At 33.9% G+C, this 57,671-nt stretch carries 43 protein-coding genes (2 of these 43 cut by a window edge); 25 read left to right on the top strand and 18 right to left on the bottom strand.

All coding sequences use genetic code 11. The features are described from left to right. The 4 genes in view from K7G76_RS13000 to K7G76_RS12985 are tightly spaced (at most 28 nt apart) and all read left to right on the top strand, a layout consistent with a single transcriptional unit that may run on beyond the window. Positions 1–174, top strand: the 3' portion of a protein-coding gene (locus K7G76_RS13000) for a TetR/AcrR family transcriptional regulator (protein ID WP_223034654.1). The gene continues 435 nt to the left of window position 1, outside the view; only the last 174 of its 609 coding nucleotides appear in the window; the start codon falls outside the window, past its left edge; the stop codon is at positions 172–174. Positions 175–196: 22 nt separating this feature from the next. Next, entirely contained in the window at positions 197–1,537 is a 1,341-nt protein-coding gene (locus K7G76_RS12995; protein ID WP_223034653.1) for a TolC family protein, read from the top strand. A gap of 13 nt (positions 1,538–1,550) precedes the next feature. Then, positions 1,551–2,735 carry an efflux RND transporter periplasmic adaptor subunit gene (locus K7G76_RS12990; RefSeq protein WP_223034652.1) on the top strand — a complete coding sequence of 395 codons (1,185 nt, stop codon included), beginning with the start codon at positions 1,551–1,553 and terminating at the stop codon, positions 2,733–2,735. A 28-nt stretch (positions 2,736–2,763) separates the two neighbouring features. After that, the gene (locus K7G76_RS12985) at positions 2,764–6,270 is read left to right on the top strand and encodes an efflux RND transporter permease subunit (RefSeq protein ID WP_223034651.1); all 3,507 of its coding nucleotides are present in this window, start codon (positions 2,764–2,766) and stop codon (positions 6,268–6,270) included. Between the two features lie 71 nt (positions 6,271–6,341). On the opposite strand, the gene K7G76_RS12980 is transcribed toward K7G76_RS12985, so the two are convergent. From K7G76_RS12980 to K7G76_RS12965, 4 genes are read right to left on the bottom strand one after another with little or no spacing between them, the layout of a single operon-like run. Continuing rightward, positions 6,342–8,732 carry a DUF2309 domain-containing protein gene (locus K7G76_RS12980; RefSeq protein ID WP_223034650.1) on the bottom strand — a complete coding sequence of 797 codons (2,391 nt, stop codon included), beginning with the start codon at positions 8,730–8,732 and terminating at the stop codon, positions 6,342–6,344. Positions 8,733–8,737: 5 nt separating this feature from the next. Beyond that, on the bottom strand, positions 8,738–10,168 hold the full coding sequence (locus K7G76_RS12975; RefSeq protein WP_255573024.1) for a proton-conducting transporter transmembrane domain-containing protein: 1,431 nt from the start codon (positions 10,166–10,168) through the stop codon (positions 8,738–8,740). A gap of 38 nt (positions 10,169–10,206) precedes the next feature. Next, positions 10,207–10,371 (bottom strand): hypothetical protein, encoded by a 165-nt coding sequence (locus K7G76_RS12970; RefSeq protein WP_223034648.1) that lies wholly within the window; start codon positions 10,369–10,371, stop codon positions 10,207–10,209. Position 10,372: 1 nt separating this feature from the next. Next, positions 10,373–10,699 carry a hypothetical protein gene (locus K7G76_RS12965; RefSeq protein ID WP_223034647.1) on the bottom strand — a complete coding sequence of 109 codons (327 nt, stop codon included), beginning with the start codon at positions 10,697–10,699 and terminating at the stop codon, positions 10,373–10,375. A 104-nt stretch (positions 10,700–10,803) separates the two neighbouring features. Between K7G76_RS12965 and K7G76_RS12960 the strand changes: the two genes are divergently transcribed. From K7G76_RS12960 to K7G76_RS12945, 4 genes are all read left to right on the top strand, one after another. Next, on the top strand, positions 10,804–11,724 hold the full coding sequence (locus K7G76_RS12960) for a LysR family transcriptional regulator (RefSeq protein WP_103053115.1): 921 nt from the start codon (positions 10,804–10,806) through the stop codon (positions 11,722–11,724). An 82-nt stretch (positions 11,725–11,806) separates the two neighbouring features. Next, positions 11,807–13,561: an aspartate--tRNA ligase gene (gene aspS, locus K7G76_RS12955; protein ID WP_223034646.1), complete on the top strand. Its 1,755-nt coding sequence runs from the start codon at positions 11,807–11,809 to the stop codon at positions 13,559–13,561. Between the two features lie 45 nt (positions 13,562–13,606). Beyond that, positions 13,607–15,409 (top strand): chloride channel protein, encoded by a 1,803-nt coding sequence (locus K7G76_RS12950; protein WP_223034645.1) that lies wholly within the window; start codon positions 13,607–13,609, stop codon positions 15,407–15,409. A gap of 12 nt (positions 15,410–15,421) precedes the next feature. After that, positions 15,422–15,652 (top strand): hypothetical protein, encoded by a 231-nt coding sequence (locus tag K7G76_RS12945; RefSeq protein ID WP_223034886.1) that lies wholly within the window; start codon positions 15,422–15,424, stop codon positions 15,650–15,652. Here the strand turns inward: K7G76_RS12945 and K7G76_RS12940 are convergent. Together K7G76_RS12940 and K7G76_RS12935 are read right to left on the bottom strand one after the other, a co-directional pair. Beyond that, entirely contained in the window at positions 15,649–16,098 is a 450-nt protein-coding gene (locus K7G76_RS12940; RefSeq protein ID WP_223034644.1) for a nucleoside deaminase, read from the bottom strand. The genes K7G76_RS12945 and K7G76_RS12940 overlap by 4 nt on opposite strands. A gap of 63 nt (positions 16,099–16,161) precedes the next feature. Further along, entirely contained in the window at positions 16,162–18,822 is a 2,661-nt protein-coding gene (locus tag K7G76_RS12935; protein ID WP_223034643.1) for a T9SS-dependent M36 family metallopeptidase, read from the bottom strand. 145 nt (positions 18,823–18,967) lie between these two features. Between K7G76_RS12935 and dxs the strand changes: the two genes are divergently transcribed. Beyond that, positions 18,968–20,731, top strand: coding sequence for a 1-deoxy-D-xylulose-5-phosphate synthase (gene dxs / locus K7G76_RS12930; RefSeq protein WP_223034642.1), 1,764 nt, complete (start codon positions 18,968–18,970; stop codon positions 20,729–20,731). A gap of 4 nt (positions 20,732–20,735) precedes the next feature. Here the strand turns inward: dxs and K7G76_RS15450 are convergent, their stop codons facing one another. Both K7G76_RS15450 and K7G76_RS12925 read right to left on the bottom strand, forming a co-directional pair. Beyond that, a complete protein-coding gene (locus K7G76_RS15450) occupies positions 20,736–20,867 on the bottom strand; it encodes a hypothetical protein (RefSeq protein ID WP_255573022.1) in 132 nt (43 codons plus the stop codon). Between the two features lie 90 nt (positions 20,868–20,957). Next, complete coding sequence (locus tag K7G76_RS12925) at positions 20,958–22,304, bottom strand: deoxyguanosinetriphosphate triphosphohydrolase (RefSeq protein WP_223034641.1); 1,347 nt, start codon at positions 22,302–22,304, stop codon at positions 20,958–20,960. Positions 22,305–22,487: 183 nt separating this feature from the next. Here K7G76_RS12925 and K7G76_RS12920 point away from each other — a divergent pair, with 183 nt between their 5' ends. Both K7G76_RS12920 and K7G76_RS12915 read left to right on the top strand, forming a co-directional pair. Further along, on the top strand, positions 22,488–25,298 hold the full coding sequence (locus K7G76_RS12920) for a TonB-dependent receptor (RefSeq protein WP_223034640.1): 2,811 nt from the start codon (positions 22,488–22,490) through the stop codon (positions 25,296–25,298). Between the two features lie 43 nt (positions 25,299–25,341). Beyond that, complete coding sequence (locus K7G76_RS12915) at positions 25,342–26,526, top strand: multidrug transporter (RefSeq protein ID WP_223034639.1); 1,185 nt, start codon at positions 25,342–25,344, stop codon at positions 26,524–26,526. A gap of 70 nt (positions 26,527–26,596) precedes the next feature. Here K7G76_RS12915 and K7G76_RS12910 read toward each other — a convergent pair whose 3' ends face one another. Then, on the bottom strand, positions 26,597–26,953 hold the full coding sequence (locus K7G76_RS12910) for a toxin-antitoxin system YwqK family antitoxin (protein WP_223034638.1): 357 nt from the start codon (positions 26,951–26,953) through the stop codon (positions 26,597–26,599). Positions 26,954–27,338: 385 nt separating this feature from the next. Between K7G76_RS12910 and K7G76_RS12905 the strand changes: the two genes are divergently transcribed. Together K7G76_RS12905 and K7G76_RS12900 are read left to right on the top strand one after the other, a co-directional pair. Further along, positions 27,339–28,526 (top strand): porin, encoded by a 1,188-nt coding sequence (locus tag K7G76_RS12905; protein WP_223034637.1) that lies wholly within the window; start codon positions 27,339–27,341, stop codon positions 28,524–28,526. Between the two features lie 74 nt (positions 28,527–28,600). After that, the gene (locus K7G76_RS12900) at positions 28,601–30,892 is read left to right on the top strand and encodes an inorganic phosphate transporter (RefSeq protein ID WP_223034636.1); all 2,292 of its coding nucleotides are present in this window, start codon (positions 28,601–28,603) and stop codon (positions 30,890–30,892) included. A 35-nt stretch (positions 30,893–30,927) separates the two neighbouring features. On the opposite strand, the gene K7G76_RS12895 is transcribed toward K7G76_RS12900, so the two are convergent. From K7G76_RS12895 to K7G76_RS12885, 3 genes are all read right to left on the bottom strand, one after another. Next, complete coding sequence (locus K7G76_RS12895) at positions 30,928–32,688, bottom strand: Na/Pi cotransporter family protein (protein ID WP_223034635.1); 1,761 nt, start codon at positions 32,686–32,688, stop codon at positions 30,928–30,930. A gap of 118 nt (positions 32,689–32,806) precedes the next feature. Continuing rightward, a complete protein-coding gene (locus K7G76_RS12890; RefSeq protein WP_223034634.1) occupies positions 32,807–35,281 on the bottom strand; it encodes a ribonucleoside-diphosphate reductase subunit alpha in 2,475 nt (824 codons plus the stop codon). 177 nt (positions 35,282–35,458) lie between these two features. Continuing rightward, positions 35,459–36,439 (bottom strand): ribonucleotide-diphosphate reductase subunit beta, encoded by a 981-nt coding sequence (locus K7G76_RS12885; RefSeq protein WP_223034633.1) that lies wholly within the window; start codon positions 36,437–36,439, stop codon positions 35,459–35,461. Between the two features lie 587 nt (positions 36,440–37,026). On the opposite strand from K7G76_RS12885, the gene K7G76_RS12880 reads away from it, so the two are divergent. Then, complete coding sequence (locus K7G76_RS12880; protein ID WP_223034632.1) at positions 37,027–37,761, top strand: LytR/AlgR family response regulator transcription factor; 735 nt, start codon at positions 37,027–37,029, stop codon at positions 37,759–37,761. 8 nt (positions 37,762–37,769) lie between these two features. Then, positions 37,770–39,740, top strand: a complete 1,971-nt coding sequence (locus K7G76_RS12875; RefSeq protein WP_223034631.1) for a tetratricopeptide repeat-containing sensor histidine kinase — start codon at positions 37,770–37,772, stop codon at positions 39,738–39,740. Here K7G76_RS12875 and K7G76_RS12870 read toward each other — a convergent pair whose 3' ends face one another. After that, a complete protein-coding gene (locus K7G76_RS12870) occupies positions 39,741–40,307 on the bottom strand; it encodes a DUF3109 family protein (RefSeq protein ID WP_223034630.1) in 567 nt (188 codons plus the stop codon). It abuts the gene before it with no gap. Between the two features lie 88 nt (positions 40,308–40,395). Here K7G76_RS12870 and K7G76_RS12865 point away from each other — a divergent pair, with 88 nt between their 5' ends. Genes K7G76_RS12865 through K7G76_RS12855 form a run of 3 tightly spaced genes read left to right on the top strand, consistent with a single transcriptional unit; the run spans position 40,396 to position 41,787 of the window. Beyond that, positions 40,396–40,977, top strand: coding sequence for a MarC family protein (locus K7G76_RS12865; protein ID WP_223034629.1), 582 nt, complete (start codon positions 40,396–40,398; stop codon positions 40,975–40,977). Between the two features lies 1 nt (position 40,978). Next, positions 40,979–41,182, top strand: coding sequence for a hypothetical protein (locus tag K7G76_RS12860; RefSeq protein ID WP_223034628.1), 204 nt, complete (start codon positions 40,979–40,981; stop codon positions 41,180–41,182). Next, the gene (locus K7G76_RS12855) at positions 41,182–41,787 is read left to right on the top strand and encodes an FAD-dependent oxidoreductase (RefSeq protein ID WP_223034627.1); all 606 of its coding nucleotides are present in this window, start codon (positions 41,182–41,184) and stop codon (positions 41,785–41,787) included. The genes K7G76_RS12860 and K7G76_RS12855 overlap by 1 nt, the downstream gene beginning before the upstream one ends. On the opposite strand, the gene K7G76_RS12850 is transcribed toward K7G76_RS12855, so the two are convergent. The 3 genes from K7G76_RS12850 to K7G76_RS12840 form a co-directional block, all read right to left on the bottom strand. Then, positions 41,784–43,385 carry a S41 family peptidase gene (locus tag K7G76_RS12850; RefSeq protein WP_223034626.1) on the bottom strand — a complete coding sequence of 534 codons (1,602 nt, stop codon included), beginning with the start codon at positions 43,383–43,385 and terminating at the stop codon, positions 41,784–41,786. The two genes, K7G76_RS12855 and K7G76_RS12850, sit on opposite strands and share 4 nt — an antisense overlap. Then, positions 43,385–43,819, bottom strand: a complete 435-nt coding sequence (locus tag K7G76_RS12845) for a deoxycytidylate deaminase (RefSeq protein ID WP_223034625.1) — start codon at positions 43,817–43,819, stop codon at positions 43,385–43,387. Before K7G76_RS12845 ends, K7G76_RS12850 begins: the two co-directional genes overlap by 1 nt. A gap of 98 nt (positions 43,820–43,917) precedes the next feature. Beyond that, positions 43,918–44,508 carry a HupE/UreJ family protein gene (locus tag K7G76_RS12840; protein ID WP_223034624.1) on the bottom strand — a complete coding sequence of 197 codons (591 nt, stop codon included), beginning with the start codon at positions 44,506–44,508 and terminating at the stop codon, positions 43,918–43,920. 113 nt (positions 44,509–44,621) lie between these two features. Between K7G76_RS12840 and K7G76_RS12835 the strand changes: the two genes are divergently transcribed. Further along, positions 44,622–45,158 carry a hypothetical protein gene (locus K7G76_RS12835; RefSeq protein ID WP_223034623.1) on the top strand — a complete coding sequence of 179 codons (537 nt, stop codon included), beginning with the start codon at positions 44,622–44,624 and terminating at the stop codon, positions 45,156–45,158. Between the two features lie 16 nt (positions 45,159–45,174). Here the strand turns inward: K7G76_RS12835 and K7G76_RS12830 are convergent, their stop codons facing one another. After that, positions 45,175–46,518, bottom strand: coding sequence for a sensor histidine kinase (locus K7G76_RS12830; protein ID WP_223034622.1), 1,344 nt, complete (start codon positions 46,516–46,518; stop codon positions 45,175–45,177). Then, positions 46,508–47,851: a sigma-54-dependent transcriptional regulator gene (locus K7G76_RS12825; protein ID WP_223034621.1), complete on the bottom strand. Its 1,344-nt coding sequence runs from the start codon at positions 47,849–47,851 to the stop codon at positions 46,508–46,510. Before K7G76_RS12825 ends, K7G76_RS12830 begins: the two co-directional genes overlap by 11 nt. Before the next feature lie 207 nt (positions 47,852–48,058). Between K7G76_RS12825 and K7G76_RS12820 the strand changes: the two genes are divergently transcribed. The 6 genes in view from K7G76_RS12820 to K7G76_RS12795 are tightly spaced (at most 42 nt apart) and all read left to right on the top strand, a layout consistent with a single transcriptional unit that may run on beyond the window. After that, on the top strand, positions 48,059–49,309 hold the full coding sequence (locus K7G76_RS12820) for an efflux RND transporter periplasmic adaptor subunit (protein WP_223034620.1): 1,251 nt from the start codon (positions 48,059–48,061) through the stop codon (positions 49,307–49,309). A 23-nt stretch (positions 49,310–49,332) separates the two neighbouring features. Beyond that, entirely contained in the window at positions 49,333–50,010 is a 678-nt protein-coding gene (locus K7G76_RS12815) for an ABC transporter ATP-binding protein (protein WP_223034885.1), read from the top strand. A 42-nt stretch (positions 50,011–50,052) separates the two neighbouring features. Continuing rightward, a complete protein-coding gene (locus K7G76_RS12810) occupies positions 50,053–52,458 on the top strand; it encodes an ABC transporter permease (RefSeq protein WP_223034619.1) in 2,406 nt (801 codons plus the stop codon). Positions 52,459–52,482: 24 nt separating this feature from the next. After that, positions 52,483–54,915, top strand: coding sequence for an FtsX-like permease family protein (locus K7G76_RS12805; protein ID WP_223034618.1), 2,433 nt, complete (start codon positions 52,483–52,485; stop codon positions 54,913–54,915). A 2-nt stretch (positions 54,916–54,917) separates the two neighbouring features. Continuing rightward, entirely contained in the window at positions 54,918–57,356 is a 2,439-nt protein-coding gene (locus tag K7G76_RS12800) for an ABC transporter permease (RefSeq protein WP_223034617.1), read from the top strand. Between the two features lie 18 nt (positions 57,357–57,374). Further along, on the top strand, positions 57,375–57,671 hold the beginning of the coding sequence (locus K7G76_RS12795) for an ABC transporter ATP-binding protein (RefSeq protein ID WP_223034616.1). It continues 375 nt past the right edge of the window; 297 of the gene's 672 nt are visible here — the first part of the coding sequence; the start codon lies at positions 57,375–57,377; its stop codon lies beyond the right edge, outside the window.

Here is a 57,671-nt window from a genome sequence, read left to right as displayed (position 1 = left end):
AAAATCTATTTTAATTGTATGATGTCATTAAAGGACAAGGGTCTTTTTCCTCTTGAGAATTTTTCAATGAAAACCCTTATGGACAACTATCTCGAATATCACTTACGCGGTATTTGTACGCCTAAAGGTCTTGAGCTGCTAAATGAATATTTAAAAGTCAATCAATCAAATTAAAAACCTACAGAAAAAACTATTCATGAAACATATTATTTATTTAATAGGTTTTCTTTTCACCACAATAACATTTGGTCAGGAAAACTCATATAGCTTTACATTACAAGAAGCAATTGATTTCGCTCTTGAAAATAATAGAAATGCAAAAAATGCCATTCGCGATGTTAAAATTGCTGAAAAAGAAAAATGGGAAACCACTGCAACAGGTTTACCACAAATAAATGGTAATATAGACTATCAAAATTGGATCAAACAACAAATTTCGTTATTGCCAGGCGAAATTGCTGGTGGAGAACCAGGCACATTTGTACCAGTAACATTTGGAACACAACAAAGTATGGTTGCTGGTGCTACTTTAAATCAATTACTTTTTGATGGCTCTTACCTAGTTGGGCTTCAAGCTGCTAAAGTGTATTTATTGATCTCTGAAAACTCTAAAGTAAAAACAGATTTAGAAGTTCGCAAGGCGGTTATCAATGCCTATGGCAATGTATTACTTGCCGATGAAAGTTTAACGATTGTAGAGAACAATATAGCTGTTCTAGAAAAGAACCTTAATGAAACTACAAAAATATATGAAAACGGATTGGGTGAAGAAGAAAGTGTTGAGCAGCTTCAAATAACTTTAACGAGTTTAAAAAGCTACTTAAACAATAATATTCGCTTAAAAGATTTAGCCTATAAAATGTTCAACATTACATTAGGTCTAGATGTAAACTCCATTACTACATTATCAGACGATTTGGAAACTTTAACCCTTCAAAACATTTCGCTTGATTTATTAAATACAGATGACAGTGTAGAAAATGCTATCGATTATCGCATTGCATCCAATTATATGGAAACGCAAGAGCTTTTACTAAAACTGGAAAAAAGCGCGTACTTACCACGTTTAAATGGTTTTGTAACTGCTGGTTACAATGGTTTTAGTGAAGAATTTACTTTTGCAAACAATAATCAAAATTGGTTTGGTCAAGCACAGTTTGGTGTGTCCATGAATATTCCAATTTTTAGCTCTGGATTAAGACGTGCTTCAGTACAGCGTGCTAAAATTGAAGTTGCCAAAGCAGAAGAAGAGTTAACAGAAGTAGAGCAACAGTTGCAATTTCAAATTGCTAATGCAAAAAGCGCATATCAATTTGCAATTGATGATTATTCCAATAAAAAAGAAAATTTAAATCTTGCCGAACGAATAGAAGCCAAAAATGAAACCAAATTCTTCGAAGGCATAGCAACAAGTTTTGAATTAAGACAGGCACAAACCCAATTATACACGGCTCAACAAGAATATTTACAAGCTATGTTTAACGTTATTGCCAAAAAAGCCGAATTAGAAACCATACTTAACACCGTTAATTATTAAGTCATTAAATAACATGAAAAACATACTAACATTAATTATAATAACACTTCTTTTAGCCTCTTGCGGAGAAGGTAAAAAAAACTCACTCGAAAACGTATTAAGCTCTGACGATTTAGAACTCATGCGCCAAAAACGAGCTGAAATTGTAGAACAACAACAGACCATCAACAGTCAATTGGCGTCTTTAGATGAAGCCATATCTAAAATTGATACTGTAAAAAAAGTACCTTTAATCACAACCTTTAAAGCTAAAACAGAACCTTTTAACCATTATTTTGAAATTCAGGGAAATGTAACTACCAAAAACCTTTTGGTTATTACTCCTGAATACAATGGCATATTAACCCAAGTTTATGTAAAAGAAGGTCAAAAAGTAAGCAAAGGACAAACACTCGCTAAAATTGATGATGGTGGTTTAGGTCAACAATTGGCTCAATTACAAATCCAAACCGATTTAGCCAAAACTACCTATGAACGCCAAAAACGATTATGGGATCAAAATATAGGTAGTGAAATTCAGTATTTACAAGCCAAGTCTAATTATGAAGCTCAAGAAAAAGCTGTAAACCAACTTAATCAACAAATTGCAAAAACTGTTGTAAAAGCACCCTTTTCCGGAACTATTGACGATGTCATTACCGAACAAGGAAGCGTAGTTGCTGCTGGTCAGTCCCAACTTTTTAGATTGGTAAACCTTAACAACATGTATATTGAAACCGAAGTTCCAGAGCGCTATATTGAAGATGTTACCAGAGGAAAACACGTGGTAGTGGAGTTTCCGGTTTTAGGAAAGACAATTGAAACCGAAGTACGCCAAGCTGGTGACTTTATTAATCCTTCAAATAGAACATTTAAGGTTGAAGTTGGTATTCCAAACTCTGAAAAAAATATCAAACCGAACTTAACGGCTAAACTAAAAATTAACGACTACACAAATAAAGAGGCTATATTAATTCCTCAAAGCGTTATTTCGGAAAATGCCGAAGGTGAACAATATATATATACCGTTTCAGAAAAGAATGCTAAAAATGTAGGTGTTGCTAAAAAGACCATAATCACTACTGGAAAAACACAAGGCGATGTTATTGAAGTCCTGTCTGGAATTGAAAACAACGCTGAAATTATCAAAGAAGGTGCTCGAAGTGTAAAAGATGGCCAATCAGTTGAAGTGATTGACTACAATGAAACTGCACAATAAACTAACCATAAGTCAAAAGATTTAAAACATGACCGAAAGACAAAAAAAAGTCGATAAAGAATTTGGGCTGTCATCTTGGGCCATAAATAACAAGACCACGATATATGTCCTTATTTTAGTGTTTTTTTATTTAGGTATTTCAGCATTCTTTGAAATGCCCAGAGAAAATTTCCCTGAAGTAAACGAAACCAAAATTTATGTAAGTACCGTTTATCCTGGGAACACAGCAGAGGATATTGAAAAACTTATAACAGACCCATTAGAAGATGAACTTAAAACTGTTAGTAATGTTGTAGAAATTACCTCAACATCTCAAGAAGACTACTCCATGGTCATCGTAGAGTTTGATGAGGGTGTGACCGTTGAAGAAGCAAAACTAAAAGTCAAAGACGAAGTCGAATCAAAAACAACAGGCGAAGATTGGCCTACATTTAATGATGCCAAAGTAGAACCCGATGTTTTCGATTTAAGTATGTCTGAAGAAATGCCCATACTTAATATCAATATTTCAGGTGACTATCCTGTTGATAAGTTAAAAGAATTTGGTGAATACCTACAGGATGAAATTGAAGATTTACTAGAAATCAAAGAAGTTGCCATTCGTGGCGCACAAGAAAAAGAAGTTGAAGTTGCTGTAGATATTTATAAAATGATGGCTGCTCAGGTATCATTTAGTGATGTCATTGGAGCTATTAACGGTGGTAATGTAACCATGTCTGCAGGAAACATAAAAGCAAGTGGACAGAGAAGAACCATAAGAATACTAGGGGAAATTGAAAACCCCTCTGATTTAGAAAATTTTGTAGTTAAATCAGAACATGACAATCCTATTTACTTAAAAGATATTGCTACTGTCAGTTTTAAAGAAGAAGATAAAACAACTTTTGCAAGGGAATATGGTGAACCTGTTGTAATGCTTGATGTTAAAAAACGTGCTGGCAAAAATATGGTTGCAGCGGCTCAACAGATTCATGAAATTGTAAAGAACGCCAAAGAGAATGTATTTCCACAAGATTTAGAGGTTACCATTGCAAACGACCAATCTTCAGTAACTATCGGACAAGTAGATGACTTGGTAAACAATATCATCTTTGGTGTTATTTTGGTTGTAACCGTTTTAATGTTCTTCCTCGGTTTTAAAAATGCCATTTTTGTTGGTTTTGCTATTCCAATGTCCATGTTTATGTCCCTCATGATTCTAAATATGTTCGGCATTACCCTTAATACAATGGTACTTTTTGGACTTATTATGGGATTAGGTATGCTGGTTGATAATGGTATTGTGGTTGTTGAAAATGTTTACCGACTTATGGACGAAGAAAGCATGAGCCGTATTCAAGCAGCTAAAAAAGGTATAGGTGAAATTGCTTTCCCTATTATCATTTCGACGGCAACTACAGTTGCTGCTTTTATTCCTCTTGGGTTATGGCCGGGTATTATGGGTGAGTTTATGATTATACTTCCCCAAACACTTTCTATAGTACTAGGTTCTTCACTATTTGTAGCCATATTTTTCAACTCTGTATTGGTATCGCAGTTTATGAGTATTGAAGATAAGGATATGCCACTTAAACAAATTGTAACAACTACATCAATTATGGTTGTCTTTGGATTACTGGTGTATTTTGTTGCCGGAGAATACAGAGCTTTAGGTTCCTTAATGGTGTTTACGGCTATTATGCTGTGGGTTTATCGAATATTTTTACGTAAATGGGCTAACAATTTCCAAACCAAGACTCTGGTAAAATTGGAACGTTTCTATGAAAGAACACTACGTTGGTCATTATCTAGGTGGAGACCCATAGCATTGAGTATGGGGACATTTTTATTATTGATTGTAGCATTCATGACTTTTGGAATGTCGCTATCAACACAACGTACCAAAGTGGAATTTTTCCCAGATAATATTCCTAATCAGATTATTGTTTACATTGAGTATCCTGAAGGAACAGCCATTGAAAAAACCAATGCCATAACAAAAGAAATTGAAAAGCGTGTTTACAAGGTGTTGGACGATTCGCATTACAAAGACGGCACTCATAACTTTATGGTAGAAAGTGCCGTATCACAAGTAGGTGAGGGTGCTGGTAATCCGCAAACTGATGGTGGATCTGCAGCCGAAATGCCTCATAAAGCCAAGATAACCGCTTCTATGCGTGAGTTTAAATATCGTCGAGGTGAAGACAGTGAAATTTTACGCCAAAAAGTTCAAAAATCATTGGTAGGTATTTACCCAGGTGTTCTTATATCAGTTGAAAAAGACGCTGCTGGACCTCCTGCAGGCGCTCCTATCAATATTGAAATTGAAGGAAAGGATTATAATCAGCTAATTAACATAGCTGAAAAGATGCGAGAGTTTATTAATAGTAAAAATGTACCTGGTGTTGATGAATTGAAAATTGATGTCAATAAGGACAAGCCTATTATGCGCGTAGTAGTTGACCGTGAAAAAGCTGGTGAATTAGGCATTAGTGCTTCACAAGTAGGACAGCAACTTCGAAATTCGATTTTTGGATCTAAAGCTGGAATTTACAAAGAAGATGGTGACGATTATGATATTTATGTGAGGTTTAATGAAGAAAACCGTTATGACAAAAGTGCGCTGTTTAATCAAAAAATCACGTTTAGGGATATGGCTTCAGGTCAAATTAAAGAAATACCTGTTTCTGCAATAGCGACCTATGAAAACACTTCAGGTTTCAGTGCTATAAAACACAAAGACACCAAACGTGTGGTTACCGTATATTCTGCGCTAGCACCAGGTTACACAGATGCGGGAGCCGTAGTTAATCAAATTAGAAACGAGATGAAAAGTTTTGAAGGCCTTCCAAAAGACATAAAAATCGATTATACTGGTCAAATTGAAGAACAGAACAAGCAAATGGCTTTTTTAATGGGTGCATTCTTTACAGGTTTAGGTCTTATTTTCTTCATATTGATATTCCAGTTTAACTCTATATCCAAACCAACAATTATAATGTTGGCCATTTTCTTAAGCTTAATTGGTGTTTTTGGAGGTATAGTTATAACAGGTAGTGCCTTTGTAATTATGATGACCATGGTTGGTATCATTTCTTTGGCTGGGGTTGTAGTTAACAATGGGGTTGTATTGTTGGATTATGCGCAATTGCTAATTGACCGTAAAAAAGTTGACCTCAATATAGATGAAAGCGACTATCTGGAAATAGATGATTTGTTTGAATCTATTGTTAGAGCTGGTAAAGCGCGTTTACGTCCTGTTTTACTTACTGCAATAACTACTATTTTAGGTTTAATTCCATTGGCAGTTGGTTTCAATATTAACTTCTTTACTTTATTTAAAGATTTTGACCCAAACATCTATATTGGTGGAGATAACGTAATCTTCTGGGGTCCATTGGCTTGGACTGTAATTTATGGTCTATTTGTTGCAACATTTTTAACTTTAGTTATTGTGCCCGTTTTATTTTTCTTAGTCATGAAGTTGAAGATGTGGTTACGCAAAAAACGTAAAGGTAGTTTACAAATTGAAAGTGAATCCTTATCCCTTAAATAAGGATTGATTAATAGCAGAAAAAAGCCGTAACAATTGTTATGGCTTTTTTCATTTAATTTAAAATTTCTTTATTAAATAATGCTTTCCTCCAGTTCAAAAACATGGGTGTTTTGATGCTGATTGCGATTATTTATTTTGGTATTTTCTGATTTCCATACTAGACGTTTTTTATAATAATGAAAATTATTATTATCCGTAGGATCCATTACCATGAGATAAATCCATTCATTGTCAAGTAAGGTTTTGATATTATCATTTCTTAAGAGAATTTCACTCACCCGTGAAATAGGTGCTTGAATGACAACAGATAACCTCAAAGGTTGGTGATACATTTTAGAATCTGTTTCTTGTAGTGATTGTAAAGGCAAACCCATTTTAAGGTCACCACCATTTCCTTGAACAACACCAAATTTACCTGTAATATTATGTGTGATTTTTGATCCTCCACCAAAAATATCATTATCTACCATTGCAAAATAATAGTGGTTATTAATCCATTGTGTCACAACCATTGGCCCTTGCATAATAGCTTCTAGTGCTTTACCGTTTTCATCTGTTTGCCAATCGTAGGAATGTAAAAAACATCGACCGTCTAGGTTTTTACCTTGACTTAATGATCGTGGGCCTATTATAAACGATGCATTTTTTGCTAATCCCCATTCTGGACGTGTGTCAGACCAATTATTTGCTTTTTTGTTTGCTAATGCAACGCTACCGTTTTTGATTCCCATTCGCTCTTGAGTTGCTGTTTGTTGGGCTTTAGCTAAATTTAATTTTAAATTGGCAACAGTTTTTAAATGACTCTTTGGAACGTCAGAATCAAATAAAATAATCTCATCTGTCGTTGTGTTATGTTCTGCTCCAATAAAGACTGTTGATTCAGGTATGTCAATGTCATGAAGTTCTTTTAAGTTTTCCCTCACTTCAAAATCATTAGCCAATTTGGCAAAAACTCTGGCATTATGCCTTCCTGGACTAGCGGCACAAGCTCCACAATCTAAACTAGATCCAAAGGGATTATTGGCAGAGTGGCTTCCGTGGCCCACCAGAAGTACAATGGGAGAAAATGACTTCCAACCCATCAAATCAAAGGCAGATTTTACGATGTTCACCTTCGCTTCCAATGAAATTTTTTCTTCATTATCTGAAGTGTTATCAATAATTTTTAGCTGTGGTTCACAGAACGATTCATGATCAACAGCGTTATTCTTATTAATCTTAAGCAAGTAACCTGGTGCGAATGTTCTAGCAATTAGGAATAAAAAATATAAAACTCCACTGCCCTCAACAAATCCAAAAGCCGACGGTAACATATTCTTCATGCGTTTAAGAAAATATTCCTTAAACTGATTCAATTTGGTAATCCTAGTATATTTTGCAAATTGCTCTTTTTTATTTTCTAACGTTACTTCAGAAGCTTGATAGGATGAGTCTAATATGGGCGGACATGACTTTCTGGACAATTCGCTATCCAAACATTTGTAATCCATGGCAATTCCAAAAAAACCAGCATAACCAAAAGTTTCATATTTGCCGGCAGATTCTACATGCCTACGAATGAGCTCTGAACGGGTATCAATACAAAACACCATCTGAGCTTCTAAATCATCAGTGCTCTCCTTGTTAAAATCATGAGTGATTTTTTGGGATTTCAGCAAACGTTCTAATTCACTCTGCCAACTTTTTTCCCATGCCTGTAACCAAATATATTGAAGATTAAATAGCTTATCTTCATCTGGTATAGTTGTTTTTTCGGGAGCAATTTTGGCATTAGTAATTTTTCCAATACATAATCTGACCGCTAAATAATCTTGTAAAGTAATAGGATAGGTTTCTTGCCTTATTGATTTAGTTGTATTTCGGTAATTGATGTAGCCTGTCCAACCTGGTAAAGCCGCCAAATGGTAAGTAAATATTTTTATGTGATCTTCTTTTGGAAAATCTTTTAAAAAACTGCTCAAGGCCTCCTCACTTGATAAGGGGATATCATCACGGCTCAATTTTGGTAGACTGTTATCATACACAGCAAGCTTTCTCCAGGCCTTAAAGAATCCTTCTTGCTTATTTGGCATTTCCCATTCTGCCAGGCCTTCATCCATAAAAACTGACAACCATTTTGACATAACTCTGTCTAGTTTATGAGTATCATTGGTAGCTTCATTTTTGCCAGTAGTCAGTTCTGACAAATAAAACTCTGGCGACTCTGTAAATGCATTTTCCTTTAACATTTTAACAAGTAATTTTCTATTAATAGCACCTTGGTCTAGTGCATCGCGAAAGAGACTTGCATTAGGAAAAACTTGGGCGTTTAAAAATAATCTTGCCTGTTTAATAGCTTTAGTGAAATGTTGATTTTCATAACCAGATAATGGGTTTGAGGTGACAAATGAATAAAGCGGCCAAGTTTTTCCTATAACTTTTGAGGCTTCTTCTATACTATGTTTTATAGATATATCAATCATAATAATTATGGTTTGTACATTAAAATAGTTTTCTTTTGAGGCTGTGACATATTTAATAGCTTAACATATAGCCAAGGATAGTTTTTGTAGAATCCCAATTTCATTATGAAAAACCCAATGAAAAATATTACACCAAAAACTACTTCCATAAAAGACATTTTATATGACTGTGAGACAATAGCCATATCATCCATCAAGATTGTTACAGCATTGTACATTAGCGCATAGGTTGAAATACCAATAAAAAACAGCATTGTTGGCAAAAACGTTTTTTGAAGCGGTGTCAGGTGTTTTTCTTTAACAATATTATAAGTTGCTTGACCAACGGTTATTGCAACAATTAGTGTTAAAAACAAACTACTATCAAGAGCAAAGCTTTTACCCGTAAAGTAATTGAATAAAAAAGCTCCCATGATTCCAAAAAACAATACCACCAATGCTTGTAATGGTTTTATAGTGATATTTAGTGGTTTCTGAATGTCAGATGATTTTATTTCTTCTCCAGATGATAAAAACAAATAGGCTTTATAAAACCCATGGAGTATTAGGTGTGCAATGGCTGCATTAAAGAATCCTAATCCACACTGCATAATCATAAAACCCATTTGGGCAATTGTTGAACAAGCTAATTTTTGTTTTACCTGAACTTGAATGAGTTTAGTGAATTGAGCAAGTATGGCTGTCAACCCTCCAACTAAAAAAAGGATATTAAGCGATTTTGATTCTACCAATAATACAGCTAGAAGCGTTAGTAATATACCAGAGCCATTAACAAAACCTGCATGCATCAGTGCCGATGCAGGAGTTGGAGCTGTCATGGCTGAAAGCAACCATTTATGGAATGGAAAAATTGCAGATTGTACGATTGCTGCTATTATAACAAATAATGCCGCGAATAGAAGGACATAATGAGGAACACTATTTAAGTTTGCTAAAATATCACTCAATGTAACCGAGTTTGTATTTAGAGCCAGAAGCACTAGACCTAAACTTAAAAAAAGGCTGCCAAGCAGAAAGTTGTTAAAAGCAAATTTTGATGCCTCTTTAGCTTCACCCCAATCAGAATGTACCCCAATCAATCGTGACATTATGAAACCCATTAAAAGCCACATAGCTAAAAATATGAGAATATGGTTTGCCGAAACAAAAACCATTATTGACAACATAAACCCTAAACTCAACAGCGAAAATTTGTTTTGGTATCTAAAGCCCGACAAATAGTTCTCACTGTAGCTTGCTATTAATCCACTGAAAAATGTAACCACAGACCAAATAAGAGCTACAAAACCATTAAATCTAAATAAATCACCTAGCTTTACTTGTGGAATATTGGAAAAGTTGAACAACACATAAGAAAAAATACAGATGAACAACAACCACATAAAACGAGTGATGATTTTTTGAATAGAAAAAAAGGAAATTTTCATATTTGACATAATTAAAAATTTATTAGTGTTAAATAACTCAGAAGTCATTAAGTGTTTGCACGAATTTTCATAATGAAAATAGCAGAGAAAACAAATCCACATATTAAAAGTTCATCAATAAAAGCTGAATTGCGCATATAGGCCAAACATGTAAAAATGGCTAATGTGAACATGCCTAAAACTGGTAGAAGCATTGACTTTTGTAAATCCATTTTAATTATCTTTTAAATCGTTATCAATTATTGAAATTTCTAAAACGCCATTAATTTTTATCATCTGGTTTTTTCGAAATGACTCCGCAATAAATTCTTTGGCAATGCCCTTTTCCTTTTGAAGTTCACTTATTCTACCATCTAACTCATCAGAATTACTGTAATGGTTTCCTTCCCATTGTTGAAGTCTCTGAATTTTGTGAAAATTAATCTTCTCATCTATCAAAGATCCTATGACATGAGAAGCTTCAGAAGGTGTAAATTCACCTTTAACAAGTTGAATTTTTTGACTAATTTTTTCAGGTTTAACTAATTCTTTGGTTTCCATTTTTTTGAATTTTTATAATTAAACAATTAAATCTGATGCAAATATTAGAAAGTATTATCATATATTTTTATTTATATTTGTAATGCTATACATAAATTATATTTATGAATTATACATTGCATCAACTTCAGATTTTTTTAAAAATCGCTGAACTAAAAAGTATTACCAAGGCTTCAGAGGTTTTAAATCTCACACAGCCTGCTGTTTCCATTCAGTTAAAAAATTTTCAAGATCAGTTTCCGATTCCTTTGACTGAAGTTGTAGGAAGAAAGCTTTATATAACTGATTTTGGAGAAGATATTGCCAAAGCTGCAGAACAGATAATTAACCATGTACATGCCATAAACTATAAAACACTCTCATTTCAAGGGCAGTTGTCAGGACGTCTCAAAATATCCAGTGCGTCTACCGGAAAGTATGTAATGCCTTATTTCTTATCAGGCTTTATGAAAGAAAACCCTGGTGTTGAATTGAACATAGATGTAACTAATAAATCTCGAGTAATTGAAAGTTTAGAACTTAATGAAGTTGATTTTGCATTAGTTTCCGTATTACCCGAAAAACTAAATGTTAACAAGGTAGAACTCATGCAAAACAGACTCATGTTAATAGGCAGTACAAAACTGGATTTAAAAAAATGGCGGAGTAAAAAGCAACTATTCGAAAACTACCCTTTGATTTATCGCGAAACGGGTTCTGCCACCAGAAATGCTATGGAAAAATTCATACTTAAAAACAACTTTTCTGTTCATAAAAAAATTGAACTTACCTCAAATGAAGCAGTAAAGCAAGCTGTTATATCTGATTTAGGATGCTCCATCATGCCCTTAATTGGAATAAAAAATGAACTTAAAAATAAGGATTTACAAATAATACCCGTTAAAGGCCTACCCATTAACACAACATGGAATTTAATATGGTTAAAATCAAAAAAATTATCACCTGTAGCCGAAGCCTATCTTGATTTTCTTGATGCTCAAAAAGATTATATTATTAAAAATGAATTTTCTTGGATTGATTTTTAAAAAATATTCAGACATCAATTTTAGTATAAAAAAATTTATACTCTTGGGTATTTCATTAAATTTGCAACTCTAAATTTAGGTTATGTATAGAAGTCATAATTGTGGTGAATTAAGAGCATCGCATATCAACGAAGAGGTAACATTAGCAGGTTGGGTTCAAAAATCTCGTGATAAAGGATTTATTGTTTGGGTAGATTTAAGAGATCGGTATGGTATTACCCAGTTGGTATTTGATGAAGAGCGTACTTCAAAAACATTGATTGAACAAGCTCAAAATTTAGGTCGTGAATTTGTTATTCAGGTCACAGGTAAAGTTATTGAACGAGCTTCTAAAAATCCCAATATACCTACAGGCGATATTGAAATACTAGTTTCTGAATTAACTATTTTAAATGAAGCCAAACTGCCACCATTTACTATTGAAGATAAAACTGATGGAGGTGAAGATTTACGTATGAAATACCGCTATTTGGATATTCGTCGTAATCCTGTAAAAAACAGTTTAATCTTTAGGCATAAGGTTACACAAGAAGTTCGTAATTATCTTTCTAACGAAGGTTTTATCGAGGTTGAAACCCCTTATTTAATAAAATCAACTCCAGAAGGCGCTCGTGATTTTGTAGTGCCTAGTAGAATGAACGAAGGTCAATTTTATGCCTTACCACAATCACCTCAAACCTTCAAGCAATTGCTCATGGTAGGTGGCATGGATAAGTATTTTCAAATTGTAAAATGCTTTAGAGATGAGGATTTACGTGCTGATAGACAACCAGAGTTTACGCAGATTGACTGCGAAATGGCTTTTATTGAACAAGAAGATATTTTAAATGCTTTTGAAGGTTTAACACGTCATTTGTTAAAAGAAATTAATGGTGTTGAAATTGATAAATTTCCTCGTATGTTATACGATGACGCCATGCGAAAATATGGAAATGACAAACCGGATATCCGTTTTGGGATGGAGTTTGGCGAACTAAACGAGGTAGCACAACATAAAGATTTCAATGTATTTAATTCAGCCGAATTGGTTGTGGGAATTGCAGTCCCTGGAGGAAACACTTACACCAGAAAAGAAATAGATAAGTTAATTGATTGGGTTAAGCGACCACAAGTTGGTGCTCTAGGCATGGTGTATTGTCGTTGTAATGATGATGGTTCCTTTAAATCATCTGTAGATAAATTTTATGATCAAGATGATTTAGCAAAATGGGCTGAAGCTACTGGCGCCAAACCAGGCGATTTAATTTGTATGCTTTCTGGTGACACTAACAAAGTAAGAACGCAATTGAGTGCCCTACGTATGGAGTTAGCTGAACGTTTAGGGTTAAGAAAATCTGATGAATTTGCCCCACTATGGGTAATGGATTTCCCGCTTTTAGAATGGGATGAAGACACCGAGCGTTACCATGCCATGCACCATCCATTTACATCGCCAAAACCCGGGCAACTAGACCTTTTAAAAACAGATCCTGGCGCCGTAAAGGCCAATGCTTATGATTTAGTCTTAAACGGAAACGAAATTGGCGGAGGTTCTATAAGAATTCACGATAAAGAAACCCAAGCCTTAATGTTTGATTATTTAGGTTTTACAGAAGAAGAAGCCAAAGCGCAATTCGGATTCTTAATGGATGCCTTTCAATATGGCGCACCGCCACATGGCGGATTGGCATTTGGTCTGGATAGGTTGGTTGCCATATTAGGTGGTCAAGAAACCATTCGGGATTTTATTGCCTTTCCTAAAAACAACAATGGTCGCGATGTTATGATTGATGCTCCTGCCCCTATAGATGAGGAACAATTAAAAGAGCTAAACTTAAAACTCAATTTACAATCTTAAATAATTAAATCCTGCAATTGCAGGATTTTTTAGTAGATTTAATTGATGGCTAAACAGAACTATATTAAGCGATTTTTGATTTGGAAGTATAAAAATATTTCTCAAAAAAACTTTGTTTATATACTAAGTGTAGTTGTTGGTTTACTTGCAGGAATTGCAGCTGTAACTTTAAAGAATATTACTTTTACCATTCAATCTGCATTAGAGCATGGTATTGTGTTTTCGCAAAATCAGCTCTATTTCATTTTACCAATTATAGGCTTGCTGTTAGTTTATATTTTAAAGAAATTCTTTTTTAATAAACCTCTGGAGCCTTCGGTTCCAAAATTCGTAAAAAGAGCAATTCCTTCCTTGCTTTACTCTTTACTGCGCCAAAAAGGGCTATTGTCTTATAAACTTATCTATCACCCTTTAATTATGGCGCCTCTTACTGTAGGTTTTGGTGGTTCGGTTGGGCTTTTAGGGCCTTCAATAACTTCGGGTTCTGCAATTAGTTCTAATTTAAGTCGATTGTTACATGTTGATAAAAAAACACGAACTTTATTAATTGCCTGCGCAACAGCTGGTGCTGTAGCTTCGATGTTTAAATCGCCAATTGCAGCTATTGTATTTGCAGTGGAAGTATTTAGTTTGGATTTAACATTCGCTTCATTACTGCCATTACTTATCGCCTCAATATCTTCGGTATTAACATCTTATTTCTTTTTAGGAGATGAGGTGCTTTTTAATTTTAATGTCTCTGATAAGTTTACTTTGTATGATACTGCGTTTTACATAATTTTAGGTATTGGCACAGGTATAGCATCTATTTATTTTACTAAAATTTATTTCGCTATTTATACTTTTTTTGACCGTTTTAAAACACGTTTTTCCAAATTACTAGTTGGTGGATTGGCAATTGGTGTTATGCTCTATTTTATTCCGCCTCTATATGGTGAAGGATTGAGCTTTACCAGAGATTTATTTGATGGCAATCATTTACACGCACTAGGTTCAACGTTATTTGATGACTATTTGGGCAATATTTGGGTTGTCATTTTCCTATTGATTGGATTTACTTTTTTTAAGGCTATCGCCATGACTACTACTTTTGCTGCAGGTGGAGTTGGTGGTGTAATTGTACCTACTATGGTTATGGGTAGTGCACTGGGTAATGTTGTTGCAAAAATTATTAACAATATCGGTTTGGGCCATCAAGTATCTGAAGCGAATTTCACATTAATCGGAATGGCAGGATTAATAGCCGGAGTAATTCATGCACCCTTAACCGCAATATTTTTAATTGCCGAAATTACTGGAGGATATGAATTGTTTTTACCACTAATGATTACTGTGGCTATTTCATATATGATTACAAAAAATTATATGGAACACACCATATACACACGTGAATTGGCAGAACGCGGTGATTTAATAACACACAATAAGGATCAAAATGTATTGACGCTAATGACTATTGATAGTGTAATAGAAACCGATTTCATTACCTTAAACCCTGAAATGTCACTTGGTGAAATGCTTCATTCTGGTGTAGCTAAATCCAACAGGAACCTGTTTCCTGTAACGGATGACAAAAACCTGCTTGTTGGTGTTATATTATTGGATGATATTAGAACTATTATGTTTGACCAAGACCTATACAAATCAACATCAGTTGAAACTTTTATGCAAATACCTCCTGGTGTTATTGATTACGAAAAAGATACCATGCGAACTGTTATGCAGAAATTTCAAGATTTAAATGTTTGGAATTTACCGGTAGTTAAAAACGGATGTTATTTAGGTTTTGTGTCTAAATCTAAACTATTAACAGCTTACAGGCGTGAATTAATTAATTTTACCTCTTAAAATATGGTTGTGATGAAATATATTATTGCTTTTCTTTTTATCATTTCAATTGGAAGTATTATTATGGGATTTGCTCTAGATCTGCACTATTCAGAAAAATTAATAGGTGGTGGTGTCGCTGGTTTAGTATTTATAGTATTTCCTATATTTTCTTGGTATCGTTGGAAAGACAGAAACGTAAAAGACTATTTATTGACTAAAGAAAATTTAGATAAAATGCGTGAGTTTAATGACGATAATTAATTTAGGTTTCGCTTTTCAATAAAAAAACGCTTTAATAATTCTGAAGATTCTTTTGCTAGTATCCCTCCCTCAATTTTTGTTTTTGGATGCAATTTTGTTTTTAAATTAATACACCCTCTTTCTTCATCTCTAGCTCCATAAACAATTTGACTAATTTGGCTCCAGTACAAGGCTCCGGCACACATTTGACAAGGCTCTAAAGTAACATATAAGGTGCAATTCAATAAATACTTACCTCCCAAATAATTTGAAGCTGCTGTTATAGCTTGCATTTCAGCATGGGCTGTCACATCATTTAAAAGCTCGGTTAGATTATGTCCCCTAGCAATAACTTTATTATCAATAACTATAATGGCACCCACAGGTATTTCACCCTTATCGAAAGCAATTTCTGCTTCTTGCAAGGCTTTTTTCATGAAATAATTATGATCAAAGATGCTTTCCATTTGTGTAAAAATAAAAAAGGCAACTAAAATTTAGTCGCCTTTTTTCAATTATTTTATAACGTGTTAGTTTTTGATAATCTTATTATTTGAGTTAATGTTTTGTCCGTTAATATTTAAAATATAAATACCAGATTGCAATTGACTCATATTAATCTCAACTTGGTTGTACAACTCTGTTTGAGTTGAATAAACCTTTCTTCCGTTTAAGTCTGTTAACGTAATTCTTACCTCACCTAAACTTCTGTTAGTTTTAATGAAAACGTTACCATTTGTTGGATTAGGGTATACTTTATAATCATTTTGATTAAATTCATCAACACTTAAACTTGTACAATTAGCCAACGAAGGATCAGAATCCGGTGGCAATGTAAAATCTTCTACCTGGTCTGTTCTACTAAATGGTGTTCCTTCAGAAGCATTTAAACCTAAACCTCTATTAGCAAATACTTCCCAAATTAAGCATTGGTCTTCACCTCCAGTTAATGCAGTATCGGCTGCAAGTATAGCATCTCTTCCATCAACAAAACCTGGATTACATTGTTGGAGTTTTAAACCATCCATAACAATTTGCATAACTTTATTATTTCCTCCAGTTCCATTTAAAAGATCTTCATCAAAACCATATTTATCCACATAAGCCCATGTTAAATCCCATAATACTGTTGCCCAAATGGTACCAACACCATGAGGAACTGAATTAGAAGTGTCATTAGTATCGCCATAAGTAAATGGGTTAATCGCAAAATCAGTACTGTAAGGATAACGTCTTATACCAACATCTTCAGGATTTTGTCCTACTGAATACGTAGCCATCCCTTTTGGATCTTCCGGAAGATCGGTTGTTTTCATTGTTAACATTAATGCAAACCAATCTGACCAACCTTCTCCCATTTGAGTTACGTTTGTCAAACAATTAGTTGTATTTGCACCTCCTGTTAATCTGTTGGAAATACCATGACCATATTCATGTGCTACAATAAGATTATCCAAACTTCCATCCTTTTGGTATGGCCCTGCATCTAATAGAGATGCATTAATAGTGTCACCATTTAATAAAGCTGCAATAAGTGCTTCACCATCAATATTATTAATCATTATTGAAGGGATAGTTACGTTGGCACCAACAGCTCCACCTCCCATTGTAATAGGGTCACCAGCAACATTATTTACCATTATAACGGCAACAGCACCTTCATTTTCTGCGGCTAATATTTTAAATCCAAATTCACAAACACCACGACGAATAACTACTATCTTACCATTTAAATCAGCACCATTAGTAATATTATTACAACCATCTTGAGGATCTGTCGAACTCATTCCACCTATATTATTATCAACAACCAATGCCAAATCTGCAGTAATTGGTGTAGATGACAATGTGCCACCAAAGTTTGCTGGTAAACCAGAATAATCTCCAGCCAAACCGCCATTGTTTATGGTTAAGGGGTCGCCTGCAGGGCCTGATGCCGACCATAAGAACATGGTCATTCCTGGGTTTCCACCATCAGCAGGCGTTCCAAAAGTAGCATTGTTTAAACCTGCGCCATCTTGACCATCTGCAAAAACAAAATCGCCACCAATACCGCCATTACCATAATTATTTTCTTGGAAATTACCGCTTGCTTCATCAAATCCATATTGATACCAAACATCATGCATCATATTATTCATATAGAATAAATTTGTTAACGATACATCTTCGTACAACACTGGAGCTTGGTTCAAATTCAGTGGAAAATCAAAGTTTAAAGTAGCTGTTCCATCAGGCATATAACCATTATCATCATTATTGGCATCTCTATCTTCTTGTGCCCAAACATTATTTCCTCTGGTAACAGTATATTCTGCACCGCTAACTCCGTTTGTATCATGCCATCCAAAAGGCGATGCATTAGGATTTGCAGGTTCGCTTACCAGTGTTCTATCTCCATCGTTTGGTCCTCCTACTGGTAATTCATAAATATTATATTGAGATCCGTCAACACGACGGTAATCGTCTTTAAATAAAGTGAAATTATTAGCTGCTGTTTTATTTTTCACATCATGGTTATGGGAAGTATGATTAGAATCTCCAAAATTACACGTTAAAATCCAGTCATTTTGGCTTAACACCTCTCCATTTAATGCATCTATACGAATGCTTGGCCACGTAGTACCATCTAAAGTATAAATACTAACATCCCAAGCTAATTTTAATTCTCCATTACTATTATAGTAAACTAATTCAACTGGAATATCAACTTTAGAAATATTCCCATTAGAATACACAAATTTCTTTTCAACAGTTTCTAATAATGTAAGGTTTTGAGCACTTCCTAAATTTAACTCTGAAGCAGCTCGTTGAATAGCTTGTTCAGGAGATAATTGTGGAGCGGTTGCATTTACCCGTTGGGTAATATTACCCATGAAATTATTAGCATAATAAAAAACAACATTATCCTTAATAGCTACACTTGAAATAGCATTAAAGATATTGATGCCTTGATAACGTTGGTTAACATAAACATGGGTTATCTTTGATTTTGTGGAAAAGAACTCCTTACTAACGTATAAATCAGCAATATCTGTGCTAACTAAACTTAAGGATTCCTTCTTTTGGTCTAAATACGATTGGATAACCGAACCATATTCTGAATTAGTTAAATTACTTTGAGCAAAACCGATGTTGGTAAGTAAAGCAATTACTAAAAATAAAACAGAATTAATGTAATTGTTTTTCATTTTTTATGATGTTAGTAATTCTTATTTTTTGATAATTTCACAAATATAGTCAAGTGTGACAGATAAATTAACTTATTCTTAAATAAATATTTAAATCAACTTTAATTCAGTCTATTTTGATAATTTTATGGCATAATTGGCATCAATGAATTCTCACTTATTAAACACAATAAATTCACCAAAAGACCTTCGGAAATTGAAGGTTGAACAGCTAATCGAGCTTACAAAAGAATTACGGCAGTTTATTGTTGATATTGTTGCAACAAAGGAAGGCCATTTAGGTGCAAGTTTAGGAACGGTAGAACTTACAATTGCGCTACATTATGTTTTTAACACACCTGACGATATATTGGTTTGGGATGTTGGTCATCAAGCCTACGGTCATAAAATCCTTACTGGAAGACGAGACCAATTCATTACCAATAGGCAGCTTAATGGTATTAGTGGTTTTCCAAAAAGATCTGAAAGCACCTATGATACTTTTGGTGTTGGTCATTCATCAACATCTATTTCAGCAGCTTTGGGTATGGCTATTGCGTCCCAATTAAAAGGGGAAGAAAAACACCATATTGCTGTTATTGGAGATGCCTCAATTGCCAGCGGCATGGCTTTCGAAGGACTTAATCATGCTGGAGTAACCCAAGCTAATTTATTGGTGATTTTAAATGACAATGCAATTGGTATTGACCCTAGTGTTGGGGCTTTAAAACAATATTTAACGAATGTTAAAAAAGGTAAGGATGACCAAGATAACATTTTTGAGGCCTTAAACTTTAACTATTCAGGTCCTATTGATGGTCATGACCTTAAAAGCTTAATTGCAGAATTCAACAGGTTAAAACATCTAAAAGGCCCTAAATTATTGCATGTTGTTACCACTAAAGGAAAAGGTCTAAAGCTTGCTGAAGAAAACCAAGTTACCTATCATGCACCTGGCAAATTTAATTCGGCTACTGGAGAACTTACTCCAAAAAGCAATGTGAAGCAACCTCCAAAATATCAAGATGTTTTTGGATATACCATTTTAGAGTTAGCAAAAAAGAACAAAAAAATTATTGGCATTACGCCTGCAATGCCAACAGGAAGCTCCCTTAAATATATGATTGAGGAGCTTCCGGAACGTGCTTTTGATGTTGGTATTGCTGAACAACATGCTGTAACACTTTCAGCAGGTATGGCTACTCAAGGCTTTATGCCATTTTGTAATATTTATTCAACGTTTTTACAACGTGCTTACGACCAAATTATTCACGATGTCGCCTTGCAGAATCTTCCTGTTGTTTTTTGTTTGGATCGTGCTGGATTAGTAGGCGAAGATGGCGCTACCCATCACGGTGTTTTTGATTTAGCGTATTTGCGATGCATTCCTAATCTTATAATTTTTGCTCCTAGAAATGAAGTTGAACTGCGTAATATGCTCTATACAGCTCAATTACAAAAAACTAAAAATCCTATTGCAATACGTTACCCTAGAGGTTCTGGTGTCACTTTAGATTGGAATCGTGAATTTCAAGAAGTAGAAATTGGTAGAGGCGAGGAATTACAAAAAGGAAAATATATAGCTGTTTTAAGTATTGGAACCATTTCAAAAAATGTAAGTGAAGCCATTCAGAATACGCCTTCTGTTGGGCACTATGATTTACGCTTTGTAAAACCATTAGATGAAAAATTATTACATGAAATCTTTTCTAACTACACTAAAATCATAACAATTGAAGACGGTGCTGTAGTTGGTGGATTTGGCAGTTCTGTTTTAGAGTTTGCCAATAAAAATAATTATAAAAATGATATTAATGTCTTAGGCATCCCAGATGAGTTTATAGAACATGGTACAATACAAGAACTCCAAACTAGCATTGGTCTTGACTCTAAAAGTTTAAGTAAATACATTAATAAATTACTTGAGTAGAATACTAATCTTCAGCATAAAACTCCGTACTCTCGAAATCTGAAGCGTTCTCTGTATTCGACACTTCTTTAATTACTAATAAAAAAGCAAAGGTTACAAAGAAAATAACAATAGCTCCAAGCAAGTTTTTTTTCATGATAATCTACGTATTATGATTGGGGCACTAAACATAAATTAAATATCGTTTAAAAGCAAATTTAATCGATGAAATACGCAGTTTTAGTAACTACAATCCTATTCCTTCAATTTTTTTATATTCTAAAATAGCACGACTATCTGATAACGAGGCCACATAATTACTAACATTTAGCAATCTATCATAAATAGTATCTTGTGATTTTCTAACAATATTCTTTGGTAGAGTTTTTAATATAAGTTTATCGTAATTTGAAACCTGGTTATTAAAGTCATTTGTTAAAGCTTGAATATAAGTATCCATCAGACTATTTATCACTTTATAACCAATAATTTCTTTATTCACTACTTCATCAGATTGATAAACGTTTTCAATACTAATCTTTATTATGTCGTTTATTTGAGCCTCATATTTACTTTTATCAAGCAGCGCTGTATTAAAATTACCATTTAAAATAGATTCTTCATGAGATACAAATATCTCTACAGCTTCATTTATTAATGTATTTATAGCAAGCGCTCTTAAATAACTAATTCTATCTTGGGTGCTGCCTAACTGATTATACTTTTTGGTATGAATAGATTCTCTAACAAGATTAATTAAGTATTCTAAAGCAAATTCTTCTTGAATAAGTCCTAAATTTATACCATCTTCAAAATCAATAATAGTATAACATATATCATCTGCTGCTTCAACCAAAAAAGTTAACGGGTGCCTAGAATAGCTTAAACTATCCGCAGAACTGGTAGCTATTAAACCAAGTTCGTTTGCTATATCTTGAAAAGCTTTTTTTTCGCTTTGGAAAAACCCGTACTTTTTATCTGCTATATGCTTGGTGGGTTTTTTAGGCAGCGATTCTTTTGGATATTTCATGAATGCTCCCAGAGTAGCATAACTTAAGCGTAAGCCGCCTTCTCTACCCGCTCTACTTTCAGTTAAAATTTTAAATCCGTTGGCATTCCCTTCAAAATCACATAAATCTTGATACTGCTTTTTTGTTAACTGATCTTTATAGCTAAATCCTTTTCCCGTTTTAAAATACTCACCAATGGCTTTCTCGCCAGAATGTCCAAAAGGCGGGTTACCAATATCATGAGCAATAGCGGCAGCTGCAACTATTGCCCCAAAGTCATTAGCTTGGTAACCATGTATACTTTGTAAATGGGGATATTTTTCCAATAATTTCAATCCTACACGTCTACCTAGCGTTCTACCAACAACACTTACCTCTAAACTATGCGTTAACCGTGTGTGAACAAAATCGGTTTGTGATAATGGAATAACTTGAGTTTTATCTTGAAGACTCCTAAACTCTGTAGAAAAAATAATTCTGTCAAAGTCTACATCAAAGCCCAATCGTGTTTCATCCTGCTCTTTTCGCAGGCGTTTGTTGGTATCACCAAATCGTTTTAAAGAAAGTAATTGTTCCCAATTCATAATACTAAAAATTGATTTGCAAGATACATTTTTTCAATGTTAAGAAATTGTTTTTAAAAGTGATTTTTTCAAGTCTTACGGTAACGTTTAGATAACAGTTTTATGATTTAGGTTTAACCCGCAATTAACCTTGACTTTACATTTATCCGGTTTCTTTGCGACATCAAAATTCAAGAAAATATAATGAGACATATATTACTATTTATTCTACTTATTTCGACTTCATTTATTCAAGGTCAAAGTTCAGGAGAGCTTGTTGGTAAATTAACAGATAAAGATTTCAACGACGAACCTTTAGCATTCGCTAATATTTTATTAAAAGGGACTATTAAAGGAACAACTTCTGATTTAGATGGATTATACAGTATCGCAAATATTGAACCAGGAGTATATACTGTTGAATACAGTTTTATTGGGTATGAAACTCAAGAAATAGAAGTTACTATTGAGGCCGATAAAGTAACCGAAGTTAACATTTCAATGTCAGCTTCTGCAGCTTCTTTAGATGAAGTTGTAATTAAAACAACTACAAAAAGAGATAGTGAAGTTGCCTTGCTTTTGGAGCAGAAAAAAGCAGTAGAAATCAAACAAAGTATTGGCGCAGAAGAGCTATCAAGAAAGGGTGTTAGTGATGCAGCTGGTGCTGTTGCTAAAATTTCAGGTGTTTCGAAGCAAGAAGGTTCTAGTAACGTTTATGTACGTGGGTTAGGCGATCGCTATTTAAACACAACTATGAATGGCTTATCGTTACCATCAAATGATGTTAATAAAAAGAATATCGATTTAGATTTATTTTCATCAGATATAATTGAAAATGTATCTATTAGCAAAGCCTATTCTACTAATTTCTACGGAGATTTTTCAGCAGGTAATGTTGATATTAGTTCAAAAAATTACAAAGGTGATTTTTATGTAGATGCTTTTGTTAGTTCTGGATTTAACACCAATGCCATTGATAAAAACTTTGTTAGAAGTGAAGGTACGGGATATTGGGGATATTATGGCCGTTATGAGCACAATCCTTTTGCTGTAATATTATCACATGGTGTAGACCCTGTTGATGCTGGATCACCAATTAATATTGGTTATGGTGCTTCTATTGGTAAAAGCTTTGATTTCAAAAATGATTCGCGCTTAAGTATTTTTATTACCGGTTCTTTTGAAAACGGTTTTGAATATAGAAAAGGAACCAATGCAGATTTCACATTGGTTGAAAAGAAAGCATATATAGATAGCGCTGAAGAATTTGATTACAGTACTACATCTACTGCAATGGCCAATTTAAACTACAGAATTGATGATAGCAATACTTTAAAGTTCAACTCGCTGTTTATCAATAGTTCTAGTGATGTGGTAGGATATTTTGGTATAGACGGTAAAGGTAGAAACAGAGATGCTATTTTAAATACTGATGAAGGTTTTTACCAAATGAACGTTCAGTTTGATCAAACCAGAATGTTTGTTAATCAATTGTTGGGCAACCACAAATCGGGTGATTTTGAAGTAGATTGGGGATTTGGTTACAATTCTGTTTTTTCAGATCAACCAGATAGAAGACGTGTGAGTATTGAAAATTATCAATACGCACTAGATAGCGACCCACTTACAAATCCAACATTTTATAATAACATTGATTTTGACAACCAACGTTATTTCCAAAATATTGAGGATGAAGAATACAATGGTAGGTTAAACATATCTTATAAGCCTAGTGAAACCGTAAAAATAAATTTAGGATATAACGGTAAAACCAAAGAACGTAACTTTGAGAACATTCGTTATGGGTACGAAATACTTGATACAGACTACCAAATTACAAATGTTAACAACTTAAATAGCATCTTCAACTTATCAAACTTAAATATAAGTGAAGGTAGCGACGGTATTTACCAAATTAAAGTTATAAACAGCTATCCAGGACAATCTAACACCAACCGACCAGGCTTACCAGAAAACACATATACAGGTAATTTAGATATTTACGCTGGCTATTTGAATGCAGAAATTAAAGCTGGTGAAAAATGGTTGTTCGTTCCTAGTGTAAGATTAGAATCTGTAAATCAAAAAATTGCTTACGATGTTATTAATTTAGGTAACAACGGAAAAGCAGAAATTGGATTTTACGACAACTTCTTCTTACCAAGCTTAAATGTGAAATATGCTTTAAACGAAGATCAGAACCTACGTTTTTCAGCAAGTCAAACCATTTCAATTCCTGAATTTAAAGAAGTTGCTCCTTTTGTTTACGAGAATATTTCAACTAGAATTGGTGGTAACCCAGATTTATTAGACAAAGGAGTTTCTAAAATATTCAATATTGACTTAAAGTACGAATGGTTCTTTAGCAGCAGTGAAATTTTCTCTGTTGGTTTATTTGCCAAGCAAATTAACGATCCTGTAAATTTAGTTGTAGCAGCAGACGCAACGGGAACACAACGTTTTTTCCGAACTGGAGATAAAGCCGAAGTTTACGGTGTTGAAGTTGAAGTTAGAAAAGACCTACTTAAAAATACTGATGATGACACTATATTGTCTGCAGGTTTGAATGCAACGTATATGCACACCAATCAAGATTTGTATAATGAAATCAATGGGACATTTAGCGTAAGCTTCGATTCTGATGAAGACGAACTTCAAGGTGCATCACCGTTTTTAATAAATGCCGATGTTAGCTTCTCTCCTACTTTCAATAATTATAAGCCAGTAGCTAATTTAGTGTTCTCATATTTTTCAGACAGAATTGATGCTTTAGGCGGTGGCCAGCTTGGTAATATTATTGAAAATGGCGTACCTACTTTAGACTTTATTTGGAAAAATACAATAAAGGAAAACTTCCAAGTTAATTTAAGCTTTCAAAACCTTTTAAATCCAACCATAAAATATGTTCGTGAAACTACTTTAGGTGAAGTTGTAGTAAACTCAGCTAATGGTAATGGCGTTTCTGATTACAAACGCGGCATGAACATAGGATTACAATTAAAATATAATTTTTAGAAACCATAATAATAAATAAAGACAATAATTAAACTCAAAAACAATGAAGAATAATTTAATTTTAGGATTAGCAATTGTATCAATGCTTTTCTCTTGTACTACAGATGATACTGCTGATGTTGTTATTAATGACAACAGTGTGATTAACAATAATGGAAACGGTGGTGGACCTACTGATCCAGAAACGATTTTCTTATCAGGAACTTATACTGAAGATTTAACTTTAGACGCCAACAACACTTATAAAGTTAACGGTCCTTTAATAATGGCTGCCGGAACTACATTAACTATTCCAGCTGGAATGACTATTGAGGCTTTGGCTGCTGGAGCTAATGTTTATATTGCTATTGCTCAAGATGCCACAATTATAGCAAACGGTACTGCCGATAACCCAATTGTTTTAACTTCAGATGCTTCTAACCCATCTGCTGGAGATTGGGGTGGTTTAATTGTTTTGGGAAGAGCTCCAATAAACTCTGTAACAGGAACAGCAACTGCAACTTCTGAAATAGCAGCTTTACCATTCGGTGGTCAAGATGGCGATGATGATTCAGGGATAATTCGTTATGTGCGTGTTGAGTATTCAGGTGGTGCTGCTGATGGTCAATCTGAAAACAATGGAATCTCATTTTACGGTGTAGGTCGTGGAACTGTTGTAGAATATATTCAAGCTTACGAAGGTAAAGATGACGGCGTAGAATTTTTTGGTGGAACTGTAAATGTTAACTACATGTCTGTTGTGAATTGTCAAGATGATTCAATTGACTGGACAGAAGGATATACAGGTACAATTACAAATGCTTATGTTAAACATGGTGCTAGCCACGATAAAGGTATTGAGGCTGATGGTTATAATACAGATTTCAGTAATGCTGCGGGATTCTTTTCAAAACCAACTGTTACTAATTTAACTATAATAGGTTTAGGTTCTTCAACAGGTAATGAAGCTATTCGTTTAAGAGCTGGTACTCAAGGAATCTTTAACAATGTATTAATTGAAGGTTTTGAAGAAGGCTTTGATTTAGATGGTGACTCTGGTGACAACCCAACAGGTGCTGGTGTTTTAAATGGAGACACAAGTGTAACTGATGTAACGTTTATAGATGTAACTTTAAACATGAAAAACGATACAGGTGAAGTTTTTACTGAAGCTGATTTTATTTCAGGAAATGGAAATGGAACTGGTACTGATTACGCTACTTGGGGAGCTAACTGGACTGTTGAATAAGAAAGCTTTTATCTCAAAAAAAAGCGTCCAAATTAATTTGGACGCTTTTTTTATTATACTATTTTGCTATTTAATCTCTGATGGCAAGTTTAGACTTATTAGTCCATTCACTTACACTTGCAATAGCATTATTACTATAATCTACTTCTTTTAAAGTTTTATCTGTCCAATAAAACCACTTGCCGACTTTTTTCCCATTATCATAATTCGCAGAAACTAATTTATTGCCTTCAGCATCAAAAGATAACCACTCACCTTGAAGTTTACCATCTAAAGTGTAATAGCCTGTTTGGCTTACTACTCCATTGTCATGATAGTATACAACCTCAATTAAATTGGTGTCCTTATTAAGCTTTAATTCACGCTCTTGTTGCGCAAACGAAACCGCTGTAATTAAAAAGGCAATAAAGAAAACAAACTTCTTCATAATTATTTGGGTTTAATATTATATTTCAAATATAGTAATTAGTTAATATTTAAGCAACATTTACATAACATTAATTTAACATTAAAAATGTAAATAGCTGTTTTTCAATCAATTATATATTACTTAAAATTTAAACTTCCTTAATAATTAATTAATATTAGCATTACATTAAAGTGTTATTTAATCATGACATTTGCTCTGTCTTAAGACAACAATTTAGTTATTTCATATAATCTATTAGTTTTTGTCGACTATATTATCATGAATTCTAGATGGCTGCCTCTGGCCAAGGCGGCCTTTTTTTATTCTTAATATTAATAATTACGTAACATTAAATTAACATTAGAGTTGGTTATTTGCAGCGACAAAAACTAACATCTGATATATGAAATTTAAAATTGCTTTAATAGTACTGCTATTTGCGGTAACAGCAACTTCTCATTCTCAAGAATTACAATCACCTAAATTTGGAAAGGGCTTATTTAACTTAGTTGGAAAAGATAGTTCCTGGACCATGAAAATTGGAACACGGTTTCAGTTTTTAGCAAGCAATCTGATGAGCGAAGGTCAAAGCCCAGAAACAAATTTCCTTATTCGTCGCGCACGTTTAAAATTTGATGGTTTTGCTGTTTCACCTAAATTAAAATATAAAATTGAGCTTGGACTTTCCAATAGAGACATGTCTGGAGTTACACCATTTACAAGAAATACTCCACGTTATGTAATGGATGCTGTTATTAAATATAATTTTTATGGAAATTTTGTACTTTGGGTTGGACAGACCAAGTTACCAGGCAACAGAGAACGTGTTATATCGTCTGCTAATATGCAACAAGTTGACCGTTCTGTATTGAATGCAAGATTTAATATTGATCGTGATATTGGCTTCCAATTAAGACATCATTTTACCCTATTTAATAATTTTGAAGTGCGGGAAATTTTTGCATTGTCTCAAGGAGAAGGTAGAAATGTTGTAACTGGAAATTTAGGTGGCCATCAATATACGGGTAGAATAGAATTCTTACCTTTTGGCAGATTTGAAGGAAAAGGTGATTATTTTGGTTCTGACTTGAAAAGAGAGCAAACTCCAAAATTAGCTGTCGGAGTTACTTACGACCATAACAACAATGCAGTAAAAACGCGAAGTAACATGGGCTCTTGGATGGAAACAGATACTGGGTTTTATGAAACCAACATTAACACGCTCTTTATAGATGCCATGTTTAAATATAAAGGATTTAGTTTAATGACAGAATATGCAGATCGGGATGCTGCAGACCCTGTAGCAAAAAATTCAGATGGAACCGAAACAGGCGATATTGTTCAAGTGGGGACAGGTATAAACATACAGAGCGGCTATCTTTTTAAAAATAATTGGGAAGTATCAGGTAGATACTCATACGTTAAATTAGATGAAATTACCGGAAGAACCCCTGATAAACAATATACGCTTGGGTTTTCAAAATTTATAGTTGGGCATAGTTTAAAAGTTCAAACCGATTTTAGCTTTATTGATTTTAATGATAGAACAGACCAATATTTATATCGTCTGCAATTTGACATTCATTTTTAAACATAATAATAACAATAACATAACACTATAGTGGTTTTCACTATAGATATTTGCAAACAATTTTAATAAGCTTTATGGATAATATTTATTTATTTATGTTAATTGCCATTACAGTATTAGCAGTTGTTGATATTGTAGTTGGTGTAAGTAACGATGCTATTAACTTTTTAAACTCTGCTATTGGTTCTAAAGTAATCTCTTTAAGAACTATAATGATTGTAGCAAGTTTAGGTATTTTCATTGGTGCCGTTTTCTCAAGTGGTATGATGGAAGTTGCAAGAAAGGGAATATTTGTGCCTGAACAATTTGAATTTGGCGAAATCATGCTCATTTTTATGGCAGTAATGATTACTGATATTTTATTATTAGATTTCTTCAATACTCTTGGCTTACCAACCTCAACAACGGTTTCTATAGTATTTAATTTATTAGGTGCTGCAGTTGTAATGTCTTTAATAAAGATTAGCCATTCTTCCACTGAAACTTTTGCTGATTTAGGCAAGTATATTAATCAAGAAAAAGCACTTACCATTATTAGTGGAATTTTATTATCTGTCTTTATTGCCTTTAGTGTTGGAGCGCTGGTACAATGGATTTCTCGTCTTATTTTTACCTTCAATTATGAAAAGAAAATAAAGAATTTTGGCATTGTTTTTGGCGGTGTCGCATTAACAGCTATTACCTATTTCATTTTTCTAAAAGGACTTAAAGGGACACCTTATTACAATGAGTTAAAAGGGCTATTAGAAGGTAATGAAGTTCTAATAATATTAGGAAGTTTTGTTTTCTGGACATTATTCTCTTTTATCTTTGAAAAGCTAACCAAAAAAACAGTTCTAATAGCAGTAATTGCTGTTGGAACATTTGGATTGGCACTAGCTTTTTCAGGAAATGACTTGGTGAACTTTATCGGTGTACCAATGGCCGCTTATCATTCTTATGAAGCATGGATTGCTAGTGGTATGGATACCGCAATGTCCATGTCAGTGTTAGATAAAAAAGTTCCTGCTGAACCATTATTACTATTTATAGCTGGTGGCATTATGGTATTAACCTTATGGTTGTCAAAAAAGGCCAAAACAGTTGCAGAAACAGAAATTAGCTTATCACGCCAAAGTGATACCCATGAAAAGTTTAAACCCAATATGCTTTCAAGAGCTTTGGTTAAAGGATCGTCTGATTTAGCGTCTTATTTTAGTGCAATTTTCCCAAAGTCGCTACAAGACAATATAAATAATAGCTTTAAAAAACCTGACGAAAAATACCTGTCAAAAGACCAGAGTATAGACGCACCTGCTTTTGATATGATACGGGCTTCTGTTAACTTAATGGTTGCTGGTGTTTTAATTGCCATTGCTACGTCCATGAAGTTGCCGCTTTCAACAACCTACGTAACCTTTATGGTTGCCATGGGTACCTCGTTAGCCGATAGAGCTTGGGGTGCAGAAAGTGCAGTTTATAGAGTTGCAGGTGTTTTAAATGTTATTGGAGGCTGGTTTGGTACTGCCATTGGTGCTTTTATTGCTTCTGGAACGGTAGTTTACTTAATTAATTGGAACCCAAAAGTAATCATTCCTATTTTACTTCTAATTACTGCATTTTTACTGTACAGAAACTACATGTCCCATAAAAATAAAACTACAAAAGGAATTGATGAGGATAGCTTAAAAATGGCTGAAAGCAGTTCTATTCAAGGGGTTATACATGAAAGTGCCGGAAACATTGCTAAAGTTGTAAAAAGAACAAACAAAATTTATTCAAATGCTATAGTTGGTTTGGCTAGACAAAACACTGATTTACTAAAGAAGAGTAAAAAAGATGTTGTTAAGCTATCTGATGAGGTTGATAAATTACGTGATAATATCTTTTATTTCATTAAAAATTTAGATGAGTCCAGCATTGGAGCAAGTAATTTTTATATAAATGTACTTGGCTATTTACAGGATATGACTCAATCTTTAGAGTATATTTCTAAAGTAAGCTACAAGCATATCAACAATAATCATAAAAAATTAAAGTTCAATCAAATAAAAGAACTGAAAGAGATTGACGATAAGCTTGAAATATTATTTAGTGATACTGAAAAAGCTTTTAAAACAGAATCTTTTGAACAAATTCAGTTTATCTTAAATGAAAAGAAAGAAGTTTACGATTTAGTTAAAGATAAAATACAAAAGCAAGTAAAACGCACTCGAACTGAAGAATCGAGTCCAAAAAATACAACCTTGTACTTTAGTATTTTACTTGAGACTAAAGACTTATTAAATGCTACCATGTATTTATTACAAGAATACCATGATTCGCATGACAGTTCTGTAGAACCTGCAAAACTCCCTGAAGATATTGACGATACAGAATCTGAATAATATTTAGAACTTCCATAAAACAAAAAACACCTAGCTTAACTAGGTGTTTTTTTATGTCCATTTTCTAACAATGTATCTTTATTACCATACAATAATTCGGCTACAGTAATGAGTTTTTTAATCATATCGTTAACATTATCATTATCGTTAACAAGAGATGAAGCCATATCTACAGTTATGAGGTCTTTTCTAATTAAAGTATCAATCTCTAAATTCCCTTTGTGAATGTTATCTCTAGCTTCTGCTTTTAGTACCATTAAGGTTTTATAATATGCGTCTTTTTCTTTTTCTGTTCTAAACAAATGGATGGTACGCAATACTTTTGCAACTCGTTTTCTCAACTTGTCATACTCTTTTTTTATGTACTTGTTTTCAGAATTAAGGTATAATGTAACATTTCTACTTAATTCACTAACATCTCTAATAATCTCAACCATTTTACGGTTAGCTACTTTTATCTCGCTAATCTGTCTGTTTTGAGCTTCTGTTAAATCTAATTGGCTTTGCGCTTTGGTTGCATAATTTATTATTTGCCCATAAACACTCTTTATTTTAGTAATGTACTGTTCCCTTATATCCAACTCAAATAATACATTAGATTTTTTTATAACTTTCTTTAATTTCAATTCAGATTTTATGTCTTTTCTATGAATATTTAAAGCATGTGCAACAATCTCAAATATGCTCTTTTTATACAGATACTTTGATTCTCTTAATAGTGCAGCAATTGCTGTTTCTGGATATTTTAATATTGACTTTTTAAGAAATTTAGGTTCATTAACAGGCTTTTCGGGTTCTAATTTTTCTGGTACTAAACGCTCTACCAATCTTGAAATTGGGTTAACTAACCAAATCAATAAAAAAGTATTAATTATATTAAAAGCGGTATGGAATAATGAAATAGCCACCGGAATGGCTGCAGCAGACAAGTATGGTGAATCTGATCCGAATGCTTGGCTCAACCAATCAATAAACTGTAAAAAAGGATGAAATAGAACGAGCATCCACAATACACCCAATACATTAAAAACCAAATGTGCCCTTGCGGTTCGTTTTGCTTTGTAATTGGCTACCAATGCCGCCAAATTAGCAGTAATGGTCGTTCCTATATTTTCACCTAAAACCATGGCGGCAGCCAATTCAAACGGAATCCAACCTTCGGCTGTCATTATTAGTGTCAATGCCATGGTAGCACTAGACGACTGTATAACCACAGTTAAAACGGTTCCTATTAATAAGAAAAGTAAAATAGAAACATATCCTAAATTGGTGTATTGTGATAGGAAAGCTAAAATTTCTGGATTACTTTTTATATCTGGCATGGCCTCTTTAAGAAACTGAAGCCCTATGAACAATAACGCAAATCCAATAATGAAGTTTCCCCAATCACTTGCTTTTTTTCGTTTTGAAAACGTAAATAAAAATCCAAATCCTACTAAAGGAAGAGCTATTGTACTCATACTTACTTTAAACCCTAAAATGGTTATTAGCCAAGCTGTTATGGTCGTCCCTATATTGGCTCCCATAATTACACTTATAGACTCCGTTAAAGTAAGAAGCCCAGCATTAGAAAAACTAACTACCATCAAGGTTGTTGCCGAAGAAGATTGAATAACCGCTGTGATTAAAAATCCTGTAATAACACCAAAAACCCTGTTTGATGTCATAGACGCCAAAATGGACCGTAGTTTGTTACCTGCCAGTTTTAGCAAGGCGTCGCTCATAACCTTCATCCCAAAAAGGAACAAGCCTAATGCGCCCATTAACTGTAAGATGTCATAAAAACCGTAAGACATAGTTTAGATTGTCGACTATATGCATTTGTAAGATTGTATTAAAGTACTGCTATCTTTTTAAAAAACAAAAAAAGCACCTCTTTCGAGGTGCTTTTTCTAACACTTAAATTTAATTTAATTAAGAACCACACATCAGACAATCGTCTCCTTCTGCTTCTTTGGCTTGAGCAATTAAAGCTTTCATCTCTTCAGCAGTCATAGGTTCCACTTCTTCTGTAGCTTGACTTTTTGCAAACTTTTCTGCTGTTTTTGCAGCTTGCTGTTTTTGCTGCGTAACCACAGTTTGATCTACAGCTACTGTTTCTGCAACAGGTTCTTCTTTTTTATCTTTAGACAAGGTGAATTTAATAGCATCTACGGCACTTTTAGTTCTTAAGTAGTACATACCTGTTTTTAAACCACTCTTCCATGCATAGAAGTGCATAGAGGTTAATTTAGCCATTGTTGCGCCTTCCATAAATAAGTTTAATGATTGAGATTGATCAATGAAATATCCGCGTTGGCGAGACATATCAATAATATCCTTCATACTCAATTCCCAGACGGTTTTGTAAAGTTCCTTGATGTCTTGAGGAATGATATCGATATCTTGAATAGAACCGTTGGCTCTCATAATATCCTGCTTTAGACTTTCATTCCATAAACCAAGCTCTACTAAATCTTCCAATAAATGCTTGTTTACTACAATAAACTCTCCTGATAACACACGGCGTGTGTAGATATTAGATGTATACGGTTCAAAACATTCATTGTTTCCAAGTATTTGCGATGTACTTGCTGTTGGCATTGGTGCTACCAATAATGAATTTCTAACACCATGTTTCTTAACATCTTTACGCAACTTATCCCAATTCCAACGACCGCTTAACTCTTCATCTTTTATGTTCCATAAGTTATGCTGGAATTCACCTTTGCTAATAGGCGAACCTTTATAAGTTTTATAAGGCCCATCTACTTTTGCTTCTTCCATACTTGCGGTAACAGCAGCAAAATAAAGCGTTTCAAAAATATCTTGGTTTAAAGCTTTGGCTTCATCACTGGTAAACGGCATACGCAATTTAATAAACGTATCGGCCAAACCTTGAACTCCTAAACCAATTGGTCGGTGACGGAAATTTGAATTTTCGGCTTCTTTAACAGGATAATAGTTTCTATCTATTACTTTATTCAAGTTTTTGGTAACACGCTTTGTAATACGAAAAAGCTCTTTATGGTCAAACTCACCATTTTTAATAAACATTGGCAAAGCAATAGATGCCAAGTTACATACCGCAACCTCATCAGGAGACGTATACTCTAAAATCTCTGTACATAAATTTGACGAGCGGATAGTTCCTAAATTCTGTTGATTAGATTTTCGGTTGGCTGCATCTTTATATAACATATAAGGCGTACCTGTTTCAATTTGGGATTCTAATATTTTTTCCCAAAGCTCACGTGCTTTTATGGTTTTACGTCCTTTACCTTCTGACTCATATTTTAAATATAATTCTTCAAAAGCTTCACTGTGGGTTTCATCCAAACCTGGGCATTCGTTAGGGCACATTAATGTCCAAGACCCATCTTCCTGAACACGTTTCATGAATAAATCGGAAATCCACATGGCATAAAACAAATCACGTGCACGCATTTCTTCTTTACCATGGTTTTTCTTTAAATCTAAAAAGTCAAAAATATCGGCATGCCAAGTTTCAATATAAATGGCAAAACTACCTTTACGCTTTCCGCCGCCTTGATCAACATATCTGGCTGTATCATTAAATACTTTTAACATAGGAACGATACCATTAGACGTTCCATTGGTTCCAGCTATGTAACTTCCTGTAGCCCGAACATTATGAATAGCCAAACCTATTCCTCCGGCTGATTGCGAAATTTTTGCAGTTTGTTTTAGCGTATCATAAATACCATCAATACTATCTTCTTTCATAGTTAATAAGAAACAAGATGACATTTGTGGCTTTGGTGTACCAGAGTTAAATAGTGTTGGTGTAGCGTGTGTAAAATATTTTTTAGACATTAACTCATAGGTCTCAACAGCAGCATCCAAATCATTTAAATGAATACCTATTGAAACACGCATAAGCATGTGTTGTGGACGTTCGGCAATTTGTCCGTTTAGTTTTAATAAATATGATCGCTCTAATGTTTTAAACCCAAAATAATCGTAACCAAAATCGCGATTATAAATAATTGTTGAATCAAGTCTCTCTTTATTTTCTTGAATAACCTTAAAAACCTCATCAGATAAAAGCGGTGCCTTTTTACCTGTTCTAGGGTTTACATAATTATATAAATCGCTCATTACCTCGCTGAACGATTTTTTAGTGTTTTTATGTAAGTTAGAAACAGAGATTCGTGCAGCCAATCGCGCATAATCTGGATGAGCTGTTGTCATGGTTGCAGCAATTTCTGCAGCCAAATTATCTAACTCACTAGTTGTTACACCATCATACAAGCCTTCAATGACTCGCATGGCTACTTTTACAGGATCTACTAATTCATTCAGTCCATAACACAGCTTTCTAACTCTAGCTGTAATTTTGTCGAACATCATTGGTTCTTTTCTGCCGTCTCTTTTTACTACATACATATTTTTTAATGGTTTTTATTTTCCTGATACACCTGTCAGGATTGGGATTAATTAGTTGGTTTAGCGGTCAATTTTCAATAATGAAAACTGACTAAAAAATTATAATAAGGAATAACAGGATACTATAGATGAAAATCTATCACGAATTGCTATTAACCTATTATAATAAGGATCTATTTAAAAATCAGCATCAAAACTGAATTTGTCTTTTTCTTCTTCTTTATTAAGTACACCTGCTTTTTGGTATTCAGACACACGCTTTTCAAAGAAATTGGTTTTTCCCTGTAGCGAAATCATATCCATAAAGTCAAATGGATTTGACACATTGTACTCTTTCTCACAACCTAGTTCTCCCAGTAATCTATCTGTTACAAACTCCAAATATTGGGTCATAAGTTTAGCATTCATACCTATTAAACTTACCGGAAGTGACTCTGTAATAAACTCGCGTTCTATATTTAAGGCGTCAACAAGGATTTCTCTAATACGTTCTTTAGGCACTTTGTTTACCAAATGTTCATTGTGTAAGTGTACAGCAAAATCACAGTGTACACCTTCATCTCTAGAGATTAATTCATTAGAGAACGTTAAACCTGGCATTAGCCCACGCTTCTTTAACCAGAAAATTGAGCAAAATGCACCAGAAAAGAAAATACCCTCAACTGCCGCGAATGCAATTAGACGTTCAGCAAAACTTGGTGATTCTATCCATTTCAAAGCCCAATCAGCTTTTTTCTTAATAGCTGGAAAATTTTCAATGGCTTTAAACAAAACATCTTTCTCCTTCTCATCCTTAACATAGGTATCAATAAGCAGTGAATAGGTTTCACTGTGAATGTTTTCCATCATGATTTGGAAACCGTAGAAGAATTTAGCCTCACTATATTGTACTTCGTTAACAAAATTTTCTGCCAAATTTTCATTCACAATACCGTCACTAGCTGCAAAAAATGCCAAAATGTGTTTGATAAAGTAACGCTCGTCATCATTTAACTTAGAAGACCAATCTGTTAAATCTTGATGCAAATCAATTTCTTCAGCGGTCCAAAAACTAGCTTCAGACTTTTTATACCACTCCCAAATATCATGATGTTGAATTGGAAATATTACAAATCTATCTTTGTTTTCTTGTAAAATTGGTTCTGTTGCCTGAGACATGTTTCTTTTATTTTTATTAAAATTTAATGAATAATTTGGTGTGATTTGGGACTAACAAAGATTGAAAAATGTGTTTGAAAATGAAAGGTTAAGTTATAAACATTGTCAACAAGTTTTTAACAAAAACACTCTGGAAAGAAATACTTCAAGGATAAAAAAAACAAAGTGTACTTGTTTGATTTTCAGTATGTTGAAATAAATATTTAATTTTAAAAACACGTAAGATTTTACGCATTAAAACTATCCTAACGCATTATAAACAGTACAATTATTACTTGAAAAAAACTGATGAAATTAAAAGAAAAAGAGCGGTTAAAATAACCGCTCTTTTTCTAACTAACTAACTAACTAACTAATAAATTTAATGAAATTCTAAATAAAAAGCTAGACGAGTCTAGCTTTTTACAGATCAATAGCAAATACCCTTTAATAAATGTATAAATCCTTAAATAATTTAATAGCAATGCTAATATCTAAAATATTTCAATAGTTGACGTATATAAATGTATAGTTGGTAATGAAATTTGTATAATTGGTATTAAGAAAAAATAAACCACATCAACATATTATATTAGTATATTTGGAATATGATAAGAGCCGTAATTGTAGACGATGAACAGAAAGCTATTGATAGCTTGTCTTGGGAATTAACCATGTTTAGTAATGAATTAGAAATAATAAAAACCTTCAACAATCCTGAAGAAGCTATCCATTACTTAAACACCAACTCATTGGATTGTTTATTTCTTGACATTAACATGCCTACCATGGATGGTTTTCAGTTTCTTGACAAGTTAGCCAAACGGGATTTTGCGGTTGTAATTACAACTGCCTATAATGAGTATGCCCTTAAAGCACTAAAACACGAAGCTATAGATTATCTGTTAAAACCCATTGATTCTGATGATTTAAAAAACACCATTTATAAAATAAAAAAACACAACTCTAATAACGTTCCAATATCTAAAATTGAGGAAGTACTCATTAATTTCAACAAGAATTTTAATCAAAAGCGAATTTCCATTAATACAGATGGCAAACTCGTGTTTTTAGAAACTGACGACATTCTTTATATAGAGTCCGAAGGTAATTATAGCACTTTTGTTATGAATGATAATCAAAAAATTGTCGTTACAAAAAAATTAAAAGAAGTAAATGCCATATTACCTGAAAGCTATTTTTTTAGAATTCATAACTCTTACATTGTAAATTTGAATAAAATAAAAGAGTTTATAAAAAATGATGGTTATGTTGTTATGCAGTCTAATTACAAAATTCCAGTTGCAAGACAACGAAAATCGGACTTTTTAGATAAATTATAAGTTAACCCATGCATCAGTGTCACAAATATCAACTTATTCTAAAAATTGCTTTATTTTCATTTAGCTTAATATTAGGCTTAAAGGGGTTTACACAGCCTCAAAGCAAAAGTAAATTTATCGCATTGGTTGATAGTATTTTGGTAAGTAAAACAAGTGACTATAGAGAAATCAACACGGTTTTTAGAGGCACAACAAAAGATACCGTTAAAATGAATTATCTTCTAAAAAGAAGTTTAGAAGCTAATTATAATGAAGGTGCATCTTATGCTTTAAACAAATTAGGAGAAACGTATAGAAACATCTCTAATTACCAAAAAGCAATTGAATCCCATAAAGACGCTTTTGAATATGCCAAAAACTCAAATAGCATTGAGTTAGAAGTAAGAAGCTTAAATATGCTTGGTGTTGTATATAGGCGAATGGATGCTATTCGGTCGGCATTAGACTATCACAAAGAGGCATTAGACATAGCGGAATCTCAAAATAATCCGTCATTAGAAATTAAGTATAACATTGCTGTTTCCCAAAATAGTATGGGTAATATATATTTAGCTCTTAAACAATATAATTTAGCTCTTGACCAGTTTAATAAATCGCTTCAAATAGAGTTAGAGATGGACAACAAGCTTGGTCTAGCCATTAACAATCAAAATATTGGCTATGCCAAAGAAAAGCTCGGTAGTTTAAATGAAGCTTTAAGCTACTATGAAAAATCTCTGAAATACAATAATGAAATTAATTCAAAAATAGGTCAAGTAATATGTTACAATAGTATTGGCAAGGTATACATCCAAAAGGAAGCGTTTAAAAAAAGTGAGGCTTTTATTAAGGACGCTTTAAAAAAAGCTCTCGAAATTAATGACCAATATTATATTTCAACTTCATATTTAAATTTAGGATTATTACAATTAAAACAACAAGACTACAATAACGCGCAGATAAATCTTAATAAGGCATTAGAAATCTCAAAAAACTTCAATCTAAAGTCAACTGAAATTGAAACCTACTTATACCTCTCTGAATTATATGATAAAATAGGCGATCCCGAAAAAGCTTTTACACTTTACAAAAAACATGTTGTACTTGATGAAACCCTTACAAACGAAAGAAACCTACAATATGTCAACGATTTGATTATTAAGTATGAAAGTGAGAAAAAAAATAGTCAGATAAAAGCTTTAGCCAATGAAAATGAAATAGTTAAGTTAAAATTAGCTCAAAACAAACGCACTCTAATTTTAAGCTTATTAGGAGGTTGTTTAGCGCTAATTATATTATTTGTACTTAACAGACAACGTCAATTAAAAAACGATAAGAAAATTGTTACGCTTGAACAAGAAATGTTGCGAAACCAAATGAATCCGCACTTTATTTTTAATTCGTTGAATTCAATTAAGCTGTATATTATAAATAATGAAAAGGAAAATGCGGTTTACTACCTCAACAAATTTTCAAAGCTTATCAGAAAAATTTTAGTGGCTTCAAACGAAAAAGAAATTTCGCTGGAAGACGAGCTAGAAACCATGTCGCTATACATTAACATTGAAAACATTAGATTCTCCAATGCCATTGATTATAACGTTATAATTGATGATAGTATAAACCCGGCTCTCATTAAAGTACCGTCATTAATATTTCAACCATTTTTAGAAAATGCCATTTGGCATGGATTATCCTCTAAAGCCGAAAACAAAAAAATAAGCCTTCATGTAAAAAGCGATAATCCAAATTATGTTACCATTACAATTACAGATAATGGTATTGGTAGAGTTGCTTCTAAAAAAATAAAAGAGACCAAAAAGCTCAAAAGAAAATCTCTTGGCATACAGATTACCCGTGCTCGATTAGAAAACTTTTCTAAAAATTACACTTACGATTATGATTTAAAAATTAATGATCTCTACGAATCTGGAAATGCAATTGGAACACAAGTAGTGGTTAATATTCCAACCAAAATAAATTCTCTTAAAATTGCCTAATTACTTATAATTTTCAGCAACCTTTTCTAATTCCATGTACCAATCTTCCCCAAACTTTCTAATTAGGGCTTCTTTTACAAATTTATAAATGGGAACCTGAAGTTCTTTCCCTAAAGCACAGGCATCATCACAAATGTGCCATTTGTTGTAGTTTACAGCAGAAAATTCGCTGTAATCATTTACTCGAATAGGGTATAAATGACAAGAAACAGGCTTTTTCCAAGAAACTTCTCCTTGATTATAAGCCTCTTCTATAGCACATAATGCTGTTCCTTTGTTGTCAAAAATTACATAAGCACAATCAGCACCATTTATCAATGGTGTTTCAAATTCATTGTCTTCTGTAATTATAGATGTTCCTTGCGCTTCAATGGCTTTAATACCTTCTTCACGCAAAAACGGCTTCACTTTTGGGTATATCTCTTCAAGTATTTTGACTTCTTCTTCATCTAACGGGGCTCCTGCATCACCATCAATACAACAAGCACCTTTGCATGCTGTTAGATTGCAAACAAAATCTTTTTGAATAATATCTTCTGAAACTATTGTTTTTCCTAGTTGAAACATGCAGCAAAAATAGCTAAACTTTACTGTATTTTATATGGAATATCATTTATAATAAGCTAATTTTGCGAAAAATTTAAAGTCCAACTAAATGGAGCTCAACTTAAAAGAGATATTCACAGCATTTATGGTTTTATTTGCAGTGATTGATATTATTGGAAATATACCCATTATAATCGATTTAAGAAAAAAAGCTGGCCACATACAGAGCGAAAAAGCATCAATTATTGCCGGTGTAATTTTGATTTTATTTCTGTTTGTCGGTAAAAATATTTTATCATTAATTGGTATTGGTGTAAATAGCTTTGCAGTAGCAGGTGCTTTTATTCTATTCTTTATTGCTTTAGAAATGATTCTAGGCATAACGCTTTATAAAGAAGATGAGCACTCGGCTATGACCGCTTCAGTTTTCCCATTGGCGTTTCCTTTAATAGCTGGTCCTGGTAGTTTAACAACATTACTTTCTTTACGTGCAGAGTTTCGTGTAGAAAACATAATTGTTGCCGTAATATTAAATGTTATTATTATTTATGTGGTACTAAAAACTTCTGCCAGAATAGAACGTTTAATTGGCCAAAATGGCATTAACATTATTCGAAAAGTATTTGGCGTTATTTTACTAGCTATAGCAGTAAAACTTTTTGCACATAACATAAAAGCATTACTTGTATAATATGAAGATTTTAAATATAATTTTAACAATAATAGCTTTAGCATTAATTGGGTACAACATCACTCAAATTAATTTTGACAATCCCTTTAATGGTGATAGTCTAATTGCCTTGATAACCATTTTAGCGGCGTTGTGTGCTATTTTATTGCTTCGTATTTTAGTTGTTTCAAAAAAAATTGAGAAATCTATTAAGTCTAAAAAATAATGTTTGACACTCTAATTATTGGAGGCGGAGCAGCGGGTTTAAGCTGCGCACTTGTTTTGGGTTCAGCTCATGAAAAACCATTTGCTACCAATAAAAAGATTGGAATAATAGTGCACCAAAAAACATCACACCTACAAAATGCTTTGTTCAATAATGTTTTAGGATTAAGTCCAAAAACAACTGGAGTATCAATTTTAGAAAGTGGCAAAAAACAACTGACAGAGCTCTACCCTCACGTTAAGCAAATTGAAAAGGAAAAGGTTTTAAAGGTCGTTAAAAACAATACCGATGATTTTAATGTTATAACCAACAAAAACACCTATCAATCTAAAATAGTAGTTATAGCAGTTGGCTATACTAACCTAATCACTATTAAAGGTTTAGAGCATTATATAGAGCCTCACCCAAGAGCCAAAGCCGAAAAGCAACGTATTTGGTTAAAAAATGAAAATCATCTTATAGAAAATGGATTGTATGTTGCAGGAACACTTGCCGGATGGCGCAGTCAATTTGCTATTGCGTCGGGCAGTGGCGCTCATGTAGCTACAGATATTTTAACCCTTTGGAATAATGGAGAGCATGTAAAAGTACACGACAAAGTTTAGTTTTTAAAGTGCTGCTCATTATCCAGCTGTATGACTTCTTCTATCATTATATCTTTTTGGTTTAGCACTTCTTCAAAAGCACCGCCTCCATATATTTGGTTGGCCAATGTAGCCTTAATGTACTGTTTAACCTCCTCTTTGTAGGCCACAAATGTAATATTGGCTTTAGTTTTAGTATTTAAAAAGTCTTGGAAAGCATTAACCATATCATCAGAAACTTCAAAATGTGCAATAAAATCTTGGCGTGGTATGTCACGGTAAAGATTACGGTCTTTCTCTAATTCTTCAAACACAAAATTACTGATAAACCCTCTACGTTGCAGGAATGTTAGTGTTTCGTTTTGCATGTTTAAATCCAACGGCACAAAAACATCTGGAATTATACCGCCTCCACCATAAACCACTTTTCCTTTTGGTGTAGTGAATTTGAGTGAGTCTGCCACTTCAATTTTATCAGGATTCAAAAACTCACCACTTTTCAACCTATCAAAATAATCGTCATAATAGTCTTTATTCCCTTTTGCATAAGACCGTTGTATGGATCGTCCTGTTGGTGTATAATATCTTGAAACGGTTAATCGTACAGCACTTCCATCGCCTAATTCCATTTCACGCTGAACTAATCCTTTCCCATAAGACCGTCTACCCACTATAAGACCTTTATCATTATCCTGTAAAGCACCAGCTATAATCTCACTTGCAGATGCTGAATTTTCATCAATCAAAACATATACCTGACTGTTTTCAAAATCACCTTTTTTAGTAGCATAACTCTTATCTATTTTACCGCTTTTGTTTTTTGTAAATAAAATTAGTTTGTCATCTTCTAAAAACTCGTCAACTATTTGCTCTGCAATGCCCAAAAACCCACCTGGATTACCACGTAAATCCAAAACAATGTCTTTTACATTTTCATCTTTAAGCTTTTTTAACTGGGTTTTAAATTCTTTATAGGTTGATTCTGCAAAACGATTAATTTTTATATAACCCAACGTTTCTGTTAACATGTAAGCTGCATCAACACTTTTGATAGGAATATTATCTCTTTTAACCGTAAATTTCAACAGTTCTGACTCACCTGGACGTAAAACCTCTAATACAACTTTCGAATTTATTGGGCCTTTTAGTTTTTTAAGTATATCTGAATTACTTAAATCCTTACCAAAAATGGAATCCCCATTTGCCGTGATAATACGATCTCCTCCTACAATTCCAGCTTTATCGCTAGGACTGCCTTCAATGGCTCTAATAACCGTAATAGTGTCTTTATAGGTATAAAAGCTAATGCCTATCCCCACAAAATCACCTTTCATATTTTCAGAAACACGCTGCATATCTTCTTTTGGAATGTAAACAGAATGTGGATCTAAATTCTCGAGTATTCCATTTACAGTTACATCAACAATGCTATCTGTGTTTATGTCATCAACATATTCGTAGTCTATAAAATCTATTAACCTATTAAGTTTATCCTTTTTACTATTAGATGAGAATAACTTGTCTGAATTATCAGAAAAATTTAATTTACCTCCAAGGAAAATACCCGCAGCAATAGCTACTCCTATAATTAAAGGCAAATATTTTCTTTGAATTCGCATTATTCTGTTTCTAAATTTTCAATTAATGTTAAATCTACTCCTGCTTTCTTTAAAAAACGCAACCCAGAGTCATCCTTATACGCTTCTCCATAAACCACTCGCACAATACCAGCTTGATGAATAAGTTTACTACATTCCTTGCATGGCGACAATGTTATGTACAACGTAGCACCTCTTGCTGACTGTGTTGATGAAGCTACTTTTAATATAGCATTGGCTTCAGCATGTAACACATACCATTTGGTATAGCCTTCATCGTCTTCACAGTAGTTTTTGAAACCAGTTGGTGTTCCATTGTAGCCATCAGATATTATCATTCTATCTTTTACAATTATCGCGCCAACCTGCTTTCGCTTGCAATAAGAGAGTTTTCCCCATTCTTTTGCCATTCTCAAATACGCCTTATCATATTTGAGCTGTTTCTGTTCTTTCATACATTTGAATGCTTATAACGAATATAATAGGTTCGTATTTTAATTACAACCAGAAGATTAAAGATTTATGAAAACTTTAGGTTATGGAATACAATTAATCAAGACAAAAAATCACTGCCTAAAATCATAGGTATCACCAGTCCCACAACAATAGCAGAAATAACCATAATCCAATCGCGCTTTGAAAACCGGAAGACAGTTTGCATAATATACCCCAAAAATAGTACAATAAAAACTATAATAACTTGGGCAATTTCAATACCCAATGCAAACTCAAGAAGCGTGACTAATTTGTTGTCTGACTTGCCAACTAAAATTTGAAACTCTCTAGCAAAGCCCAAGCCATGAACCAAACCAAAAAACAGCGTTGAGAAAAACAATACGCCTACACGCTCTTTTTGAGCTCCTTTTCCTGCCGTAAACACATTAAAAAGAGCTACAATAAGAATGGTCACAGGAATTAAAAATTCAACCAGTTGGCCATTTACACTCACCACGCCATAGGCAGCTAAAATTAAAGACAATGTATGACCCAATGTAAATACCGAAACCAATAATAAAACCCGTTTCCAATCTTTAAACAAATAAGGAACAGTTAATACAATAAGAAATAAAACATGGTCATAGGCATTAATATCCAATACGTGGTTAATACCATATTCCACATTAAACCAAAAATCTTCAAGCATTGTTTATGTAGTTTATAGGGTGCGCTCAAATATACAACATAAAACCAAATGAATAAATAATTAACAATTATTGAATATATTAGTCACAACATATTCAATAACAAACGTAAAACATGAAAAACTTTAATGCTTTTGTCTGTACAATAATCCTTTTTGTAAGCGCAAACAGTTTTGGACAAGAGGAAGGTCCTGAAGATTTCAATCATCATTCCATATCCCTTTTAATAAGCCATACAACAATTTTTCAAGGTTTTGAAAATGGCAAAAGAAAGACAGAATCAGAACCTTCTTGGTCTTTAAATTACAACTACATGTTTAATAAAAAATGGGCTTTAGGGTTGCACAACGACATTATTATTGAAAATTTTGTCGTTGAAAAGACTTCTGGTGATGAAATCCTCGAACGAAATACGCCTATCACATCTGTTATTGTTGGAACATATAAAATATTTGAAAACTTTGGTGTTGAACTTGGAGGTGGATTGGAATTTGATAAAAACGAAAGCTTTGGTGTTGCCAGAATTGGCGCCGAATATGGAATCGAAATCCCTAAACATAAATTAGAAGTCCTTCTTTCTTTAGATTATGACATTGTAATAGATGCTTATGACGGACTTAATATTGGTATTGGAATAGCAAAATTATTTTAATACCAAAGATGCTAGTCTAAAATACAAGACTAAAAACAGACCCTTCGTCTTCTTTACTGTTTACCAATATTTTTCCTTTGTGAAGTAGCATTATTTGCTTGCATAAACTCAACCCAATACCGCTTCCTACTGCTTTACTTGTAAAAAATGGTACGAAAATATTTTCCATAATTTCTTGTGGTATGCCTGTACCATTATCAAAAACCTTTATAACCACATCACGATTGGGTGTTTTTTGAGCTATTATTTTTATCAGCGGTTTACTTTGGTTTTTACAAGCATCAATGGCGTTTAGAATCAAGTTGATTAAAACCTGCTCAATTAAATGTCTGTCAATATCGAGTTCCAATTTCTTTGATGAAACACTGAACTCCACCTCAATATTTTTGGCTTTAATTGATGGCTCCATCAAGAGTTGAATACTTTTAAAAAGGTCTGAAACCATAACCCGTTCTAAATTTAAATGAGTAACCTTACTCAAGCTTCTATATGTTTTAGCAAACTTCAATAAACCTTCACTCCTGCCCTTAATGGTTTTTATTCCAGAGTTAATATCTTCTAAATCAAGGGTGTTTTCTGAAGGGTTATCCAGTGACATTTGTAAATTTCTCTGAAGTGTATCTGCCAATGACGAAATAGGTGCTATGGAATTCATAATTTCATGGGTCATAACACTCAATAATTTTTTCCACGCATCCGATTCGTTTTTATTCAAAGTGTCATCAATGTTCTGAACCACGACCAGCTTATAGGTATCATCATCAACCTGAAAAATCGTATCGGAAACCAAAACTTTAATTTTGTCATTCTGCACCGCAATAGTTATAGAGTTTGGCTCTCTGTGGTATGTTTCAAAAATGGTATTGTATAAATCGGGTTTTCTACTTTCAATAAAACGTATGTTTTTAAAAGATGGCACATCCAGCGTTTCCCGAAAAGTATCATTGGACCAAAGCACATTGCCATTTTCCAAATTATAGGAAATGATACCAATATCTACCATTTCTAATATTTTTTGCAGATAAACGTACTGTGCCTCGTTTTGCGAATTTATTTCTTTGATTGTTCGGTTAATTTCATTGAATCCCTTGTACAAAAACCGAATATCTTTCGGACCTCGATCTTCTGGAAACCACCTTGAAAAGTCACGATATTTTACCGCTTCAAAAAAATCGTCCATAGCTACAAAACGCCTTTTGACATATTCGTAAATATTATATCCTAAATACAATATGCCTATACCTATCACAACTGCTATGGCATTTTTACTTAAATAAATAGTATAGGCCAAAGTAATTATCCCAATGACCAAAAGCACAATCCTTAAAAAAAGTCTGAAGATGTAGCCGCTATAATTCATATTTTTCTAACCTTCTGTATAAAGCAGCTCTGGTAATACCTAATTCTTTTGCCGATTTTGAAATATTGCCTTTGTTCTTTTCCAAAACATTTATAATAGCCTGTTTCTCCAAATCGTCTAAATTAGTTGTAGGAATAGCGTTTTTGTTTGATGATTGTTCAATAGCCGAAAACACTAAATCATCAGGCTTTAAAACATTACCGTCGGTCATAATCACGGCACGCTCCAAAACATATTGTAACTCTCTAACATTCCCTGGGAATGGATGTTTTTTGAGTTTTGAAATAAAACCAGAATCTAATGAAAAAGGACTTTTATTGTATTTATCTGCATAAATAGCGATAAAGTGTTTTGACAAAAGAGTAATATCATTCTCTCTATCCCGTAAAGGCGGAACAATAACATCAACAGTATTAATTCGGTAAATCAAATCCTTTCTAAACTTCTTTTCATCAGCCAGTTCCTTCGGTTCAATATTGGTTGCACATATCAAACGGATGTCAATAGGTACAGCCTCATTGGAACCTAAAGGAGTCACCTGTCTGTTTTGTAAAACCGTTAATAAGCGTACTTGCTGACCCAAACTAATATTGCCTATTTCATCTAAAAAAAGTGTGCCGCCATTGGCTGCTTCAAAACGACCCTTTCTATCTTCACGAGCATCTGTAAAAGCACCCTTTTTATAACCAAACAACTCACTTTCAAAAAGCGATGTTGACAAAGAACCAACATCTACCTTTACAAAAGGTTTGTCTTTTCTGTTTGAATTTTCATGAATGGCTCTGGCAATTAAATCTTTCCCTGTGCCATTTTCACCAAGAATAAGCACATTGGCGTCAGTTGGTGCTATTTTTTTGAGCTTCAAAAAAACATGGTTCATCGCTTCACTCTCACCAACAATTAGGGCTTCGTTTGCTGTGATGTGTTTCTTTTTACTTCCAGAGGTTTTTGCTTCGGTCAATTCCTTAAGGGTGGTAATAATTTTTTCATTCTTCCAAGGTTTGACCAAAAAATCGGATGCACCTTCTTTTAGTCCTCTAATGGCTAAATCAATATCTGCGTAGGCAGTTATCAGAATAACAGAAATATCAGGTTGCATTTGCTTGATTTTATTCAACCAAAAAATACCTTCATTTCCAGTATTAACAAGCCCATTAAAATTCATGTCCAGAATGACAATATCAAATTCATTATTGCTTATCTGAAAATTTATATTGCTTGGGTTTTTCTCAATCACCACCTCTTTCACCAAAGGTTTCAATAGCAAGCGTAACGCATTTAATACATCCAAATCGTCATCAACAACCAATATTTTAACTTCTCGTAATACCATTTCTACAATATTACAACATTATCTTAAGCTTAAAAAAGTTAGAAAACTAAAATTATTCTAGCCCAAAAAAGTGTGTTGGATTCGAACACAAGTGTATCAAAACCGAACACTTTTTAATTTAACACAAACGCTTTAATTTTTGATTGTCAATCATTTACAGTTTTGGCATCATCTTCCCTATATAAATAGGTAATTAAAAAACCATATATGGACGTTCCAATAGAAAAGAAGAAATTTTCAAATCAAAAAATCCTAATACTTGGAGGTGGATTGGCAATCATAGCTTTAATCATTTTTGTCATTATATCAACTGGTGGTGGTTCAAAACTTAATGTTGAAAAAGAACGCATTTCCATCAACACCGTAAAAAATGCTGTTTTTCAGGAAAACATTCCTGTAAATGGTATTGTTCTACCCATAACAACTATTTATTTGGATGCATTGGAAGGCGGCCGCGTTGAAGAAAAGTTTGTTGAAGATGGTGCCATAATGAAAAAAGGCGAACCTATTTTACGCCTTTCAAACACCGATTTGGAGTTGAGTCTCATAAACCAGGAAACATCGGTTTATAACCTATTGACGCAAATGCAAATTTCACAAAATGCAGCACGCCAAAACACTATTAACAGACGAAATAATTATACCGATGTTGAAAATAGTCTTATTGAAGCCGAACGTGTTTACAACTTAAACAAACGCCTTTATGAAAAAGATGCCATTGGCAGGCAGGATTTTGAATCATCAGAAAACAACTATAACTACCAAAAGGAACGCATGGCTCTGGCCGAAAAAGTATTGGTTCAAGATTCCATTGCTTCGGAACAAGAATACAATCAAGCCCAAAGTTCTTACAGACGTACCCAAAGTGCCCTGGAATTAATGCGCAAAAAAGTTGGCGATTTGGTTGTTAGAGCACCTATTGATGGTCAATTAACTGCTTTGGATGCCGAAATTGGACAATCCAAAAACAAAGGTGAACGCCTGGGACAAATTGATGTATTGAGTGGTTATAAAGTACGCGTGGATATTGACGAACATTACATTTCTAGAATTTATAATGGTCAAACCGGAACATTTACATTCAACAACAAACTATATACTTTGGTTATCAAAAAAGTATTTACCCAAGTAACCAATGGTCGTTTTCAAGTTGACATGCAATTTCAAGGTGAAGCACCTGAAGGCATTCGTCGTGGGCAAAATCTTCAAATTCGTGTCGCTTTAAGTGCCGAGAAGGAAGCCTTATTGGTTTCCAAAGGCGGATTTTTCCAAAAAACAGGTGGCAATTGGATTTTTAAGGTCAGTGAAGATGGCAATACCGCATATAAAGTAAACATCAGACTTGGGAGTCAAAATACCGAATTCTACGAAGTACTTGATGGGCTAAATCCAGGTGATAAAGTAATAACCTCTAGCTATGACAGCTATGGCGACGTTGATGAATTAATATTAAAATAAGAAAACAAAATACTATGAGCACAATGATACAAATAACCGATCTAGAAAAATTCTATCGAACCGAAGAGGTTCAAACCATTGCATTAAACAAATTATCCTTTGAGGTTAAAAAAGGAGAGTTTGTAGCCATTATGGGCCCTTCAGGTTGCGGCAAATCAACCCTACTTAATATTCTTGGATTGCTAGACAATTCTGATGGTGGCAGCTTTAAATTCAATGGTGAAGAAGTTTCTGGATACAACGAACGTAAACGTTCAGAATTACGCAAGCACAATGTAGGTTTTGTTTTTCAAAGTTTCAACCTCATCGATGAACTTACCGTTTTTGAAAACGTTGAACTTCCGTTGATTTATACTGGTGTTAAAGCTGCTGAAAGAAAAGTTCAAGTTGAAAAAGTATTGGAAAAAATGCAAATCATGCACAGACGCAATCACTTTCCGCAACAATTGTCTGGTGGTCAGCAACAACGTGTTGCAGTAGCAAGAGCCGTTGTTAATAATCCGAAATTAATTTTAGCCGATGAGCCTACAGGGAATTTAGATAGTACCAACGGAAACGAAGTGATGGATTTGTTAATCGATTTAAACGAAGCAGGCACAACCATAGTAATGGTAACCCACAGTGAACATGATGCAAAATATAGCCATAGAATTATACGCATGTTGGATGGCCAAAAAGTCACTGAAAACATTTTAATATAAAATTTCAATCAATCAAAAAACGAACAATCAAAATCTGCAATCATGTTTAAAAACTATCTAAAAGTAGGCTTCAGAAATCTTATAAAAAATAAGGTTTACTCACTAATCAACATTTTTGGTCTGGCCATAGGTATGGCAGTAACCATTATGATTGGTCTTTGGATTGCTGATGAGTTAAGTTATAACAATTATTTTAAGGACAAGGCAGAGATTGCACAAGTGTTCCAAAATCAAGAATTCAATGGCGATATAGGAACAGGTCCTGCTATTCCAAGACCTTTAGAGTTTGCGCTACGAGAAGGCTACGATGATAATTTTAAGCACATTGTCATGTCATCTTGGACACAAAGTAGGTATTTGAAATATGGCGATATAAACTTAAATAGAGAAGGCAATTTCATGCAAGAAGGTGCCATTGATATGCTTAACATAAACATTCTGAAAGGCGAAAAAAAAGATGGCTTGAAGGAGAAGAATTCTATTCTGTTATCTGAATCTACTGCAAAAGCCTTATTCGGTTCTGAAAACCCATTGGGAAAAATAATCAAAGTTAACAATGAGTTTGACATGACCGTTACTGCTATATATGAGGATATTCCTAGAAACAATTCGTTTAGCGATACATATTTTTTAATGCCTTGGGAGCATTATGCAACATCACAAGAATGGATAAGAAATGCTGCTGAAAGCTGGGGCAACAACTCATTTCAATTATTTGTTCAGATAAATGAAAACACAACTATGGATGTTGTGACAGCAAAAATAAGAGATGCTAAGAAAAAGCTAGCACCAGATGATGTCACAGAACATAATCCGCAGTTGTTTTTACTCCCCATGAAGGATTGGTATTTACGATCTAATTTTGAAAATGGTGTACAATCCGGTGGAAGAATTGAAAATGTATGGTTGTTTGGTGTTATCGGACTTTTTGTTTTGCTTTTGGCATGCATCAATTTTGTAAATTTAAGCACCGCTCGTTCTGAAAAAAGAGCTACAGAAGTTGGTATCAGAAAATCTATTGGTTCGCAACGCAGTCAGTTAATTTTTCAGTTTTTAAGTGAATCTTTTTTAATTGTCATTATATCTTTTGTATTTGCAATAGCCATAGTATTGTTATTCTTGAACGGCTTCAATAATCTAGCCAGCAAGGAAATTGCTTTCCCTTGGATAAATATCACATTTTGGGGAGCTTCTGTAATCTTTATAGTCATTACCGCTTTCTTGGCTGGAAGCTATCCTGCATTATACTTATCCTCATTCAATCCTGTTAGTGTTTTAAAAGGAACATTTAAGGCTGGACGTTTTGCAGCACTCCCAAGAAAAATACTGGTTGTTACGCAATTTACGGTTTCCATTGCGCTTATTATTGGAACATTGGTTGTTATGAATCAAATTCAGTACAGTAAAGATAGACCCGTAGGTTACAGCAAAGAAGGGCTTATTCAAATACCTGTAATGAGCACCGAGTTTGTTGGCAAAAATGATATCATGCGTGAGCAATTTATTGCTTCGGGTGGTGCCATTGAAATGGCTGGTATGAGTAGCCCAACAACAAATGTTTGGTCCAATAGAAGTGGCTATACTTGGGACGGGAAACCTGAAGGTTTTCAGGAGGATTTGGCTTATACGTCAGTAACCTATGAATTTGTTGACGCATTAGGCTTAAAAGTTAAAGCCGGACGCGGATTCTCACGTGAGTTTGCAACGGACTCCAATGCGGTTATCCTTAATGAAACTGCTGTAAAGTATATGGGACTTAAGGACCCAATTGGGAAATACATTAGGGACACAGACACGGAAGACCCTGATGAACCTTTACAGATTGTAGGAGTCATAGAGGATATGGTTGTACGATCACCTTACAGCCCAGTAAAACAGGCCATGTATGTTTTTGAAAGATATGGCAATATTGCTTATTACAATTTAAGGTTAAACCCTCAAAATAGTGTCAGTAAAAATTTAGAGTTGATTGAGAATACCTTCAAAGCGAATTTTCCAAATCTTCCATTCGATTATCAATTTGTTGACGAAGAATACGGTAGAAAATTTAGATCAGAAGAACGCATAGCAAACCTAGCTAAAGTGTTTACTGGACTGGCCATATTTATTAGTTGCTTGGGACTTTTTGGTTTAGCTGCTTTTGTTGCCGAACAGCGCACAAAGGAAATTGGCGTCAGAAAGGTGTTGGGTGCTTCAATTGGTCAACTGTGGGTATTGCTTTCAAAAGACTTCATCTCTTTGGTTGTTATTGCTTTAATAATTGCCTCTCCATTGGCATATTACATTATGAGCCAATGGTTACAGAAATTTAGTTATCGAACAGATATATCACTAACTGTATTTTTAATAGCCTGTTTAGGGTCTCTAATCATCACATTGATTACAGTAAGCTTTCAATCCATTAAAGCTGCAACATCAAACCCAGTAGATTCTTTAAAAACAGAATAACATCAATCAAAAAAACGCATAGTTATGATACGGAATTACTTTAAAATAGCTTGGAGAAACCTCCTCAAAAACAGAGGCTTTACCGCTATTAACATTATTGGTTTATCACTCGGAATAGGTTGCTTTATCATAATATCGATGTTCGTGATAGATGAGTTGAGCTACGATCGTTTCCATGAAAAAGCTAATCGGATCTACCGTGTAGATGCCGATATAATTATGGGAGGAACCGAATTGAATTTGGCCGTAAGTTCGGATCCTATGGGAGCCACCTTAAAAAAGGATTATCCTGAAATAGAAGAATACGTTAGATTTTATGCTTCCAACGGTCCTAAACTCATTAAAAAAGGAAACGAATTTATACGGGAGAGTGCTATTACGCATGCAGATTCTACTCTTTTTAATGTTTTTACTTTACCAGTAATTATTGGAGATACCAAAACAGCGTTGGTGGAACCTAATACAGTCGTAATAACAGAAACAGCAGCCAACCGCTATTTTGGAAGCCCAAAATTGGCTATAGGTAAAATGTTGGAAACCGATGACAATGGCAAAACGCTCTATAAAGTTACTGCGGTTATCGAAGACATGCCTAAAACCTCGCACTTCAATTTCGACTTCTTTTTCTCAATGGCAAATGTTAGTTACGATTTCGGCACTTACTTAAGTCATAATTTCCATACGTATGTTGTCTTGAAAGAAGGCACCAATCACAAAACTTTCAACAACCATTTTATAGAAGTAATAGATAAATATATTCTACCTCAAGCCAAACAAGTTATGCAAATTGAGAGTATGGATGATTTTAAAGCGAGCGGGAACAAATTAGAATATTCACTAATGCCTCTAACAGACATTCATTTACATTCTGCTAGATATGCTGAAATAAGCCCGAATGGCAGCATTCAATATGTGTATATCTTTTCGGCAGCGGCATTGTTTATTTTACTTATTGCCTGTATTAATTTTATGAACTTAACTACAGCTCGCTCATCCGGAAGAGCAAAGGAAGTAGGCATTCGTAAAGTATTAGGCTCCGAAAAAAAAGCGCTTATCTGGCAATTCCTGACCGAATCTACTTTAATTGCAGGTTTGGCTTTAGTAGTTGGTTTATTCTTTGTGTGGCTCTCTTTAGGTTGGTTTAATTCTATTTCCGGTAAAGAATTGGAATTCTTTTCTTTATTGACTCCAAAATTTGTGATTTTCATCTTACTTCTGCCCTTTGTGGTTGGCGGATTGGCTGGTGTTTATCCTGCATTCTTTTTATCGTCTTTTAAACCCATTAAAGTACTGAAAGGAAAACTTTCAACTGGACATAAAAAAAACTCATTACGTAACTTTTTGGTTGTTTTTCAATTTGCAACATCAATCGTTTTAATTGTAGGTACCATTGTAATCTACAAACAAATAAACCATATTCAGTCAGCAAATTTAGGTTTCAATAAAGACCATGTTTTAATTGTGGACAACTCTGGAGTTCCACGAGAAACCAGACAATCCATTAAAAATGAAATCGAACAATTAGCAGATGTAAAGTCGGCTTCTTTTGGTGGCTACTTACCAGTTGCCAATTCCTCAAGATCAGACAATACGTTTTCAATGGATGCTGTAATGACAGAATCCAATAGTTTTAATATGCAAACATGGCGAGTTGACTATGATTATATAGAAACTGTTGGTATAGAAGTTCTTGATGGCAGAATGTTTTCAAGAGATTTTGGGTCAGATTCAACAGGCATCATACTCAATGAAACAGCACTTAAGTTAACAGGATTTGAAAATCCGATCGGCAAAAAACTATACTCCACCGAAAGAGATGGAACTGTAATCACAAATACTATTATCGGTGTTATTAAGAATTTCAATTACGAATCGCTTCGAGAAAATGTTGGTGCATTAAGCTTGAAGTTAGGCAATAATAGTTGGGAAACTATCTACAGATTCAACACAGCTGATATTGGTGGCTTATTATCCACCATTGAAAACAAGTACAAAGCTGCTGCTCCTGGAATGCCATTTAAATACCAATTTATGGATGAAGCCTTTGATGATATGTACCGTCAGGAAAGACGTGTAGGAACCGTAGCACTAGCCTTTTCATTATTAGCTATAATTATTGCCTGTTTAGGTTTATTTGGTTTAGCAACTTACATCGCCGAACAGCGTACTAAAGAAATTGGCATCAGAAAAGTGTTAGGTGCTTCCGTGACAACCATTGTAAGAATGCTATCTACAGACTTTGTAAAACTCGTAATGCTTGCTTTTGTCATTGCTACTCCAATCGCTTGGTGGTTTATGCATAAATGGCTTCAAGACTTTGCCTATAGAATTGAACTTAATTGGTGGATTTTTGCCATAACCGGAATAACCGCTTTGGCTATTGCTTTAATTACGTTGAGTTTTCAAGCCATTAGAGCAGCTATTGCCAACCCAGTAGATTCCTTAAAAACCGAATAATTATGATACGGAATTATTTTAAAATAGCCTGGCGAAATATCATGAAGCACAAGGTGTTTTCTGCCATAAATATTATTAGTCTAGCGATTGGGTTTAGCGCATCGTTTGTTATTGGTTTAATGGTATATTATGATTTAACTTTTGATAAGTTCCATGAAGATGGGGAACTTATTTATAGAGTGGTTTCAAGCTATTCAACCAACGAAGGTGAAAGAGGTAATCGTGGTGTTGCTGTACCTTTAATTGCTGAAGCAAAAAATAACATGAGTGGTGTTGCTATTGCTTCAGGTATTCATTCAGCTTACTTTCAGAAAGTTGAAGAAGAGGTTGCCAAGAAAACATTTAGAGATATTGATCATGCCGTTTTTACAGACCCAGAATATTTCCAAATTTTTAAATACGATTGGCTTGCTGGCTCACCAAACACTGCTTTAAAAGAACCTAATCAAGTTGTATTAACTGAAAAGAGGGCTGCTATATATTTCCCATCATTATCTCCAAGTGAAATACTTGGAAAAACCTTGATTTACAACGACTCTATCCAAACGTCTGTTTTGGGTGTTGTTGCAGATTTTAAAGAACGAACTGATTTTGTTTTTGAAGAATTTTTGTCTATCGAATCTTCTAAAAAAACCAATCGTGGCGGAACGATTCTTGACCCACAATGGGACAGCACAAATTCTGGAGATCAATTGTTTCTAAAAATGACTGGTGTCTCTTCTGTCTCTGGTATTGCAAAACAATTGGATGACTTGTCAGAGGCAAACCGTTCGGATTATGAAATAAAATTTAACCGAAAACGCAATTTTAAACTTCAACCGTTGTCAGATTTGCATTTTAATACTACGTATGGCGTTTTTAATTCCAGTGGTCGTCCGGCTGATAAGTCCGTTATGGTTGGGTTGGGTTTTATAGCCTTGTTTTTATTGCTTTTAGGCTGCATTAATTTCATTAATCTAAATACAGCTCAAGCAAACCAAAGAGCCAAAGAAATAGGTATTAGAAAAACATTGGGTAGTTCAAAAAAACAGCTTGTTTTTCAATTTCTTGGCGAAACATTTTTACTAACATTAGTAGCAGCTGTAATATCTGTTGTTCTAGCATATTGGCTGCTTCAAGTATTTTCAGATTTTACACCAGAAGGATTGGAGTTTTCGCTCTTTAAAAATCCTTTAATGATAGGGCTTTCTGTAATTCTTTTACTGGTTGTAACGCTTCTATCTGGAATTTATCCAGCTTTGGTTCTAACCCAGTACAAACCCATTTCAGTATTAAAAAACCAAGTGGTTAATAAAACTGGTAAACCTGCTTTGCGACGCTTTCTTACTGTTTTTCAATTTTCAATTGCACAAGTTTTTATCATATCAACAATTTTGGTAGCCAAGCAAATCCATTTTATGATGAATAACGATATGGGCTTCAAAACAGAAGCTATTGCGAGTATCGAAACCTCTTGGTATAATAACACATACGACAAGGAGTTACGCCTTGAACAAGAACTTAAAAAAATACCTGAACTGTCAAAAATTGCTAGAGGCGGAAACTCACCTGCCTCTAATAATTCTAATTCTACCTTGGTAACTTATATACAAAAAGATGGTAATGAAATTCAATCTCGACTACAACTGTTAAGAGGCGGAAAAGATTATATAGATCTTTATGATATTCAATTATTGGCTGGAAGAATTCCATTGAATGATACCATACGAGAATATGTTATCAATGAAACGTTCCTAAACATCATTGGCTTTGAGAATCCTGAAAAAGCTGTTGGTGAACAAATAAAACGAGGCGAAAAACTGTATCCAATTGTAGGTGTAGTTAAAGATTTTAATCAGCGTTCATTAAAAGACCCTATTGAGCCTCTTGCACTTGTTGGAGATTGGGAGCATTCATCATTTGGTGTTTTACATTTTACTTTTGCCAACAGTAACAACAACATGTCTGGAACTATTTCAAAAATTGAAGACGCTTATAAGCAAATTTATCCTGATTCTGATTTTGAAATTCATTTTATGGATGAAACCATTGAAAGCTTCTACGAGCAAGAGCGCAGTCTGTCCAAACTACTTAATTGGGCTATGGGACTTTCCGTTTTGATAAGCTGTTTAGGGCTTTTAGGTTTGGTAATTTATACAACAGAACGCAGAACAAAAGAGATTGGCATACGTAAAATTCTAGGGGCTTCATTATCGCAACTTAACGTTTTGCTATGCAAAGAGTTTTTGGTATTGGTTGGAATTGCTTTCATTATTGCTGCTCCAATAGCTTATTTAGGGTTAAGCAATTGGCTTAAGGACTTTGCTTTTAAAACAAGCTTGAGTTGGTGGATTTTTGTTTTAAGCGGTTTAGGTATGGTGTTAATTGCAGTAACTATTATGAGCGCCCGAACTGTTTCAACAGCAATGAAAAATCCGGTGAACAGTCTACGAACAGAATAAAAAATCACATTAAAAATTATGTTATTAAGATTAAGTCAAGCAACAAAGGAAGTTAAAAATGGTAGTGAGAAAATTGCCCTGTTGGACTCTATAGATTTAAAAGTTGAAGAAGGCGAGTTTATTTCACTTATGGGACCATCAGGATCTGGAAAATCTACCTTGTTAAATTGCATAGGTATGCTTGACAGTTTTACTGATGGAGGTTATGTGTTTTTGGAAGAACCCGTTCATAGTATGAAAGAGAAAAATAAATCCAAACTTTATAAAGAATATATTGGGTTTGTTTTTCAAGCTTACCATCTTATTGATGAGTTA

The organism is Hanstruepera marina (assembly GCF_019880635.1).
In the GTDB taxonomy this organism is placed as follows: Bacteria; Bacteroidota; Bacteroidia; order Flavobacteriales; family Flavobacteriaceae; genus Hanstruepera; species Hanstruepera marina.
Note: the sequence above shows the minus strand (reverse complement) of the source record. Positions and strands in the feature narration are given on the sequence as shown.

Excerpts from the sequence above, each read along its gene's own strand:
- K7G76_RS12885 (WP_223034633.1), bottom strand. The coding sequence starts at position 36,439 with ATGTCTCAGGCAACAGAACCAATTTTACAAGAAAACAAAGATAGATTT.
- K7G76_RS12925 (WP_223034641.1), bottom strand. The coding sequence starts at position 22,304 with ATGAATTGGGAACAATTACTTTCTTTAAAACGATTTGGTGATACCAAC.
- dxs (WP_223034642.1), top strand. The coding sequence starts at position 18,968 with ATGAATTCTCACTTATTAAACACAATAAATTCACCAAAAGACCTTCGG.
- K7G76_RS12880 (WP_223034632.1), top strand. The coding sequence starts at position 37,027 with ATGATAAGAGCCGTAATTGTAGACGATGAACAGAAAGCTATTGATAGC.
- K7G76_RS12830 (WP_223034622.1), bottom strand. The coding sequence starts at position 46,518 with ATGAATTATAGCGGCTACATCTTCAGACTTTTTTTAAGGATTGTGCTT.
- K7G76_RS12815 (WP_223034885.1), top strand. The coding sequence starts at position 49,333 with ATGATACAAATAACCGATCTAGAAAAATTCTATCGAACCGAAGAGGTT.
- K7G76_RS12915 (WP_223034639.1), top strand. The coding sequence starts at position 25,342 with ATGAAGAATAATTTAATTTTAGGATTAGCAATTGTATCAATGCTTTTC.
- K7G76_RS12895 (WP_223034635.1), bottom strand. The coding sequence starts at position 32,688 with ATGTCTTACGGTTTTTATGACATCTTACAGTTAATGGGCGCATTAGGC.
- K7G76_RS12995 (WP_223034653.1), top strand. The coding sequence starts at position 197 with ATGAAACATATTATTTATTTAATAGGTTTTCTTTTCACCACAATAACA.
- K7G76_RS12825 (WP_223034621.1), bottom strand. The coding sequence starts at position 47,851 with ATGGTATTACGAGAAGTTAAAATATTGGTTGTTGATGACGATTTGGAT.
- K7G76_RS12860 (WP_223034628.1), top strand. The coding sequence starts at position 40,979 with ATGAAGATTTTAAATATAATTTTAACAATAATAGCTTTAGCATTAATT.
- K7G76_RS12985 (WP_223034651.1), top strand. The coding sequence starts at position 2,764 with ATGACCGAAAGACAAAAAAAAGTCGATAAAGAATTTGGGCTGTCATCT.
- K7G76_RS12865 (WP_223034629.1), top strand. The coding sequence starts at position 40,396 with ATGGAGCTCAACTTAAAAGAGATATTCACAGCATTTATGGTTTTATTT.
- K7G76_RS12970 (WP_223034648.1), bottom strand. The coding sequence starts at position 10,371 with ATGGATTTACAAAAGTCAATGCTTCTACCAGTTTTAGGCATGTTCACA.
- K7G76_RS12940 (WP_223034644.1), bottom strand. The coding sequence starts at position 16,098 with ATGGAAAGCATCTTTGATCATAATTATTTCATGAAAAAAGCCTTGCAA.
- K7G76_RS12905 (WP_223034637.1), top strand. The coding sequence starts at position 27,339 with ATGAAATTTAAAATTGCTTTAATAGTACTGCTATTTGCGGTAACAGCA.
- K7G76_RS12835 (WP_223034623.1), top strand. The coding sequence starts at position 44,622 with ATGAAAAACTTTAATGCTTTTGTCTGTACAATAATCCTTTTTGTAAGC.
- K7G76_RS12870 (WP_223034630.1), bottom strand. The coding sequence starts at position 40,307 with ATGTTTCAACTAGGAAAAACAATAGTTTCAGAAGATATTATTCAAAAA.
- K7G76_RS12990 (WP_223034652.1), top strand. The coding sequence starts at position 1,551 with ATGAAAAACATACTAACATTAATTATAATAACACTTCTTTTAGCCTCT.
- K7G76_RS12800 (WP_223034617.1), top strand. The coding sequence starts at position 54,918 with ATGATACGGAATTATTTTAAAATAGCCTGGCGAAATATCATGAAGCAC.
- K7G76_RS12810 (WP_223034619.1), top strand. The coding sequence starts at position 50,053 with ATGTTTAAAAACTATCTAAAAGTAGGCTTCAGAAATCTTATAAAAAAT.
- K7G76_RS15450 (WP_255573022.1), bottom strand. The coding sequence starts at position 20,867 with ATGAAAAAAAACTTGCTTGGAGCTATTGTTATTTTCTTTGTAACCTTT.
- K7G76_RS12975 (WP_255573024.1), bottom strand. The coding sequence starts at position 10,168 with ATGTCAAATATGAAAATTTCCTTTTTTTCTATTCAAAAAATCATCACT.
- K7G76_RS12875 (WP_223034631.1), top strand. The coding sequence starts at position 37,770 with ATGCATCAGTGTCACAAATATCAACTTATTCTAAAAATTGCTTTATTT.
- K7G76_RS12840 (WP_223034624.1), bottom strand. The coding sequence starts at position 44,508 with ATGCTTGAAGATTTTTGGTTTAATGTGGAATATGGTATTAACCACGTA.
- K7G76_RS12850 (WP_223034626.1), bottom strand. The coding sequence starts at position 43,385 with ATGCGAATTCAAAGAAAATATTTGCCTTTAATTATAGGAGTAGCTATT.
- K7G76_RS12855 (WP_223034627.1), top strand. The coding sequence starts at position 41,182 with ATGTTTGACACTCTAATTATTGGAGGCGGAGCAGCGGGTTTAAGCTGC.
- K7G76_RS12965 (WP_223034647.1), bottom strand. The coding sequence starts at position 10,699 with ATGGAAACCAAAGAATTAGTTAAACCTGAAAAAATTAGTCAAAAAATT.
- K7G76_RS12920 (WP_223034640.1), top strand. The coding sequence starts at position 22,488 with ATGAGACATATATTACTATTTATTCTACTTATTTCGACTTCATTTATT.
- K7G76_RS12950 (WP_223034645.1), top strand. The coding sequence starts at position 13,607 with ATGGCTAAACAGAACTATATTAAGCGATTTTTGATTTGGAAGTATAAA.
- K7G76_RS12945 (WP_223034886.1), top strand. The coding sequence starts at position 15,422 with ATGAAATATATTATTGCTTTTCTTTTTATCATTTCAATTGGAAGTATT.
- K7G76_RS12820 (WP_223034620.1), top strand. The coding sequence starts at position 48,059 with ATGGACGTTCCAATAGAAAAGAAGAAATTTTCAAATCAAAAAATCCTA.
- K7G76_RS12845 (WP_223034625.1), bottom strand. The coding sequence starts at position 43,819 with ATGAAAGAACAGAAACAGCTCAAATATGATAAGGCGTATTTGAGAATG.
- K7G76_RS12910 (WP_223034638.1), bottom strand. The coding sequence starts at position 26,953 with ATGAAGAAGTTTGTTTTCTTTATTGCCTTTTTAATTACAGCGGTTTCG.
- K7G76_RS12900 (WP_223034636.1), top strand. The coding sequence starts at position 28,601 with ATGGATAATATTTATTTATTTATGTTAATTGCCATTACAGTATTAGCA.
- K7G76_RS12980 (WP_223034650.1), bottom strand. The coding sequence starts at position 8,732 with ATGATTGATATATCTATAAAACATAGTATAGAAGAAGCCTCAAAAGTT.
- K7G76_RS12890 (WP_223034634.1), bottom strand. The coding sequence starts at position 35,281 with ATGTATGTAGTAAAAAGAGACGGCAGAAAAGAACCAATGATGTTCGAC.
- K7G76_RS12935 (WP_223034643.1), bottom strand. The coding sequence starts at position 18,822 with ATGAAAAACAATTACATTAATTCTGTTTTATTTTTAGTAATTGCTTTA.
- aspS (WP_223034646.1), top strand. The coding sequence starts at position 11,807 with ATGTATAGAAGTCATAATTGTGGTGAATTAAGAGCATCGCATATCAAC.
- K7G76_RS12805 (WP_223034618.1), top strand. The coding sequence starts at position 52,483 with ATGATACGGAATTACTTTAAAATAGCTTGGAGAAACCTCCTCAAAAAC.
- K7G76_RS12960 (WP_103053115.1), top strand. The coding sequence starts at position 10,804 with ATGAATTATACATTGCATCAACTTCAGATTTTTTTAAAAATCGCTGAA.